The 57671-nt window shown below is 45.6% G+C and carries 49 protein-coding genes (2 of these 49 cut by a window edge); 30 read left to right on the top strand and 19 right to left on the bottom strand.

Annotation, left to right across the window (positions count from 1 at the left end):
- The 3 genes from V512_RS07490 to V512_RS07475 all read left to right on the top strand — a co-directional run.
- Window positions 1-2300, top strand: partial view of a DUF11 domain-containing protein gene (locus V512_RS07490; protein WP_099829826.1) — the 3' portion only. 193 nt of this gene lie to the left of the window's left edge; the window shows 2300 of its 2493 coding nt (coding positions 194-2493); its start codon lies beyond the left edge, outside the window; it ends in the stop codon at window positions 2298-2300.
- Window positions 2301-2397: 97 nt separating this feature from the next.
- Window positions 2398-8994, top strand: coding sequence for a DUF11 domain-containing protein (locus V512_RS07485; RefSeq protein ID WP_099829825.1), 6597 nt, complete (start codon window positions 2398-2400; stop codon window positions 8992-8994).
- Between the two features lie 995 nt (window positions 8995-9989).
- Window positions 9990-10385 (top strand): hypothetical protein, encoded by a 396-nt coding sequence (locus V512_RS07475; protein ID WP_099829824.1) that lies wholly within the window; start codon window positions 9990-9992, stop codon window positions 10383-10385.
- 322 nt (window positions 10386-10707) lie between these two features.
- Here V512_RS07475 and V512_RS07465 read toward each other — a convergent pair whose 3' ends face one another.
- A complete protein-coding gene (locus V512_RS07465; RefSeq protein ID WP_099829845.1) occupies window positions 10708-11199 on the bottom strand; it encodes a peroxiredoxin in 492 nt (163 codons plus the stop codon).
- Window positions 11200-11935: 736 nt separating this feature from the next.
- Between V512_RS07465 and V512_RS07460 the strand changes: the two genes are divergently transcribed.
- Together V512_RS07460 and V512_RS07455 are read left to right on the top strand one after the other, a co-directional pair.
- A complete protein-coding gene (locus V512_RS07460; RefSeq protein ID WP_099829822.1) occupies window positions 11936-13279 on the top strand; it encodes a transglutaminase-like domain-containing protein in 1344 nt (447 codons plus the stop codon).
- A 260-nt stretch (window positions 13280-13539) separates the two neighbouring features.
- Window positions 13540-14172, top strand: coding sequence for a hypothetical protein (locus tag V512_RS07455; RefSeq protein WP_099829821.1), 633 nt, complete (start codon window positions 13540-13542; stop codon window positions 14170-14172).
- 148 nt (window positions 14173-14320) lie between these two features.
- On the opposite strand, the gene V512_RS07450 is transcribed toward V512_RS07455, so the two are convergent.
- A complete protein-coding gene (locus V512_RS07450; RefSeq protein ID WP_243392310.1) occupies window positions 14321-14926 on the bottom strand; it encodes a GerMN domain-containing protein in 606 nt (201 codons plus the stop codon).
- A 75-nt stretch (window positions 14927-15001) separates the two neighbouring features.
- Between V512_RS07450 and uvsE the strand changes: the two genes are divergently transcribed.
- From uvsE to V512_RS07425, 5 genes are all read left to right on the top strand, one after another.
- Window positions 15002-15910: a UV DNA damage repair endonuclease UvsE gene (gene uvsE, locus V512_RS07445; RefSeq protein WP_099829819.1), complete on the top strand. Its 909-nt coding sequence runs from the start codon at window positions 15002-15004 to the stop codon at window positions 15908-15910.
- Window positions 15911-15987: 77 nt separating this feature from the next.
- Window positions 15988-17859: a nucleoside-diphosphate sugar epimerase/dehydratase gene (locus V512_RS07440; protein ID WP_099829818.1), complete on the top strand. Its 1872-nt coding sequence runs from the start codon at window positions 15988-15990 to the stop codon at window positions 17857-17859.
- Complete coding sequence (locus V512_RS07435) at window positions 17856-18395, top strand: hypothetical protein (RefSeq protein WP_099829817.1); 540 nt, start codon at window positions 17856-17858, stop codon at window positions 18393-18395. Before V512_RS07440 ends, V512_RS07435 begins: the two co-directional genes overlap by 4 nt.
- Window positions 18395-19555, top strand: coding sequence for a DegT/DnrJ/EryC1/StrS aminotransferase family protein (locus V512_RS07430; protein ID WP_099829816.1), 1161 nt, complete (start codon window positions 18395-18397; stop codon window positions 19553-19555). Before V512_RS07435 ends, V512_RS07430 begins: the two co-directional genes overlap by 1 nt.
- Window positions 19555-20454 (top strand): MraY family glycosyltransferase, encoded by a 900-nt coding sequence (locus V512_RS07425; RefSeq protein WP_099829815.1) that lies wholly within the window; start codon window positions 19555-19557, stop codon window positions 20452-20454. Before V512_RS07430 ends, V512_RS07425 begins: the two co-directional genes overlap by 1 nt.
- Here the strand turns inward: V512_RS07425 and V512_RS07420 are convergent.
- Complete coding sequence (locus tag V512_RS07420) at window positions 20444-21379, bottom strand: magnesium transporter CorA family protein (protein ID WP_099829814.1); 936 nt, start codon at window positions 21377-21379, stop codon at window positions 20444-20446. The genes V512_RS07425 and V512_RS07420 overlap by 11 nt on opposite strands.
- Before the next feature lie 360 nt (window positions 21380-21739).
- Here V512_RS07420 and V512_RS07415 point away from each other — a divergent pair, with 360 nt between their 5' ends.
- The 10 genes from V512_RS07415 to V512_RS15360 all read left to right on the top strand — a co-directional run bounded on the left by V512_RS07415 (window position 21740) and on the right by V512_RS15360 (window position 30034).
- On the top strand, window positions 21740-22789 hold the full coding sequence (locus V512_RS07415; protein ID WP_099829813.1) for a metallophosphoesterase: 1050 nt from the start codon (window positions 21740-21742) through the stop codon (window positions 22787-22789).
- A 271-nt stretch (window positions 22790-23060) separates the two neighbouring features.
- Window positions 23061-23885: a PstS family phosphate ABC transporter substrate-binding protein gene (locus V512_RS07410; protein ID WP_099829812.1), complete on the top strand. Its 825-nt coding sequence runs from the start codon at window positions 23061-23063 to the stop codon at window positions 23883-23885.
- Window positions 23886-23901: 16 nt separating this feature from the next.
- Entirely contained in the window at window positions 23902-24777 is an 876-nt protein-coding gene (pstC, locus tag V512_RS07405; protein WP_099829811.1) for a phosphate ABC transporter permease subunit PstC, read from the top strand.
- Window positions 24774-25610 carry a phosphate ABC transporter permease PstA gene (gene pstA, locus V512_RS07400; RefSeq protein ID WP_099829810.1) on the top strand — a complete coding sequence of 279 codons (837 nt, stop codon included), beginning with the start codon at window positions 24774-24776 and terminating at the stop codon, window positions 25608-25610. Before pstC ends, pstA begins: the two co-directional genes overlap by 4 nt.
- 1 nt (window position 25611) lies before the next feature.
- Window positions 25612-26364 carry a phosphate ABC transporter ATP-binding protein PstB gene (pstB, locus tag V512_RS07395; RefSeq protein WP_099829809.1) on the top strand — a complete coding sequence of 251 codons (753 nt, stop codon included), beginning with the start codon at window positions 25612-25614 and terminating at the stop codon, window positions 26362-26364.
- Between the two features lie 15 nt (window positions 26365-26379).
- Window positions 26380-27057, top strand: coding sequence for a phosphate signaling complex protein PhoU (gene phoU / locus V512_RS07390; RefSeq protein WP_099829808.1), 678 nt, complete (start codon window positions 26380-26382; stop codon window positions 27055-27057).
- The gene (locus V512_RS07385) at window positions 27054-27728 is read left to right on the top strand and encodes a response regulator transcription factor (RefSeq protein ID WP_099829807.1); all 675 of its coding nucleotides are present in this window, start codon (window positions 27054-27056) and stop codon (window positions 27726-27728) included. Before phoU ends, V512_RS07385 begins: the two co-directional genes overlap by 4 nt.
- Window positions 27725-28702 carry an ATP-binding protein gene (locus tag V512_RS07380; protein WP_099829806.1) on the top strand — a complete coding sequence of 326 codons (978 nt, stop codon included), beginning with the start codon at window positions 27725-27727 and terminating at the stop codon, window positions 28700-28702. The genes V512_RS07385 and V512_RS07380 overlap by 4 nt, the downstream gene beginning before the upstream one ends.
- A 160-nt stretch (window positions 28703-28862) precedes the next feature.
- Window positions 28863-29786 carry an MEDS domain-containing protein gene (locus tag V512_RS07375; protein WP_243392309.1) on the top strand — a complete coding sequence of 308 codons (924 nt, stop codon included), beginning with the start codon at window positions 28863-28865 and terminating at the stop codon, window positions 29784-29786.
- The gene (locus tag V512_RS15360) at window positions 29714-30034 is read left to right on the top strand and encodes an HD domain-containing phosphohydrolase (protein WP_347708253.1); all 321 of its coding nucleotides are present in this window, start codon (window positions 29714-29716) and stop codon (window positions 30032-30034) included. The genes V512_RS07375 and V512_RS15360 overlap by 73 nt, the downstream gene beginning before the upstream one ends.
- 147 nt (window positions 30035-30181) lie before the next feature.
- On the opposite strand, the gene V512_RS07370 is transcribed toward V512_RS15360, so the two are convergent.
- The 7 genes from V512_RS07370 to V512_RS07340 form a co-directional block, all read right to left on the bottom strand.
- Entirely contained in the window at window positions 30182-31003 is an 822-nt protein-coding gene (locus V512_RS07370; protein WP_099829805.1) for a MurR/RpiR family transcriptional regulator, read from the bottom strand.
- Complete coding sequence (locus V512_RS07365) at window positions 30982-32181, bottom strand: glycosyltransferase (RefSeq protein ID WP_099829804.1); 1200 nt, start codon at window positions 32179-32181, stop codon at window positions 30982-30984. Before V512_RS07365 ends, V512_RS07370 begins: the two co-directional genes overlap by 22 nt.
- 11 nt (window positions 32182-32192) lie before the next feature.
- Window positions 32193-33488 (bottom strand): carbohydrate ABC transporter permease, encoded by a 1296-nt coding sequence (locus tag V512_RS07360; protein WP_099829803.1) that lies wholly within the window; start codon window positions 33486-33488, stop codon window positions 32193-32195.
- A complete protein-coding gene (locus V512_RS07355; protein WP_099829802.1) occupies window positions 33482-34357 on the bottom strand; it encodes a sugar ABC transporter permease in 876 nt (291 codons plus the stop codon). The genes V512_RS07360 and V512_RS07355 overlap by 7 nt, the downstream gene beginning before the upstream one ends.
- Before the next feature lie 56 nt (window positions 34358-34413).
- Window positions 34414-35709 carry an extracellular solute-binding protein gene (locus V512_RS07350; RefSeq protein ID WP_099829801.1) on the bottom strand — a complete coding sequence of 432 codons (1296 nt, stop codon included), beginning with the start codon at window positions 35707-35709 and terminating at the stop codon, window positions 34414-34416.
- Between the two features lie 308 nt (window positions 35710-36017).
- Window positions 36018-36659, bottom strand: coding sequence for a peroxiredoxin (locus V512_RS07345; protein ID WP_099829800.1), 642 nt, complete (start codon window positions 36657-36659; stop codon window positions 36018-36020).
- Window positions 36660-36803: 144 nt separating this feature from the next.
- Window positions 36804-37127, bottom strand: coding sequence for a hypothetical protein (locus tag V512_RS07340; protein WP_099829799.1), 324 nt, complete (start codon window positions 37125-37127; stop codon window positions 36804-36806).
- A gap of 256 nt (window positions 37128-37383) precedes the next feature.
- Here V512_RS07340 and V512_RS07335 point away from each other — a divergent pair, with 256 nt between their 5' ends.
- From V512_RS07335 to V512_RS07320, 4 genes are read left to right on the top strand one after another with little or no spacing between them, the layout of a single operon-like run.
- Window positions 37384-38205 carry an aldo/keto reductase gene (locus V512_RS07335; RefSeq protein WP_099829798.1) on the top strand — a complete coding sequence of 274 codons (822 nt, stop codon included), beginning with the start codon at window positions 37384-37386 and terminating at the stop codon, window positions 38203-38205.
- A 10-nt stretch (window positions 38206-38215) separates the two neighbouring features.
- A complete protein-coding gene (locus tag V512_RS07330; RefSeq protein WP_099829797.1) occupies window positions 38216-38869 on the top strand; it encodes a cobalamin-dependent protein in 654 nt (217 codons plus the stop codon).
- Window positions 38866-40029 carry an FtsX-like permease family protein gene (locus tag V512_RS07325; RefSeq protein ID WP_099829796.1) on the top strand — a complete coding sequence of 388 codons (1164 nt, stop codon included), beginning with the start codon at window positions 38866-38868 and terminating at the stop codon, window positions 40027-40029. The genes V512_RS07330 and V512_RS07325 overlap by 4 nt, the downstream gene beginning before the upstream one ends.
- On the top strand, window positions 40022-40708 hold the full coding sequence (locus V512_RS07320; protein ID WP_099829795.1) for an ABC transporter ATP-binding protein: 687 nt from the start codon (window positions 40022-40024) through the stop codon (window positions 40706-40708). Before V512_RS07325 ends, V512_RS07320 begins: the two co-directional genes overlap by 8 nt.
- Before the next feature lie 46 nt (window positions 40709-40754).
- Here the strand turns inward: V512_RS07320 and V512_RS07315 are convergent, their stop codons facing one another.
- Both V512_RS07315 and V512_RS07310 read right to left on the bottom strand, forming a co-directional pair.
- Window positions 40755-41339: a DUF2179 domain-containing protein gene (locus tag V512_RS07315; protein ID WP_099829794.1), complete on the bottom strand. Its 585-nt coding sequence runs from the start codon at window positions 41337-41339 to the stop codon at window positions 40755-40757.
- 185 nt (window positions 41340-41524) lie between these two features.
- Entirely contained in the window at window positions 41525-42424 is a 900-nt protein-coding gene (locus tag V512_RS07310) for a DUF1848 domain-containing protein (RefSeq protein ID WP_099829793.1), read from the bottom strand.
- A gap of 290 nt (window positions 42425-42714) precedes the next feature.
- Between V512_RS07310 and V512_RS07300 the strand changes: the two genes are divergently transcribed.
- Entirely contained in the window at window positions 42715-43122 is a 408-nt protein-coding gene (locus tag V512_RS07300; protein ID WP_099829791.1) for a class I SAM-dependent methyltransferase, read from the top strand.
- Between the two features lie 277 nt (window positions 43123-43399).
- Here the strand turns inward: V512_RS07300 and leuS are convergent, their stop codons facing one another.
- Window positions 43400-45775: a leucine--tRNA ligase gene (gene leuS, locus V512_RS07295; protein ID WP_099829790.1), complete on the bottom strand. Its 2376-nt coding sequence runs from the start codon at window positions 45773-45775 to the stop codon at window positions 43400-43402.
- Between the two features lie 88 nt (window positions 45776-45863).
- Window positions 45864-46499 (bottom strand): hypothetical protein, encoded by a 636-nt coding sequence (locus tag V512_RS07290; RefSeq protein WP_099829789.1) that lies wholly within the window; start codon window positions 46497-46499, stop codon window positions 45864-45866.
- A 1270-nt stretch (window positions 46500-47769) separates the two neighbouring features.
- On the opposite strand from V512_RS07290, the gene V512_RS07280 reads away from it, so the two are divergent.
- The 5 genes from V512_RS07280 (at window position 47770) to V512_RS07260 (ending at window position 53758) form a co-directional block, all read left to right on the top strand.
- A complete protein-coding gene (locus tag V512_RS07280; RefSeq protein ID WP_099829787.1) occupies window positions 47770-49740 on the top strand; it encodes a hypothetical protein in 1971 nt (656 codons plus the stop codon).
- Between the two features lie 17 nt (window positions 49741-49757).
- Complete coding sequence (locus V512_RS07275) at window positions 49758-51818, top strand: S8 family serine peptidase (RefSeq protein WP_099829786.1); 2061 nt, start codon at window positions 49758-49760, stop codon at window positions 51816-51818.
- A gap of 69 nt (window positions 51819-51887) precedes the next feature.
- Window positions 51888-52391 carry an inorganic diphosphatase gene (locus V512_RS07270; RefSeq protein WP_099829785.1) on the top strand — a complete coding sequence of 168 codons (504 nt, stop codon included), beginning with the start codon at window positions 51888-51890 and terminating at the stop codon, window positions 52389-52391.
- A 69-nt stretch (window positions 52392-52460) separates the two neighbouring features.
- Complete coding sequence (locus V512_RS07265; protein WP_099829784.1) at window positions 52461-53114, top strand: HAD-IA family hydrolase; 654 nt, start codon at window positions 52461-52463, stop codon at window positions 53112-53114.
- On the top strand, window positions 53114-53758 hold the full coding sequence (locus V512_RS07260; protein WP_099829783.1) for an HAD hydrolase-like protein: 645 nt from the start codon (window positions 53114-53116) through the stop codon (window positions 53756-53758). Before V512_RS07265 ends, V512_RS07260 begins: the two co-directional genes overlap by 1 nt.
- 59 nt (window positions 53759-53817) lie before the next feature.
- On the opposite strand, the gene V512_RS07255 is transcribed toward V512_RS07260, so the two are convergent.
- The 5 genes from V512_RS07255 to V512_RS07240 form a co-directional block, all read right to left on the bottom strand.
- Entirely contained in the window at window positions 53818-54963 is a 1146-nt protein-coding gene (locus tag V512_RS07255) for a succinylglutamate desuccinylase (protein WP_243392307.1), read from the bottom strand.
- Between the two features lie 13 nt (window positions 54964-54976).
- Entirely contained in the window at window positions 54977-55129 is a 153-nt protein-coding gene (locus V512_RS14600) for a hypothetical protein (RefSeq protein WP_165775360.1), read from the bottom strand.
- A 15-nt stretch (window positions 55130-55144) separates the two neighbouring features.
- Window positions 55145-56449 (bottom strand): C4-dicarboxylate ABC transporter, encoded by a 1305-nt coding sequence (locus tag V512_RS07250; protein ID WP_099829781.1) that lies wholly within the window; start codon window positions 56447-56449, stop codon window positions 55145-55147.
- A gap of 61 nt (window positions 56450-56510) precedes the next feature.
- A complete protein-coding gene (locus V512_RS07245; protein ID WP_099829780.1) occupies window positions 56511-57146 on the bottom strand; it encodes a DUF6305 family protein in 636 nt (211 codons plus the stop codon).
- Between the two features lie 113 nt (window positions 57147-57259).
- Window positions 57260-57671: the 3' end of a C69 family dipeptidase gene (locus V512_RS07240; RefSeq protein WP_099829779.1), read on the bottom strand. It continues 1250 nt past the right edge of the window; the window shows 412 of its 1662 coding nt (coding positions 1251-1662); the start codon falls outside the window, past its right edge; the stop codon is at window positions 57260-57262.

Raw genomic sequence — 57671 nt, 5'->3', positions numbered from 1 at the left:
CACCCGATCTAATAGAACAACCAGGTGCCGCCGGACAGACTATGCAGTTTCAGTTCAGGATCGACAATCTCGCAAACACTGTCGATACTTTCAAAACGATTGTGAATATCGACACCGCATCGACATTTACTCCGCAAAATATCGAAGTCTTCTACGACGAAAATGGCAATGGCGTCGTTGACCCCGGTGAAGAGCTCTGGAAAGAAACAATCCCGATACCATCGGGTGACTTCAGGTACGTCATAGTCAGGTACAGGGTGCCGAGCGCGGCTGCGGCCGGAACCACCGCCACAGTCTATCTTGATGTTGACTCGGCAAGCGATCCGGTAAATGCTTTCGATCACAACAATGCGGCGCGCACAACGGTCTATAACGATGCCGTGCTGACTCTCTTCAAATCTGCCACCCCGCAGGAAGTCAAGGCCGGCGACGAAGTCGTTTACACGATTTCCGGAGCTAACGTAGGTAACAAGGCAGCTTCAGACATAACCATAATCGACGTTCTGCCGGCAAGTCTTGAATATCTTGGCTTCCTTGACAAAGTACCGGCAGGTATGACTGTTGATGTAACAGGCAATACCGTGACCTTGGATATCGCCAGTCTTAATGCAGGCTCGAGTTTCCGGATTAGACTGAGAGTGAAGGTGAAAGACAATACTCTTGCAAGTATCATCGAGAACGTGGCGACGATGACTTACAAGACGACTGCACTGGAGACTGTGAGCAGGAGCTCAAACGTTTCCACTATCATGGTTGGGGGACCGGGCAACGAGACGACTAAGGTCTGGATCGGTCCCAAAGACAATCCCGAAGCGGAAGATCCGAACGATATCACGATAAAGCCCGGTGTTGCCGGTACTCTGGTAGAGTTCACTAATACAGTAAAGAATGCCGGTCTCTCAACGGACATAATAAACATTACAATCGCTGGAGTTCTTCCTGCGGGCCTGGATAATGTTGTCGCTATCTCCTTTTTCACCGAGAACCTTACTCCACTACCAGATACCGACGACAACGGGATGCAGGACACCGGTCCGCTTGCACCGGGAGAGACCTTCGACATTACACTCAAGATCTTCATACCCGCAGATATTGATGTAGGTGTCACCTCGATTACCGCTCTCGTGAAAGCGATCTCCTCGATATCTCCAGCCGCTTTCGATACAACAACAGACATGGTCGAGCCAATAACCTTCCCGTCCGTAAAGATCGGAAATATGTCTGGAACGGCCACCGATACTACTGTAGATAAGACTTCGGTAAACAAAGACGCCGATCCCGGCTCTTATGCATATTTCCCGCTTGACGTCGTAAATAACTCCGATGCTGGCGATACTTTCAGCCTCTCGGCCGATCTTGTTGATGGCTATACGGTGAGGTTCTATATCGATACCAACGGAAACGGAGTTCTCGATCCAGATGAGATGATACCTATAACAAATACTGGTCAGGTATCTCCAAACAGTGGGATCAGAATCATAGCGAGAGTAACCGTCCCCGAAGGAGCCCTTTACACAGGAGTAGCAGTTCCCGTGGAGTTCTTTGCGACTTCTTTGACGAGACCCACAGTTGAGGACTCGCAAATAAACACGATCACTGTGAATGCTGTCAGGCACATTACACTTTTGCCATCCAGAAATGGATCGGCCGCACCCGGGCAGAATATCGACTACGAGCACACTCTGACAAACACGGGTAATGTAGCGGTGACTGTAAAGCTCTATCCAAGCTCGACGAGAGGCTGGGACTTCACTTTCCTTCAGGGCGGAAACCCAGTAAATCTGGATGCAACTTGGACACTCGAGCCCGGCGTTAGCATAACAGGAATATTCAGGCTTGAGGTCCCGAGTGATGAACCTCTTGGCGTGACTGATGTTGCTTATCTGAAGGCCGAGGTTCAGGAGGATACTAACGTTACGGCAACTGTTATAGATATCACGGTCGTTGTATCGGAAAAGGTCACTCTGGAGAAGGCCGTCAATAAGACCGATGCAAAGCCCGGCGAACAGCTGATCTACACTATAACCTATGCCGACACCGGAACGGAACCAATCAATAATCTGATCATCTACGATACGATTCCGTTCTACACCTCTCTTGATCCTGTAATAGTAACCGACACGGTCAACTTCACCGAACCGTCTCAGGTTAGCACCGATTACGGAGTGACATGGGAGGACTGGGCAACATTCGACAAAAGCACTCTTGCCTCTGTAACCACCGTCAAGTGGATAATCGGAACATTGACGGCCGGTCAGTCAGGCACGGTTGTCTTCCCGGTATTGATAGACGGTTATTGATCTAATTGCCATGGCCTTCGGGCCATGGCTCTTCATCTCTGTGATCTCGGGGACAGCTCTTTGGAGATCACAGAGATGAGGACAGCGAGGTGATTAGGTGCGCAGGAAGATCGTAATGCTTCTTATATTAATCTTTGTGACAACTGTGATTGTCCCGGCACCGGCTGCCGGTTCTAAGATAGAGAACTTTGCCTTTGCCAGATACAGAGATATCGATGGCAATCACATTACGATCTTCTCGGATAAGGTCGTCACTACGGTATTGCCCGTCTATGGTTTCACGATAAAGCCCGACGGGACATTCGAGAAACCCGGTCAGGAAAGAGAGGGTTTCGAAGGAAGCACAGTTGATCTAAACTACGTGGCACGAAATTTTGGAAACAGCCCGACAACCATCTCGCTCTCAGCCTCTCAGATCTTTGGAGACGGCCCCTCGGGGACCCCGGTGCTTAGAGTTATCGGTATTTATCTCGATGAAGGAGAAGAGGGTATCTCGGGACAGGCAAAAACACCGGTAAATAGTGTCGACCTCGAAATCGATGGTTCAAAAAAGCTGATAGTAAGAGTTATCCTCGAAGAGACCGGTGATTTGACCGATAAAGGTTTTATCAACATAGTCGGAATAGACCCGGCCGGCAACACCGATGACGACAACATAGCCCAGATAAAGGTGGAAGAGAAGGAGATTGTCGTCTCCACAAAATCCAGACTCCTGGAGACCGTTCTCCCGGGTAGCTCGCAGTCCTTCTCGGTGAGCCTCACAAACAATTCGGAGTACGAATTGGACAGCCTCGTTCTCAAAGACTTCATAGACTACGGGGGCAACCTGGTTGACGGAGTTCTCGATTCCGCTTCTCTCTTTTCAAATTACGATTTCTCCGCCCGCTACTTCGATGGTCTGGATTGGTTGCCCGAGCCGCCACAGAACGATGAAGAGATAAAGGGCTTCGAGCTCACCTTCGGTCCGGTTAGTCCAGGGCAGTCTGTCGAAATATCTTTCGATGTCTTCTTCCCAAAGAACGTTGCGGCAGGCAGGCGCTACAACACCGCCAGTGTTTCTTACTCGAGGCTTGGAACAACATGGTCCTCAAAGACAAATACTGTCGATTTCACCATTCCGGCTCTGGGAGTCCCTCTTCTAGGTCCTTTCGGATACCCGGACGCGCCGGAAATGACTCCTGAGGACACTACGGTCAGCACTATTACGGTTTTCGATGGTGATACTGTCATATTCCGTCATACTCTGAAGAACGACGGAAACGCGCCGGGTGTAATGGATCTGCTTATCGAAAGTGCCAACTTTCAGCTAGACGGCTGGGGATTCGTCTTCAAAGACGATACGGGAGTTCCTCTGACGGACACAGACGGAAGCGGTTATGTGGATGTCGGGGTCGTTGCTCCCGGGCAAGAGGTAGATATAATACTGGAGGCAACTATTCCCGAAGGCGTTAGCGGCAGTAATTTCGAGAAAGGCTTTAAGTTCATACCCAAAACCGTAATGGGCAACGAGGAGAACAGAACGATAGATATAATTCCACATATCAGGAAGTCAGACAGTCTAAGCATATCCAAAGTCGTTCTCTCGAGCTCGCTTTTAATGCCAAAGGCCGAAGTGCGTTTCCTTATCTCGGTGGAGAACGAGTCTGAAAGTTCGACCGGAAAGATCACGGTTAGCGATCCTATTTCCTCGCTCCTTTCGGCTCCGTACGAAATTGAGGTTTCAAAAGAGGCTACGGTTTCATTCAACAGTCAAGAGAGAATACTCACGGTCGAGTTCGACTCTCTTGATCCTCTGGAGAGTGTGGAGATTACCTTTAAATGCACTACGGTTGACGGTCTCGCTGAAGGGACCGTAATTGAGAACACGGCAACCGTCTCCGGCGATGGAACTTTCGAAGACTCAGAAAGGGTCTCCGTGAAGATCTTCCACGGTAGTCTGGAGCTCGTGAAGCTGGCCTCTCCTTCGATCGTTGAGCTGGGGTCGGAGATTACCTACACTATCGAGGTGTCAAACCCCAGTACCATAGCAACTGTAACTGAACTCAGGCTGGAGGATAGAATCCCGCCGGGGACCTCTTACGTCGAGGGAAGCGGAAGCATCGACGGCGAACCCGTAGAGCCTCTGATACTTGAAGATATGCTGATCTTCGATAATCTTAGAGACCTGAAGCCTGGAGAGAAGTCCAGGGTAGTTTACCGTCTGAGACTCGACGAGTTTACCGGAGAATTCCTGAAAAACATGGTCAGGGCTATCGGTACGATTTTATCCGAAGAGTACAGCACGGAAGTGGTAACAGAACCCTCTGTCGTCGACGTGCGCGTCTTCAGGCCTATGAATACGGGCACTGGAATCATAGGCAGGATTTATGTAGATGAAAATGGAAACGGCTTCTACGATAAAGATGACAGCAAACCTCTGCCCGTCAGACTGCTCCTTCAGGACGGTTCCTTCGTCGTTACGGATAAGGACGGACTGTTTCATTTCGACAGGCTGAAACCGGGGCTCCACATCGTCAAGGTAGATATTGACGTGACGCCTTACAGGCTTTCGCCGAATCAGGATAGCCGATCGCTTGGAGACGACAGATCTTTCATGATCGAGACGCTGCCGGGAATGTACACTATCATAGATATACCGCTGATCCACAGGGAGAGAATCGTTGAGACGATAACATATAGAAATCCGCTGACTCTCAAAGGCTTTGACGCCGCGTCGCTAATAGTCTCTGGAAATCAGAGTCTAGATCCCTCCATGTTCTCCGATTACGGTTATATAGTCACACCGTTGAACGGACAGGAATTTGTCGGCGTTGACAGACTCATGGTAGAGGTGGCAATGCCCATAGAAAGCCGCCACACTCTCTACGTAAACGATATTGTCGTTCCCGAGAGCCAGATAGGTCAGAAGGCCAACGACGCAGACGGCCTCTGGCTTTTTGTGAAGTACTTCAATGTGAAGTTGAATCCCGGAAGGAATAGAATAAGGCTAGACTGGCAGGATGGAACTGCAAAAGGCAGCAAGGAGATAGAGGTATATCTCTCCGGAGAGCCCTTTGAATTCAGAGTCTCGACCGAGCCACTTATACTCACCGCCGACGGTGTGACAGAGGTACTGGTCGTAATCTCGCTGGTCGATGAAAGGGGCGTCCCATCATCGGTCGGTGGAACTCTCATTATTGAAGGTCTCGATTCGCATATCGTCCTGGAACCCTCCGACTGGGACGGAACGAGACTGAAGCTCGAAAATGGCGTCTCTAAACTTAAATTGAAGCCCACGGCTCAGGCTTATGCAGTAGACTTCTCTGTAAGGTACGGTGATCTGTCTAAAGATGTTCGTCTGGAGTATGCAGTCGAATCGCGTCCACCGCTTATAACAGGAAGCACACAGCTTCAGTACAGCTTAAAAGATCGTTCGCTGTCCTTTGAAGGCGGTGTTTTCGGTCGCCTCAATATCGATAAAGGTTTGCTTACCTTCCGTTTCGGTGAAGAATCGTCGGCCGATTTCGATACGTATATCACCCATGGCGACGAATCGATAAAGGGTACGCTAGCTCCCTCATCTCGCCCGTATTTTCTGCGCTATGAAATCGGGCATTTCAACGTTCAACTTGGAGACTATACGTTTGAAACCCGCGGAAGCACGGGCTTTCTGTCAAGTGGAACGGGTCTTTCCAGCGAATACAGCGGCGATGTCTTTTCCTACAAACTCTTCGTGAATCCAGTTTACAGGGGAAAGAGGACCGAGGAGTTCAGGGGAGAGGGTATACGAGGTCCTTATTACCTGTCTGAAGTACCGGCTTCGGGGGGCGAGACTATAAGCCTAATCACCAGAGACAGCGAAGGCGAGATAATCACTCGACGGGTTTTGAGAAGGGGAGAAGACTACACCCTCTACAATTCGAATAGACTGCTGATCTTCAGTAAACCTGTTCCTTATTTCGATCTGGACTTCAACCCGGTGTGGATCGAGGCAGTTTATTCTACCGATTCGACCTCGCCGGGAGATCTCGACATGATGGCGTATCTAACTTACTCTTCTTCGGGCTGGAAGTATACCCTGACCGGACTATTCAGAGGCCTAAGTGAAGGCTACCGGTTTGCGTCTTTGAAGGTGGACGGAAGCATTTCCGAAGGCCTTTCGCCTTCGTTGGAACTGCTGGTCTCCTCGGACACCGGAGACTTCGGATTTCGGGCCGCAGGGGCGCTGAAGTTTGTGAGCAAGACGGTCGTCGGTAATCTGGAAGCTCACCTGGACAGAGACTTCAAGGCGCCGGGCAATTCCAGACCCTTTTCAGGCTTCGGTTTCAGTCTTGAACTCAATCCAAAGGTATTTGAGCTGAAGCTGCTCTCGGGATACAGCTTCGATGAAAAGGCTAAGACGGGAACCCTCTCGCTTGAGCTGCTGAGAGACTTCAAAGCAGGTCAGGTTATGACTGAAGTCTCGCTCAAGGAGTCTCTGATACATAAGCAGGACGGTCTGGAAAATGAAGTCCGGCTCACCGCAAGACCGAGGTTATCGCTGGACAAGACCAGGCTCAGCGGGGAAATCAGTCTGGGACTTAGAGGAGTCAGTCCGGTCGCGGGTCTCTCTTTGAGGACCGACTTTGGTATCGGCGAGTCTCTCTTTGCAGGAGGAGATGTAGTATTTGACTATTCCGGAGCGGGCAGGGTAAAACTGTCGCTGACTCCATACATATTGAAGAAACTTGGCAAGGTCTCTATAACAGCAAAAGAGAAGATAGAGTTTCTGCCGGATCTAAGGTTCACCACAATTATCGGCTTTGGCTATACGCTGGATACGGGGAAGATAGATCTCGAGGCGATTCTTTCGGACAGGGTCTCGATTGGAGCCGGTTACACTGCCTCCTATTCTCCGGGCATCGTCAATCTGGATTTCCTCTTACAGGGCAGACACACTCTCGTTGGCTCGAACACCGAGGACTTCTACGCCCTGCATGTAGGTATAGAGAACCGTGAGATTGAGTCCCTCAAACTCAGGCTGGATACAGATCTAAGATTTGACACCGGATTCGCCCTGTCGCGATTTCTTATAGAGAGCCGGGGAGAGTATCTCGATCTTGATAGGCTTAGACCGGCATATCACATTCTCTTCACGAACGACCTGAAGACCCAGAGCAGCAGATTTGAAGTCCAGGCCGGCCTCGCATATGTTCCCCAGTTGAGGAGCCCTCTGGCTCTCCTTGCGGAGGGAGCTTACTATATAAGCAGAAACGGAGAAGAAACGACTTCCGAAGGCCGACTGACTCTTGACACTGTCTTCTGGTATGATAGAACCTTCAACTTCGCTCTGACCGGGGAGATATATCTCAAGAAAAACATGGTTTACACAATAAACGGACTCAGAGCAGAGAAGTCTTTTGCAGATCTCTTCTATATCACCGGTGCCGGATATCTTGTAAACGACAATAGAGGCGGTTTCTATAACAGATTCATAGTCCAGGCCGGTCTCACCCTGTGGCCGGATACAGTTGTCTACGCTGGTTATGGCTTCGGTTCGCTAAAGGAGAGCTTCCTTGGAAATTTGAGAAGGGACGGTTTCTACTTTGGAGTAAAAATCAAATTAGACGACAGCTGGTTCTTCAAGAGCAGAAACACCGGAAAGTTGAACCTCTACTTCTTTCTCGACAAGGATCTCGATACAAAATTCGATACAGGTGAGATGCCCACAAGTGTCAAGGTGAGAATAGATGGAGAAGAGTACGAGAGCGATGAAAATGGAGTCATATCTGTCGAGTTGCCCGTCGGTCTTTACAGAGTCGAACTCGTCGAATACCCCGATTCACTTGTTTCGTTGCTTAAGGATTCTCCGGAGCTTCATGTAACAGAGTACGGATCCAGAGACTTCTATTGGCCGTTTATGGAGTCACCGGCGTACGTGGACATACGTATCTTTGTCGACTCGAATTCTTCGGGCACATACGATAAGGAAGAGGAATACCTGAAGAGCTTCTCTATCAACATAGGAGAGGACGTAGTGTTTACAGAAGACGGAACACTTACCATCCCGGTCTCGCCGGGAATTATAAGAATCTCGCTGGATCTGGCCTCGCTCGGTTCGGGTGTCAGTATCACGACCGGTTCTTTGAACAGACAGCTAGAGCTGAAGCCGGGAGAGAGGAAGAATGTCGAATTTGGTGTCGCCTTCCAGCGGAAAATCGAAGTGGTCCTCTTCAGAGACCTGAACGCGAACGGTCTGAGAGAGAGCGACGAGCCCCTTCTGGATGCTTCAGGTATTCTAACCATAGGCGGAAAGCCCTTTAGAATAGGTTCCCAAACGGTCCTTGAGGGTGTTCCTGCCGGTGTCAGCAGGGCAAGTCTGACTATGGACAGGGGCTTTGAAAGACTGTTTTCTCGGACTACACCTATTGAAACAATAGAAGTGAACGAAACGGGCGATACTCTGGTCGCGATTGGATTCGCTCAAAGGAGCTCACTGAACATATCTTTGATTGACGAGACAGGAGATTATTTGTATGAAGTGGTTAGTCTGAATGTCGATGGAATCGAATTCCAGGTCTTTGGAATGATCGAACTGGTAGGACTTGTCTTTGGGGAACACTCCATCGAAATAACAGACTTGCCAAAGGGATATACTGTCTCAGAAAATCTGAGGACGATATGGCTCGAACCTGGTAAGAACGGTGATCTAACGATTTCAGTCGAGAAAAAATAGTATTCACCTATTTTCGAGTGCTCGAGCCTGGCATCATATAATAACAAGCATATCGATACGTTGAATGATCGGAGATATTGACGTCAGATAGCATCTAAGTTCACCAGACGACAACAATCGCAAGAAAAAGGCTTCGAAGTTTGCTGCAATTGTTGCGCTTTGCAGATTATACTGTGGTCCAAGAAAACCTGAACTTAGTGCTCTCATTGCTTTTGAAGTGCTCCATCGCCAGACCTTTCAAGAGTTAGTTTAGAAATCGCTGCCCCACTTAAGAAGCAGATAATTGCAGGAATGAGAACTTAGACTCAACTTTGACAGCAACGAATCTAAAAACAGCTAAACAAGGGGAAAAATGAAAAGTAAAACAGACGTACCACCACAGTGGTATATTATGCAATCTCTTTGAGTAGATCCGGGGGTCTTATTTTGAGTGCTTTGAAAGCGTCGTAAGCATTGCCCATCATTTCTCCTTGCAAGAAAGCGTTTGCCTTCTACCGTTAGCTCAACTGCCCTTATCTCTTTCAAGTCTTCGAGTATTTCTGCGTAAGAGAAAGCACTTCCAATCTCTTTCAGCTTTCTGCATAAGGCAGTCTCCATTACAAGCGCAAGGAAACAGATCATTATGTGGCCCTTCACCTGTTTTTGGCAAGTAGGAAATGGCTCTTCCTCAATAAGTAAGAAAGGAGTGTTCTATTTTGCCTGTTATGCCAGAAACACTCGACTTTAAGTAGATTCTATTTTGATGCATTAACTCTCTCTTGAGTAGATTTAATTATGATGCATTACGACGCCGGATCTGAGATAGAATATGCGTTATACGCTTGAATGACGGTGGTGTCGCGTGATAAAGAAGGTAGACGACACAATCCTGAAGAGTTTCATAGAATACAGTCGTCGTGTGGGACCAGAACACGACGATTAATATCTTCCTTCCGACGACTTTGTTGCAGATGAGAGACTTCCCTCTGTAGTACTCTTAAGTGAAGATGGGATGTTTGCTGCAGAATATAAGTACCGGGAGAGTAATTGGAGCAGCTTCACTGATCCTTGAAGAACCTTATAGAAAGGCTGGAAAGGGAAGGTTCATGATCTTTCATTCAGAAACTTCGCAAGTCGGTGCTTACAGGTCGCTTCTGAATTTCATTTCCGGTATGATTTCCGAAGTTGACGAAGTATATCTCTTCGTCTCACCCGGGCGACCGGTTCAGAAAATCCTTGAGGAAATCGGTTTCTCCATAGAAAGATACTTCTTCGTCCTAAAAGGAGGGCTTGAGCACGTTTCACTCGACATTCCCAAGGAAATCAATTCACAGATTTCTCGATTGACCTTCGTGGACAGGCATACTGTCGTATTATCAACTCGGCCTTCGCTGAAATTGCAGGTCACCTAGACATCACCGAGGACAAACTGAGAGAATTGACTTCAAACAGAAAGGTACCTGATTCCGGTATCCAGCTTCTTCTTAAGGGGAATGAGCCTATCGGGCTCTTCTTCTAAGAAATCAACGTGGATATCTGGAAATCGTTCCCATAGCAGCTCTGCCGCGCTTTCAGGGGCATGAATTCGGTAGGTTATTAATGCGAAAGGCATTACGGCTTTCGCTGAAACACAAACTTGAAAGTGCCCTTTCGGTGCATGCGGCAAATGAAAAGGCTCTATCTCTCTATTTAAAAGAGGGTTTCGAAAAGATGTATAGCAAGGTTTGCTACAGACTACTTCAACTTGCTTATGAAATTCAGGACTTCTTGTGCGTGACCCTTTGCTTTAACGCCTCTATACTCCCTAATGAGAACCCCTTCTTCGTCAATAATGAACGTCGATCTCTCAGTTCCCAGATACTCCTTACCGTACATCTTCTTCGGCTTAATCACGTCAAACAGCTTGTGTATCTCTTCATTCTTATCGCTTAGAATGGAGAAGTTTAGATCAAGTTTGAGTGCGAAGCCTTGATGAGACTTTTGACTGTCCCTACTGATTCCTATTACAACCGCATTGTTACTGGCAAATTGATCCGCTAGATCTCTGAAGTTTTCCGCCTCAAGAGTACAACCCGAAGTATTGTCTTTTGGGTAGAAGTATAGAACGACTCTCTTGCCCAAAAAATCCGACAATGACACTTCAGTTCCGGTCTGATCGGGCAAAGAAAAATCGGGAACAGCTTTGTTCAACTCGATTTCTGCCACATTAGCACCTCCGGAATTCATATTGGCTGCCAACTACATACTCTTCACTTGACCAAAGCTAGGCGCCGTCTCTTCAACAACCATTATATGACAAATTCCCCTACTCTTTCCGAACGCGGAGCTCTCTTTTCCTGCTCGGCATTATTTGAGTTCTCGAGTTACATTCATCCTATACTGATCAATTAAGAATGCCTTCTATTAACTGTCGCAGGAACCTGTATTATAACGAAAGAGTACCCTGAGCATGGATCTCTACCAGTCTAGAATACGTTCTAGTGATCTGTGAATGAATGCGGCGCACATACAAGATCAAAACAATGGCATGAATCGAACTTCCCCCGAAATCCAAGGAGAATCAATGATTGTTTAGGTTTAGTGAGCGTATCAAGTTCAGTGCTTGTATTTAAAAAACGGAAAGTGAGAATTCGGCAATTCAAGACAAAAGAAACACTGATTTCCGTTTCGGGGTAATCGTCTTTCACAGGATTATTCCCTTGCGAGCTCAATGACATAATCCGTTCATTGACAGCATTCAACGTAAATTCAAAAGGCTTACATTGACTTGGCATGCTGATTCTCACTCGATGGGCAGTTTTTCTGGCACAGAATTGCTTAGGCTTATTCAGTGGAGAAAATTCCACCCCTAATATCTCAAAAGAATAGCGGTCTCAGAACGGAGACCGCCTTTTTTTGGAAAGACCTTGCAGCTGATATAATCATCTTGAGTTCACAGGTCGTACTGAATGGGGGGACGGATATGAAGTTTCTTGCGGCACAACTTCCGGAGAAGATAAGCTTCTTCGAAAGTATTGGGGATTATGACGGCGCTTTAAAGGAGATAGAGATCCAACTTGATGATTATCTCCCTTCGATAGTGATTGAAAGACTAAGGTGGGAAAGAGAGAGAATCGTAAGGCTCAAAAACAACTATCCCTATTCGGCTTCAGAGGCTCTGGGGATTCTCTCAAGAGATCTTGAAGGATTCACTGGAGGGGAATTCGATTCTCTCAACAGCGCCAGAAAGCTCGACTCCATGATTTTCGACGGTGAAGAGAAATTCGAGAAGAGATTCGATAAGAACCTCCTATTCACGATGCCAGAATACGAGAAGCGACTGAAAAGCAAGAACACAGAAAGGGAAGCGACCAGAGTCTCTCTTCACAAAGAAATAGATCGACTGATAAGTGAAAGGCAACCCGCAAGATTCAGAGTAGTTGCAAAGTCATCGATTTCCGTCGAAGGTTCCGATGAAAGTGTCTATCGTTGCTGGTTACCTGTATCCAGAGTTGGAGATCAGGTGTCTTCAACGAGGATCTTGAGTTCAAGCCACAGCTATTTTCTATCACCGGCTGACTACTCTCAGCGTACTGTATACATGGAAGCGGCTGCAAAGAACGATACGGTTTTCAGCATCGAATATGAATACGAAATCTCCGAAATATCTACTTCCCTAGACCCCTTTAGCTGTGTAGAACCTGACACAAAGAGATTCTCGGGCTATCTATGCGAACAAGCTCCTCATGTAGTCTTTTCGCCTCTACTCAGATCTTTGGCGGAGGAAATTGTCGGGAGCGAAAATAACCCTTATTTCATCGCGAAGAGTTTTTACGACTGGATATGTGAAAACGTCAAGTCCACTTTTATGAGTGAGTATGCACTCTATCCGAATCTCTCCGAATTCGCAGCCGTCAATCTTAGAGGCGACTGCGGAGTGAAGGCTCTCTTGTTCATTACCCTTTGCAGGATTAAAGGTATTCCTGCCAGATGGCAGTCCGGATGGTTTGCAGCTCCTTTGGGTGCCAGCCCTCTTGACTGGGCGATGTTCTGGGTTGAGCCTTTCGGCTGGCTGCCTGTAGACTGTTCATTTGGAGGGTCAAGAAAAGATATACCGGCATACAGAGAATTCTATTTTGGTAATCTCGATGCATTCAGAATGGTTTCTAACTCAGCTTTCATGTCTCCCCTTGTGCCTGCCAAGAGATTCTATAGATCTGATCCTTACGATAACCAGGTAGGGGAAATTGAGACCGAGTCTAGAAACTTGAGGTCAAATGAGTGGGAATACTCACTGGAGATTTCATCGTTTGAAAGAATATTGTGACTCCTCCTGAAGTTGAAATTACCCGGCGAGACTAAACTTGTTGTTTTGCCTTGATACTCGATTGCTATCAAAGACAGCTCTAACTGCCTGTGAATATGGTTAAACGAAATTTGCTCCGATCAACTCAGTTAACTCTCTGGTCTTATATGCTTGCCTTAAAGATGTCCATGATTTAGGCTTCCCCACTATTTCCAGCTGAAAGAAAGTAAGGCAATTGCTGGTAAACTTACTTGTATTCATTCCAATTTAGGAGGCTTTCTATGAAGAAGACACTGATTTTGGTGTCACTACTGATTGTCTTTGCCAGCTCGGCTTTTTCACACATTCCCTTTTTCCTTACTCCTGAAGACTTTGTGGAAGGATCATATCTTGTAAAAGAAATCGATCTTTCCCAAATCTATTACTACATTTTCTCATCAGCGGAGAAGATCAGATTTGTTTTCGAAGGGACCGCCGGCCAACAGTTTCATATGCTTTTTGGAGTACCAAAGGAAGCTGACAATATGAAATCAACTGCAGATTTCCGACCGAATCTGACATTTTATGGTCCAGATCGAGAGGTTCTCGAAGACTTCTTCCTCGAAAGCACAGAACCTGAGATAATGTACGAGTTTTTTGGCGATACTTACTCATATCTTTACGTCAGGCACGACTCAGAGCTCACTAAAGAGGGGATCTATTCTGTTGAAATTGAGGCTGAAGGTTCCGGAAGGGCATGGATAACTTTCGGAAAAAAAGAGAGATTCACGGTAGCCCAGATAGCAGCTGTCCCAAGGTGGATTAGAGAGATGAGAGCTTTCCATTATCATACTGGACTCGCAAAGTGGGAGAAATACGGTCTTGGAATAGTAGGAATCATAGGTACGACTCTCATAATACTTGTCTTTTTCTGAATGAAAAGGAATAGCAGAGCAAAGATAGACAACGAAAAAAACGCCCATCTTCGGACGTCTTAGTAGTTATTGTACCACGGATATTTGTTAAAGTCAATTGCTTGGCGCATTACCACATAGTAAACTTCAGTTTCAGCTCGCACTCACTCTAGGGTTGGAAGATGTTTTCGGGTTCTAAGACAACACTTTTGACGGTATCAAACTGCAGTGCAGTCTTCTCAATCTGTGCCTTCAGGAGGCTCACTCTGCACGATCCACCTGAAGTGAATCCCGAAGGATCCGAGAATCTCAGATAGAGAACTCCATTTTCCAGCTTCGCTCCAAGAAACTGAAGCTCTCTACCAGGGAATTCCGTCTTGAACCCGAGGTCTCGTTCTGCCTTTGTCAGTTCACCTCTTATAAGAAGACGTACAACGTCGTTAATTGGAGACTGAGAAACCGGAATTGTTCTTTCTACAGGGATAACAGCTTCTATATCGCAAGCTATTTCACCGTTCATCAATCTGTCTAGAAGCTCGTTGTAATAGTAAAGATTAACGTTCATAGTTCTCTGTACACCCGTTACAGCACTTATCTCCAGTTCAAGTGCCGCCTGATGCTTTTCGAAGTTCGCAATCTTGTCCGCAAGATTCTTCACCTTTCCCAGTTGAACAGCAAAAAGCACAAGAAGAAGGATTGAAAGCCCCAAAAAAACAACAACGGCTACCCTAAGAAATGGGAAAGATTGCTGCTTCTTAACCCTCAAAGAACTCACCTCTCAATCAATATCGAATCAATTATACATTCTCTATCCGAAACTCAGCTAAAATACTATAGTAGGAGGTAGAAGATGAAGATTGGATACCCATGCATCAACAGAACCGTAAAGTGCTGTTCTGCGAGGAAATTCAGGCTTTCATCATACAGCGAAGAGAGATTGATTGAAACTACAGCGGCAAATCTCATGTGCCTTGAAAAGATCCTTGAATTCAACAGAGCGAGGAGTATCCTCTTCTTCAGAATAACCTCAGACTTGATTCCGTTTGCATCCCACCCTGTTTGTAGGGTTGACTGGGAGATGCATTTCAAGAGTGACTTCGACAGAATCGGGAAGATGATAAGAACATACGATATGAGGATTTCAATGCACCCCGATCAGTTCGTCTTACTTAACTCACCCAAGCGTGAAGTTCTGGAAAACAGTATTTCTGAGCTTAAGTATCATGCCAAGCTTCTGGATCTTATGGGGCTTGACAAGAGTGCGAAGATTCAGATTCACGTTGGTGGAGTTTACGGAAAGAAGAAAGAAGCTATGGAAAGATTCATTGATCGGTACAAATATTTGCCCGAAAACGTTCGCGAAAGGCTAGTCATTGAAAACGATGAGAGGCTTTACTCGCTGGTGGACTGTCTCTCGATACATAACTCTACTGGTATTCCCGTACTTCTTGACGTATTCCATCACTCAATTCTCGGCGATGGAATAACTCAATTGGATTCGCTGAAGCTTTCTCAGTGGACATGGCTTCCTGAAGACGGCATCCCCGTTGTCGACTACAGCACTCAACAAGGTGGAGCAAGAAAGGGTAAACACACGGAGAGCATCGATCTTGAGCATTTTTCAGACTTTCTTAGAGTAAGCAGTTCATATGATTTTGACATAATGCTCGAGATCAAAGACAAGGAGCTGTCTGCTCAATCTGCGATTCGCGTTGCCCAGACAGACGAGAGGTTTTCTCGTGTTACTAAGGGGTGTTGAAGCTGAGATCATTTTCAGATGGCTTCCGGATTCTGAGATTGCGCTAAGTATGCTAGAATCTCCATGAGGTGAGGTGCTTGAAAAGACACGGTGATCTAAGTGGCTTCAGAAGAAATCTGACACTTCTGGTTTTCGATTCGTTGATGGTCTATTTCGCATTCATTTTAGGTATGTACTTCAGATACGGAATCTTCACTTTGGACGAACCTCAGTTCTTTCTCAATGGAGTCTACTTCAGCTTATTCATAGTAGTCTCTCTGATTCTGAATGGAGTCTATACAATAGCCTGGAGCTACAGCTACTTCAGAGATTATCTGATTATTCTCAGGGCGGTCGTCATAGGTTATGCAGTAGGGTTTGCTACCGGAAGACTTCTGAATCTTTTTGGCGTTAGGTTTCTTACGGTACCATTCACGGTATCGACTATGGCTGCCATTATCTCTGTGTTTTTGATTATCTGGTCAAGGATATTCTGGCTGAGCATATTGAGTAGAAATCATCATGTCGTTTCCTCTGCAGAGAGAGTACTGATAGTGGGCGCCGGTGATGCGGGAACTTCAATAGCGGAGGAATTGTCTCGCCGCCCAGAAAACGGACTGGTTATAGGGTTTATCGACGATTCCCCAAGAAAGCTTCGAAAACGGATCAGGGGAGTCCCGGTTTTGGGAAACACAGACGAAATCATGGCCTTGGTTGAAAAGATGGATGTGAAGCGAGTCATAATCGCAATCCCTTCTGCTGATGCAGCTACTTTGAGAAGGATTTTCTCAAAGATCGATGTGGGAAAGGTAAAAGCTCAGACACTGCCTAGCATTACAGAGATAATGGATGGCAAAGCGAAGCTAGGATACTTGAGAGAGATCAACATCGAGGACTTGCTTGGCAGAGAGAGCGTGCGCATCGATGTGAATTCACTTAAGGGTTACATTGTCGGAAGAACTGTACTCGTAACCGGTGCCGGAGGAAGCATCGGAAGTGAGCTTTGCAGGCAGATAGCTCCACTGAAGCCCAGAAGACTGCTGCTGGCGGGTAAGGGAGAAAACAGTATCTATGAGATCAGACAGGAGATTGGGTCGTTGTTTCCCGATCTCGATCTCTGTCAGCTGATTTGCGACGTTGCCGATTCATCAAGAATGAGGTATATCTTCGAGACGATGAAACCCGAAGTCATCTTTCATGCAGCGGCTCACAAACATGTACCTCTGATGGAGGAGAACCCGACGGAAGCGTTCAAAGTTAATTCCATTGGCACTTACAACGTTGCTATGCTTGCCAGTGAGTTCGGTGCGGAGACTATGGTGGTAATATCTACTGATAAAGCCGTCAAGCCGAGTTCTGTAATGGGCGTTTCAAAAAGGATCGCAGAGGAGTTCGTTAGGTCTATATCATCGAGAAGTAAAACAAGGTTCGGCATAGTCAGATTTGGCAATGTCCTGGGAAGCAGAGGAAGCGTGATCCCCCTCTTTAAGAAGCAAATCCAGTCGGGCGGTCCCGTTACCGTAACGGACCCAAGAATGACTAGATATTTCATGACTATCCCAGAAGCTGTATCGCTTGTGCTTCAGGCAGGAGCTTACTCCGGAGGCGGAGACGTTTTCGTGCTAGATATGGGAGAACCCGTCAAGATCTCTTCTCTTGCAAACGAGATGATCACACTGGCAGGATACGTACCGCAGCAAGAAATAGAAATAAAGTACACGGGAGTTCGACCGGGCGAGAAATTATTCGAGGAACTTGTCCTTACGAACGAAGAATTTATTCAGACGAAGCATCCAAAGATTTTTCGTCTGAAGACAAAGGAAGCAATGGATGAAACGACCTTATTTTCGATAGTTAGTCGTCTTAGGGCAGCCGTTGATAACAACGATTTTGAAGAGCTGAACAAAATCACGGCCGAAATAGTTGACGATGCCACAGTCAAAATAAGTGCAGGGTGTGATTTTCGATGAGATGGTATGTGGAATTTGTCAGAGATTTCCCCTTTGTTTCTGCAATGATTCAGTTCTCGATTCTCGGAACTCTAGGCGATTATGTCAGCGTAAAGATTGCAGGTTCTAAGGGAAACCTCTCTGCTTCCGTAATGGTTTTGAAGGCGCTTGAATGGGCTTTCCTGTCAATCTTCATAAAGATTGCCTTCATTGGCTACGAGGGATTCGTTTCTGCTTTGGTAATCAACAGAATTCTGCCGACATCCTTCGCTGAAGACTCATTTCTGAATGCAGTCACGCGCTCTGCATCAATGAATCTTCAGTTTGGAGTCTTCTTGGTTCTATTTCACAGGTTGCTCGATAATCTTATTCTTCATGCTAAGAACTGGAAAAACGTCGATAAAGCCTTATTCTCTCTGATATGGTTCTGGCTTCCAGCACACACATTGACCTTTTTACTGCCAAAAGACTTCCAGATTGGTCTTGCCGCATTATGGTCGTTCATGCTGGGACTAATGCTTTCTCTATTTTCAAAGTCTCCCCAGGAGGTGAAGTAGTGTTTATACCCCTTTCCAGACCCGACATAACTGAAAGAGAGATATCCGCTGTTACTGAACTCATGAGTAGCGGAATTCTATCCATCGGCCCAAAAGTCGCAGAATTTGAAGAAAGGTTTGCAGAATATATTGGTGTCGAGCACGCAGTTGCAGTAAACAGCGGGACCAGCGCTCTTCATCTTATAGTTCGCTCTCTCGACTTGAAACAGGACCAGACGGTGATCACAAGCTCCTTCACTTTTGTGTCCTCAGCCAATGTTGCAGTATACGAAGGCGCCGTTCCTGTTTTCGCAGATATTGACGAGGCAACATACAACATCTCTCCAGAGACTTTGGAAGATGCTCTTGCCTATTATTCGAAAAACGGTTTGAATACAGGTCAAATTGAGTTAGGACCCTTCATTCCAGATGTTTTCATGGCGGTCGATATTTTTGGTCATCCCCTTGAATGGGACGGGATAGAAGGTGTCTGTAACAGACACGGCGTAAAAATCATAGAGGATTCATGTGAGGCACTGGGAAGCTCCTTTATGGGGCGGAGAACCGGCACTTTCGGTCTCGCAGGTGCATTTGCATTCTATCCAAACAAGCAAATCACAACTGGAGAGGGTGGAATAATTGTTACTGACGACAGCAAGATTGCCGAATTATCGAAAAGCATGCGGAATCAGGGAAGAGGCACATCAGAAAATTGGCTTGAACATGTGAGGTTGGGCTACAATTATCGGATGGACGAGATGTCGGCAGCACTGGGTTTAGAGCAGCTTAAGAGAATTGATGAAATTCTAGCAAAGCGGCAGAGAGTTGCCGACAGATATGCGAAATTGCTTTCAAAGATTGATGGAGTAGAGACTCCCTTTGTAGCAGACTACGCTACAAGTATCGGCTGGTTCGTATATGTCATAAGGCTTGATGAAAAGATAGAGAGAGACAACTTCATGAAATACCTCAATGACAATGGTGTTCAGTGCAGAGACTATTTCAGACCTATACACCTTCAACCCTTTTATATGACAAAGTTTGGATTCAAGAATGGCATGTTTCCCGTAACTGAAGAGCTCGCAAGAAGAACGGTTGCTATTCCTTTCTTCAATAATCTGTCTGAACAAGAACAGCAGTTCGTTGCTCACACTATTGAAAAGGCTTTGGAGTATAACTGATGATGGCTTTTGTCTACGCTCTCGTTCTCTCGGCCGTACTATGTTTCCTTTTTCGTAGAGTGGGCATTAAGCTAGATCTGGTAGACAGGCCTTCGGGGACTCTAAAGCCCCACGAAAAACCGATTAGCTTTATGGGTGGAACTGCAATTCTACTTGCGCTTGTTCCATGGCTAATTCAGAGTCCGGAGTTCTTACCCGCAATAATCATTATGTGGACTCTGGGCTTTGCGGACGACATAAGAGGCATATCACCAAAGATCAGACTGGTAGTGGAAATTCTTGTCGGATTCTCCGTTGCATTCGTAATCTACGGCTTCTCGACAGTCGATTCGATAATACTCTCAATCATCTTTGCAGGAACGGTTAACGCCTATAATATGGTGGATGGACTTGACGGAATATGCTCAACTAATATGATTGTTTTCGGAATCTTCGCCTTCTTCACGGGATTTGTGCCTCTTATGTCTCTTGCAGTCGCTGGCGCTTATGCCGGATATATGATCTTCAATTTTCCCCCCGCAAGGCTTTTTATGGGGGACCAGGGATCATACATCGCCGGAACATTTGTGGGAACGTTACTCATACAGTCTTGGGGAAGTCAGAATTTCGTTCGAGTTGCAGCTATTTGCTGGCCCGTAGTACTTGACCTTTTCGTGGGTTTCTTGAGAAGATCTATTGCAATGAAGTCACCTTTCACAGGTGATAGAGATCACTATTACGACAAAATATTCAAGCTCTTTGGACAGAAAAAGAGAGTCACGCTCTTAATATCTACCGGCATGGCTCTCTTCTATGCAGTCTTAGGGCTATTTCTTCCAGTTGCGCTAATTCCCCCCGTACTACTGTTGACTTCGTTGACTCAGATCTTCCTTCTTAAGTCTCTACGAACTACTTCTTAAACCATCTAATTTTGAAGAGAATTATGGCAACAAGAAACGCCACAACTCCCGAGAGACCCATTGACCAGTAGAAGATAGAACTGTTGTTCATAAAAGGAAGTTTGACATTCATTCCATACATCGATGCAACCAGTGTCGGAATCTGAAGAGACAAAGTCACTATTGTCAGTATCTTCATTACAACGTTGAGGTTGTTGGAAATAACAGACGCGAAGGCATCCATCATTCCCGTCAGAATGTCGCTGTAAATATTCGCCATCTCTATAGCCTGTCTGTTCTCAATGGAAATATCCTCAAACAGCTCTTCGTCCTCCTCGTATAAAGTTAGGATGTTGGCTCTCTTCAGCTTTTCAAACATCAACTCGTTGGACCTAAGAGATGTGGTAAAGAAGACCAAAGACTTTTCAAGATTCAACATTGCCACCAGTTCTTGATTCCTAGTCGATCTGTGCAACTCTGATTCGACTTCATTTGACAGTCTTCGGATTTCCTTCAGATACCTAAGGTAATAAACCGTTGCCCTATCGAAGATTCTCAGAAGAAAACGATTACGCTTCTTGGTTGATATGTCCCTAACTCTGCCTTCAACTATGTCAGAAACAATGGCGTTTTCGAAACCACTTATGGTAACAAAATAACCGGACTTCATAGCGATACCAAGTGTGGTCGTTCTGTAAGGAACCGCCTCGTCGTTGATATCGAAGTATGGAAGCTTAGTAATCACGTAGATGAGTTCTTCGTCTTGCTCAAACCTTGCCCTTTCTTCCTGATCAAGAGCATCATACACAAAGTCCTCGTCGATCTCCAAACTTCTGAGAAAAGCTATGTCACCACTGTCAGGTGCAATAACATTGATCCAGCAGCCTTCCGTCGGTGACTCTATGACTTTCATTTTTCCATTCTCTGAAATCAGTATCTCTCGCACACCTACACCTCCTCTTCTAGTAGCAAAACAACTCCGATTAGATAGAGGGAGGCTTCAATGGGCGAGACAAATCAAAGTGGCGGTTCACTCTCACTACTGTATAATTCCATTTGGCTCACCTCCGCTTTGAGATTATATCACGCAATTAATCATTGCTATCTCGTAATCTCTTGAGTAGATTTAATTATGATACATTACGGTGATCCAAAATTCTTTGAACCGCCGGATAGTTGTCTGCCATCTAAAATAAAATGGAATTCGCGAGATTTTATAACGAGATACAAAACCGCTTTTTCGTTATAATCTCTTATGAGTTGGATCAGTCTTAACAGCTACAACAGACCAAAGGAGATGACTAAAGTGAAAAAATACACAATTCTGATATTTCTTCTGGTAATCTCTCAGCTCTTCTCTCTCTATCTTAATGATGTTTCTGGGGATGGGGTAACGATTAACTGGTTTACCGAGGAGCCCTCCGATTCTTTCCTGATAGTATACGATGGTTCAAATGAATCAATCTATTCCGAGCAGGAAGTTACGTTGCACAGATTCAAAGTCTCCGGTCTTCAACCGGGAATGAGTTACGCATACACTGTAAAAAGCGAAAAGGACGGAAAAGTAATCTTCAGGAATGGCGGCATACTTACAACAGCTCCTTTGAAAAGGACCCCATTTAGCTTTGCAGTCTATGGAGACAGCAGGAGCAACCATTCGGTGCATCTCGAAATTGCCCATGGAATTGCCCGTGAAAATGTTCCGCTGGTCATACATACAGGAGATCTCGTATCCTCAGACGACACTCTCGATGAATGGACAAGTTTTTTCAATGTAATTGACATCTTATCGGATAGCGTCTTCTACAGTACAATTGGTAATCACGAGGCATCTGCCGAGAACTACACAAAGTTCTTTGCTTTTCCCGGCAATAAGCGATACTATAGTTTCTGGTACGGTGACGTATTCTTTATCTGTCTAAATACGAATGAAGCTTTCGACAAGTATTCACTGCAGTACATTTGGCTGTTGACAGAACTCGAAGAGGCGAAAGAGGGAGACCCTGCATTCATAATAGTCTACTTCCACCATCCCCCCTATAGTTTCGGCCCTCATGGCGACCATCTCTATATACAGCAGTATCTTGTGCCGGTATTCGAAGATTACAAAGTAGATTTAGTTCTAAACGGGCATGATCACGGTTACCAGAGGGTCGAGAAAAACGGTGTGACCTACGTTATTTCAGCCGGTGGTGGTGCACCGCTCTATGACATTGGCTCAGGAAAAGACCTGATCGCCTCTGCAAATGCATATCACTACATGTTGTTCAACTATACCGTTGATGGTCTGTTTGGTTATGCGAAGACGGCAAAGGGATTGATTCTCGACAGTTTCTATATCCAGAGACGAGATTAACGGCTCTTTACTGCAATTCAGTAAGCATAAAGTTCTTAAACCACCGATAATAATCGTCGTTGTCGTTCATAAGCACCTACTGGTAAGGATTTTATAATATAGTGCGACTGCCGAAGACTTCAAGAATCTGAACTTGCACTACTTATTGCTCGGAAATTCTTCTCTAGCAGCACATTTCAGCAGCAAGGACAAATAGGAATACTCTTATAAAACCCCCATAACACCTTCTGTGTATAAATAAAATGTGGAAAAAACTTTAGGAGGTGTGGCTATGAAGAGTTTCGTTACTGTATTTGTTTTGCTCATGTTAGTCGGAACGGCATTTGGTTCTACTCTTGTTATTAAGGGCTCAAACACTGTTTATCCTGTCGCACAGCTGTGGGCCGAAGCCTACAAAGAAATCAACCCGGATGCAGAGATATCGATTGAGGGTGCGGGGTCTTCAACCGGTATAAAAGCTCTGTTCAACGGGCAGACGGACATCGCAAACTCCAGTCGATGGATCAAGAGCTCGGAGATCGAGCAGATGAACAAAGAAGGTAAGTACTTCATTCCCTTCATCGTTGCATACGATGGAATAGCAATAGTTGTCAATAAGTCTCTTGAGATTGAAAACATAACTGTTCAACAGCTTTACGACATTTACTCGGGTAAGGTGACCACATGGAATCAAATCGATTCTTCGCTGCCAAAAGTGCGAATAGTACCCCTGTCCAGAGACAATGCATCGGGAACATTCGAGTACTTCGTTGAGCACGTAATGAAAGGCGAAAAGTTAGCGCCACAGGTTCAGCAGCTTGCATCGACGAGGGCCGAAGTTGAACAGGTTATGCAAAATCGCTACGCCATTGGTTATATCGGAATGGGATACATCACCGAAGATGTGAAAGCTCTTACAGTAGAGAATATTGAACCGACCGTAGCTAACGTAAACTCCGGTGCATACCCAATATCAAGGCCGCTATTCATGTTTGTTGATGCAACCAACGGACTCCCCACCGGTGTTACAGGAGACTTCTTGAGATTCGCTCTTTCACCTGAAGGCCAGTCGGCGGTTCTCAGTGTGGGCTATGTAAACGCTTACGGCATAGAGTAGGAACGGATGAAGCGAGTTGAGTAGGAAGAGAATTGACCTTTTCTCAAGAGTGTTGGTAACGGGCGCTGCCCTACTGACAATGGTTATTCTGTTCGGAATATTCTTCTTTCTGATATCTGATGGAGTCAGAGTCTTTGGAAAGATATCTTTGAGAGAGTTCTTTCTCAGCACTCGCTGGTACCCAACGTACGAGGATGCCGAATTCGGCATCCTCGCTCTCTTATCCGGAACGCTTGCAGTCACCGGGCTTACATTGCTTATCTCTATCCCGTTGGGGTTCATATCCGCTATTTTCCTTGCGGAGTTCGGAAATAGGAAGACACACGATTTCCTGAAGTATGTATTTGAACTTACGGCGGGAATACCTTCAGTAGTACTGGGAAGTTTTGGTCTCAAATATATTTCCAAATGGTTGATGGACCTATTCCCGATGAAAGTGTGGACCGGACTGAATATTTTGAATGCCTCTTTGATGCTTTCTGTTCTTGCAATACCTTATTTCGTAACTCTGATAGAAGATGCGTTGAAAGCCGTCCCAGTGGATCAGAAAGAAGCCTCACTGGCACTCGGCGCCAATATGACCTCAACTCTTTTCAGGGTGCTCATTCCCCAGGCCAGAAGCGGAATTCTCAACGCAATCATTCTTGGAACGAATAGAATAATTGGAGAGACAATGGTTGTCTTGATGATTGCTGGGGGGGCAACCATGATTCCACAATCAATCTTCGATCCTGTAAGACCCCTAACAGCTGCAATAGCAGGTGAAATGGGAGAAGTGGAGCTAGCAAGTACTCATTACTTCGCCCTCTTCATGATAGGAGTAGTCCTTCTGATGATATCTCTTATCTTCACAGTTACGGCAATGCGCTTAAAGAGAGGAATGAGAAGATGATAATAGATAGAATTGCGAAGATAGTTTTCGGAATCATATCCTATCTTCTGGTGACCATAATTCTTTTAATCGTAGGATTCCTAATACTGTCTGGTCTAGATGATATAAACCTGGAGTTTCTGACTTCATTTCCAAGAAACTCAATGACCGAAGGCGGAATCTGGCCTTCAATACTGGGGACTGTTTATTTCCTGTCGATAGCTCTTCTTTTCTCGGTACCTGTTGGGATACTCGCAGCAGTATATCTCAGTGAGTATAGTAAGGAGAATCGTCTGCAGCGCCTAGTGTTGACAGCAAACAACATTCTTGCCGGAATACCTTCCGTCGTCTTCGGAATGTTCGGCTTGTCGCTTTTCTCGATCACCTTTGGATTCGGAACTTCACTCATTGCAGGAGGCCTGACACTCGGAATTATGTCACTTCCGTATATAATCTCCAATACTCATGAAAGTCTTGTAGCGGTCCCGAAGTCATACAGAGAAGCATCGATGGCCTTGGGCGCCAATAAAGCCGAAACAACCTTCAAAATTGTTATACCTGCATCCTCTTCAAGAATACTTACCGGAGTAATCATCGCAATTGGAAGAATAATTGGTGAGACCGCACCGTTGCTTTTCACGGGAGCTGCCTTCTATATAACTAGAAATCCTTCAAGTCCTTTTGAACCAGCGATGGCTCTGCCTACACATATATTTGTTTTATCTGCGATTTATCCTGACAATGTAACTCCGAAGTTGGAGGGAAGCGTATCAGTTCTCTTGATCATCGTGGTGGCGCTGTTCATGTCGGTTGCAATCAGGAGAAGAAGGGAATCTCGGAAGATGGAGGGATGAGATGACTGAACCAATATTCAAAATAAAAAACCTAAATGTCTTCTATGGCGAGAAGCATGCTCTTAAAGAAGTTACCTGTGATATACCTCAGAGAAAGGTAACTGCAGTAGTAGGTCCGTCAGGTTGTGGGAAATCGACCTTTCTGAGAGTTCTAAACCGAATGAACGACTTAATTCCTTCATACAGGCATACCGGTTCTGTCAAGCTCTTAGGCGATGAGATTCTAGATATGGATCCTGTATTACTCAGGAAACATATCGGAATGGTATTTCAGAAGCCAAATCCCTTTCCGAAGACAATACAGGAAAACGTCACTTACGGCCCAAGAATTCATGGCATTAGGAACCGCCAAGTTCTGCGTGAAATAACCGAGAAATCACTAAAGCAAGCTGCTCTATGGGACGAAGTCAAAGATGAACTGAAGAAGAATGCAGCAAATCTGTCGGGAGGTCAGCAGCAAAGACTCTGCATAGCAAGGGCTCTTTCTGTAGAACCCGACGTCCTTTTGTTGGACGAACCGACAAGCGCTCTTGACCCTATTGCTACTCAGAGAATAGAAACGTTAATAGAAGAACTCTCTGAGAAGTATACTATTGTTATAGTAACCCACAATTTGCAGCAGGCGCTGAGGATCTCGGATTATGTTATGTTCTTTTATGTTGGAGAGTTAGTGGAGTTTGATACGACGGAAAAGATTACCTCAAATCCCAAGGATCAAAGGACAAGCGACTATCTGAGAGGAATCTTTAGTTGACGGGAGTTGGTTCTGATGACACCAGAAAGACAAAGACATCTTGAAGCGGGATTTAACAGGCTCAAATCAATGCTTTCTGACATGATGGAGAACGTAAGATCCAGTATTCAGAAAGCCATCGATGCGCTGGATAGACTTGATGGCGACCTTGCAAGAACTGTTATCGAAAACGATGAAGTTATTGATGACTTGCAGAGAAAAATGGATACGGAAATCTGCAATTACATTGGCCGATTTCAACCTCTGGCAGAAGACCTCAGGTATGTTCTGACGATGATGAAATTGGCTACTGATCTAGAAAGGATAGGCGATCTTGCTGTAAATATTGCTGAAGTTGCAGTTAGGTACGAGAACCAGACTCTGGTCAAGCCCCTCATTCACATAAAGAAGATGACTGCCGTGGTAGAAAAGATGCTGGAAGAGGTAATTGACGCTTATTACGACAAGGATACGGAAGCTGCCAAGGGAGTTTGGACTGAAGACAGTAAGGTTGACGAATACTATCTTTACATCAAGAGGGAAGTGAGAGACAAGCTGATAAGCATGTCTGACTCCGGCGCAATTGGTCAGCTTCTTGACCTGTTGCTAGTATCAAGATTTCTGGAAAGAGCCGGAGACCATGCAACGAATATCGCTGAAGAGATCTACTACATAAAAAAGGGTGAGAGTCTTAAGGAGGAAATGCGACGTTGAAGGTATTGATTGTAGACGATGACATCGATATTCTGAACATTGTTAGGACAGCTTGCGAAAGCGAGAGTATGGAGACTTTCACAGCCGCAAGTGCAGAGGAACTCTGGGCAGCTCTTCGGGCAGGAAGACCAGACGTAATATTACTTGACATTATGCTGCCCGATGCAAACGGTCTTGATCTTGTGAAGAAGATCAGGATTAAGCATCCAAGAATTCCTATAATCTTCTTGACTGCAAGGAAATCGGACCTTGACATGATACTCGGATTGGAACTAGGTGCCGATGACTATGTCACAAAGCCTTTTAATCCGCGGGCTCTCGTAGCGAGAATAAAGGCCGTAATGAGGAGAAGCGAGCTATCCGGCACATTGGACGAGAATCTTGCAATAGGCGAGGCCATTGTGAACCTGAAATCGTACACCGTTACCAAGAACGGCAGGACCGAAGAACTCACCAGACGTGAATTCGAGTTGCTAAAGTTGCTAGCGGAGAATCCCGGGAGGGTTTTCACACGAGAAGAGCTGCTGGATAAGGTGTGGGGGATTGATTTCTTCGGAGACTTTAGAACTGTAGACGTACACATCAGCAAACTAAGAGAAAAAATCGGAGAAGGGTTCATTCGGACAGTAAGGGGAGTGGGCTACAAATTTGCACTAGGGGATCAGAAGTGAACGAATCATTGCTCAACGAACTCAGTGAAGGAATCCTAATGGTCGATGAAGGCCTGGTTATATCGTATGCGAACTTATCGGCCAAAAAGTTACTAGGCGAAATCGAGGGATCGGCTCTTCCCGATGCTCTTCATGTTCAGGGGATTTCGAACATAGTAGACAGCTTCATCTCTGGATCTCATTACTGTACAGATACGGTATTTGTTAAAGACGAGACAACCCACTATTTGAAGATCAAAGTCTCACCGCCTTACGTGATTGCCAGAAATATAACAAGTGAAAAGTTGTTTGAGAGTGCCAAGATGGACTTTGTAAATTCTATTGTTCACGAGTTTTCGACACCTTTGGCAGTTATTAACGGATATGTACAGCTACTGATTGAGAAGAACAAAGAGCTACCAGCTGAAGTATCGGAAACGATTGATAGGATTGCAAGGTCGACGAACAGGCTTTCTAGACTTGTCGAGGAGCTCGGTATTCTGTCGAATCTTGAATTACAGAACTATAGGGTGAAAATCGAAACGGTTAATCTTAGAGAATTGGTAGACGAAGCTGTATTTGACCTCGAAGGCAAGTGGAGTCGAAAGAAACTTAAGATTATCACTGATGTATCTCAAAACATATACGCTGCGGTGGATTCCATGCTCCTCTTCAGAGTCATATCTAATCTCATCTCTAATGCGGTAAAGTATTCTAGCGTAGGAAACACGATAGAAGTGAGTTCTCGTGAGAATGGATCAAAGGTATATGTGTCTGTTAAAGACAACGGCATAGGAATAAAGAGCGAAGAGCTGCCGAGGATTTTCGAGAGATTCTATCGCGCAAGCAACGCAAGGACTTCCGGATCATCAGGGCTTGGACTGGGGCTCTCGCTCGTCAAACATGCACTTAACCTCATAAACGGTACAATAGATGTTAGGTCGAGATACATGATGGGAACTACAGCTACTATCGCCTTTCCAAAGAACATGTAGAGACACCCAGCAGTACATTTAGGAAAAACCTAAAGATTGAATAAGACAGACTGTCTCGAAAGACAGGATATCGTATTTGGGACGAACTCAGGGTCCGTGCTATAATTCGGAAAGCACAATTCTCTTGTAAATTCATAACGGATTTTGGAGCTGTTGCCATATGGAGTCACGGATGCATGGGATTACTCTCTATGAATCGAATCACGATTTTGAAAGTGCGATCGGTTCCTTTTTGATTGCGGGCCTTTCGAATAACTATAAGCTCTTGTACTTGATGCCAGAGAAAGATGTCGCCTCTCTGAGGAGCGTGATTCTCAGTCGAAAGCATACCGTGGAGGGTTTGGTTCGTGAAAAAGCAATAGAGATAATAGATCCGCGTCGTGCGTACCTTAGTAACGGGTCTTTCGATCCGGAGAGACAGGTCAAGTTTCTTGAAGATTTCGCTCTAAAAGCTCTTGAAGAGGGGTTCAATGGTCTCTGCGTAGCGGGGGAAGGTACTGCCCTTTTGGACTCGGCGATTCCACTCTGCAAGATGATTCGCTATGAAGCAGCGGTTAATGATTTGATTGAGAAATTGCCCATTATTGCAAACTGTTTATACAACCCTTCTAGAATGGACCAAAAAAGTGTTCTCGAAATTTCCAGGCTCCATCCATATGTTCATCGAACGGGGGAGTTTTCAGTGAATGAAGATTACTATTCCTTGTCCCGAAAATCTGTTGAATTTGGTGGGGCAAGCCGTCTAGATATCTGCAGGGGTACTGCAGACTCTTTGTTACGGCTGTTCAGGATCAAGAGTATCTATGTTGAGAATCATGAGAAGAACGTCTCAGATCTTGCGATAGCCATAGCAGATGAAATGAGCCTTGATTCTTTCACAAAGGCTTGTCTCGAAATGGCAGGAAAAATCCACGACATAGGAATGACTTCGCTGTTTCTCGACATGATTAGCAGACCAGGCCCCTTACACAGTTTTGAGAAGGTTCTTCTTAGAGAACATCCCAGTACGGGATTCGAAATCAGCAAGGGTGTCCCCTTTCTGAAGAGGTCTCTAATGCAATCCTTCACCACCACGAGAGGGTAGATGGGTCAGGCTATCCTAACGGCCTTAAGGGATCGGAGATCAGCCTTGAAGGCAGCATCATCGCTGTATCCGAGGTAGTCGCCGCGATGAGCTTCTACAGACCTTACAGAGAGAAGTACGGAACAGAATATGCTCTGAGCGAGATTATTACCAATTGCGGTTCACTGTACAGGACCGAAGTAGCAGAAGCCTGTTCCAACGTTTTTAGTAAGGGGTTTGCCTTCGATGGTGATTCCTCAAGAGTATAGTTTTTGGAGAGGCTGAGAGGAAGATACGACCTGCATGTGGCACTCCGCGTTGATTGTGATTATTGACTCAATTTCTAAAATTCATGCAAACGAACTCACTGTCGCAATGATAGACTTCATAGAGATATTCTTCCGTTGATATTCGAGTCATAAGTATCTCTTCTTATCAAGTGTCCTGTCTACTTTCTCCAGAGTCTGCATCGTTCCATTTCTGAGTTTAATAGATTTCTCCAACAGAAGTTGAATTACAGCAAGCTGGCACACTCTAGGCTGAAGCAACGGTATCCCCGTCTCATGACCACCTTGCGCCACGTAGATAGTCTCTTTCGAAACGCTGACAATTCTCGATCCGATGCCACCTGTAATGGCTACAGTATAAGCCCCCGAATCCGAGGCTACTTCAATAGACTTGACAGTATCTCTTATGTTCCCACTTGCGGAAATACCGAAGACAATATCATCCCAGTTGAGAGAAACTGCGGTCATTATCTGCAGATGAGGATCAGTGTAAAATGCGGTCGAAAAACCCGCTCTCATGAATAGAGTTGCCCCAAACTCTGCCACTATACCACTTGATGCAACTCCAAAGAAGATCACTCTGTTTGCTTTCACCATTCGCTTTGCTATCCTATCTAGCTGTTCATCATCTATTAAGTGATTCTGTTGATTAAGAGCGTCAATCAAATCCGAGATCAACTTGTTTTTATCGGCCGAAATCGGCGGCGACTCTCTTGAGAGCTCTCTGGCCAACTGAATCTTGAATGCCTGGTAGCCATTGAAATTCAGCTTTTTGGACAGCCTGAAGATCGTGGTCTCACTCGTCCCTGCTAGAACAGAGAGCTCACTTATCGAGTGATGAATGACATCATCTGGAAAATCTATGATGTATCTAGCCGCTTTCTTTTCTGCAGGGTTTAGTCCCTTGATCATCGCCCTAAGCTTCTCGACTATCCCAAATTCTTCTCCCATATCGATATCAACTCACCCTTTGTTTCCACAAATTTCTCAAGGAGCTTTTCCGTTTCTTTCTCTGCATCTTCCTGGACCAGTGATTCCGTTTTCGAAACGAAGTAAGCAACCCTGCCGAAATATAGCGGAACAAGCAATTCTATAAGTCTCTCTCTCAACGCTTCATCTCTGTAACTAGATGCAATTGAGTAAACAATTCTAACCCATAGATCGTCTTCGATCATCGCATCGGTCTTTCGTAGAAGAAACAAGCCTTCGAAAATCTCCGGGCCAAGAATCTCTTTGACAAAACTCTTCTGGTTTTCTATGCCCTCATAGAACTTCAAAATCATGTTTCCTAGATCTACTTCAAGCGGTTCCGGCTCTCCCACCACCGCATCACCGTAAATTGGTGATTCAGTATATCCCTTCACATGCTTCCATCTGCTTTCATACTTCTGCATAAGGGAGAAGAGAGTCCCTACTACCTCTCGGAACATTCTCCCTAGTTGCTTTCCGGGATCTTTGACATCATGGATCTTGGTACCGAGAGCGGCCTGGTAAATCTCCCCTTTGACCTCATTCACAGCCGAAGTGGTCATCCATATGTCGATCCCAAATCTGGAAACATCTGAGTTCCATGTGTTGTCTGGAACAGATGTGCAGTAATCTATGATCTCTCTCCCGACACCAAAGTCTCCACCAATAGGCTGCCTCAATTTTCTCCCGTAGAGAGCCGTGGTAAGCGGATAGCAGATGCTGTTGGTAATCGTTCCATCGTACTTGTGTCGGACATAGTAAGGCGTCACGTACGCTGCGTTCTTCTCGAGAACTGGATTTACAAGCCTTTCAATCCAAAAGGGTTCGACGCTTCTCAGATCAGAATCCAGAAAGACAACCACCTTAGCATTCAGCGATCTTGCTTTTTCCATTATTGACCTCATCGCACTTCCCTTTCCGGAAATCCCCCGGTACTTGAAAGACAGCAAATCCACCCCGTCACTGTAGGCTGAAAAGAAAGCCCCTTCAGTATTATCTGTTGATCCACCATCGGAATTGAGTATACAGGATCTTAAAGATGGAAAGAACTGATTAAGTCCTCTGACAGACGTTTCAACAACGTATTTGATGGTACCTGCGTTATTGAAACTTGGTATTCCTACTACAATATCGTATGAAGTATGATTCAATCCAGACATTCTTACACCTCCTATTCTTTTACTCCTCCGGCAGTGAATCCACTAGTCAAATACTTCTGCATAAGAGTAAAAATTATGATGATTGGTATTGCAGAAACCACGGAAGCCGACATCAACCTTCCCCAAACTGCATGAGCGGAACCGGAAAATGCATTCAGCCCGATCGGGAGAGTGAAGAGATCTTTGTATGATTTTAGCCCCAGGAAGGCCGAAGCGAATAGATACTCATTCCAGCCAATCATGAATGCGTAGATGTATACAGTGACTATTGCCGGAAGCGAAAGAGGAATAACAATCTTGAAAATCGCCTGGACTCTGGAACAGCCATCGATAATCGCCGCTTCTTCTATTGAAAACGGAATTGTCCGGAAATAGTTTCCCAACATATAAAGAGAAACCGGAAGTGTCTGAATAACATAGACCATGATCAGATAAACTCCGGTACCAAATGGAGTAGAAAGGATTCCAAGCTTCACCGCCATCTGATAAAGCGGCACCATTATTACGGTACCACCGAACAGATACACGAAAAGAACCGAACGCTGAACAAGTCCCCTACCCTTGAATCTCAACCTCGAGAATGCATATGCTCCTAAAATCGCTACGAAGAGGCTTATCAAAGCGGAAATCCCTGCGAATATCAGCGAGTTTCTAAGGTATTTCAAGAAGGGAAATTCACTAGCTCTCTCTTCCAATATTTTTGTCTTCTGCGCTTCGAATAATTCCAGTTGAGCCTTTGCCTTTTCGAAACCGGCAGCAAGCGCTTCCTCGGAGAGAGCATTGTCAACCTCGGCTCTCAAATCCGTAAACCGTTTCACATCATTTGCACTGAATATGGTTTTCATGTTTTCCTCGATTATTGAAGCCTCCTCTGTACCTGGAACGAGCGAGTTTTCAATAAACTCTTCCCTGTCTGTTACATCAATTCCACTGAAGTCGATCACAAGATCAACGATATCTCTCAGTTCTTTTTCCTTGGCCTTGAGCTGTACATCATGAACATACCGCGTATACACTTCAATTGAGGCCGTTCTCTCTTCCAACTCATCTATCCTCTTCAATACAGGTTCAAGATTTGCCCTAATTATCTCATCGCCGAAAAACTCTGTCTCACTACTTTGAATAAGCCCAAATATCTCCAGATAGTTTCTGATTGTGAAATCTGAGAATGTCATTTTGTTCGGATCGTAGTCTGCCTTAAGAGATACATGAACCATGAAATAAAACGGAATGAGTATGAAAAAACAGATTAAAGAGATCCCCAATGCAAACATGACTCTTCTGAAAGGTGTCTTCTTCCTTACCATTTCAACACCTTCTTCACGTATGTAGTTATCAGCCCAAGCATAATTACCATAAGGATTGTTGCAATTGCCGCGGCCACTCCGTACTCCGGCGAAGTTGTACCGATAACCCTTTCATAGATAAAGATAGGCAGAGTGCCAGCTCTCTTGCTGATCAGATAAACCTCGTCAAACTTATAGAAATTCCAGATACCCCTCATGAGAGCGACAGCACCCATGACGAAATAGATCTCCGGTAGAGTGATATTCGTGAACTTATTCCATGATGTTGCTCCATCGATTTCTGCAGCCTCGTAGTACTCATCGGGAATAGATTGAAGTCTTGAAAGCAGCATCAGGTAAACAAAAGGGAAGTTCCGCCAAATGTTGAATATCGATGCCACAAAGAATGCATTGTTCGAGTTGTTTAGGAGATCAAGTTGCGGAGAGACCCATCCGAGACTTTGACTGAATAACTGCATAAAAGGCCCGTAGCTTGGATCAAATATGTACTTCCATGAAAAGACTATCGAGATAAGTGGGGTAATGTATGGAAGCAGAATGATCGTCCTAACTATCGCCCTCCCCTTGAACTCCTTGTTCATCATCAGCGCTACTCCGAGACCCAACAATATACTTCCAATAACTGTCATCAGAGTGAAACCAACAGTTATGAAGAAGGACTTCCAGAAAGCGGCGTCTTTGAAAACTCGGATATAGTTTTCTAATCCTACGAACGTTGAACTGGTGATCCCGTAGTCGAAAAACGAAATGTATATGTTATACGCCACCGGATAGATTATCAATATCATCAGTAGGATTACTGTTGGCGAAACAAGTTTCCAACCTAAACTATTTTCCTTCTTCAATATGGAAGAGGCTGCTTGCTGCATAAGATCTACCTCCAAAAAAGGAAGGCCCCGGCTCCGGGGCCTTCGATGTCAGGCGTTTATCTTCCTATAAGCTTTCTAATATCCTCTCTCCAGAAGGTTAGAACCTGATCTGGGGTTGCGTTGTTATCGAACATCATGACTATGCCATTACCTATAGTGAAGGCTCCGGATATCTTTCCCATTTCGGGGAAGACTCTTCCTTCTACATAACCGAACTTCTCAATATTCTCCATACCATAAATGATTGCCTTGATCTTTTCTGCGCCGTAGCTCTTATAAATCCCCTTTGGATCGTTCAGGAATTCTTCGCTTTCAGCTATGGAAGCTCTTGTAGGAAGCATTCCACCGGGAGCCATATGTATGTACTTTATGTAATTGTCCGGCTCGAACATGAAATCGAGAAGTTTGAGAACATCAAGCTTGTTCTGGGAAGACTTGACGATCGCGAGCGACAAGACCTGTCCAAAGGAGGAAGGTCTGCTGTTAGTCATCATGGGAGCGAATTCAGTGTTCTTAACAAGATCTGGATCAAAGTCGCTTATGAACTGAGTCTGAATCTCGGCAAGAGCCAGGTCATCCATGACGTAAGTTGAGTAGAACATCATAGGTGTCCTACCCGCAAGATAGAGTTCTCTTGCCTGCTGCCAGTAGGTATGTCCTGGAGCTGAATATGCGCCAAGGTCCTTGTAGAACTGAAGTACCTCTCTCATCTCAGGAGAGTTAATGACTACATTTCCGTCCTTGTCGAAAATCCTTGCTCCGTTTGACAAAGCAAAGATTGTGAAGACCTGTTCCGCGTAGGCATCGTTGGTCTTTCCAAGTACGATTCCATACATTCCATTCTGAGGATCGTGGAAATACTTTGCCGCCTCCATAATCGCATCCCAAGTTGTTGGTTCGGCAAGACCCGCTTCTTCAAACCAATCTCTTCTGTACCAAATTCCTTGAACCCATCCGTGATAAGGAATAGCAAAATACTGATCCCCAGCCGGAGTAATAACAAATCTTGTTGCACCAGTGTAGAAATCCCCTGCATTTCTGATGAATCTTGTTGGAATCACAGTATCCAGAAGACCATCAGCTCCAAGGCCGAGAATAGTTTCAGCACCAGCTTCAATTAGGTCTGGAAGTGTATCAGCCGCAGAAGCCGCAGCCAATTTCGAGAACATCTCGTTCTCCTCGATTGCCACAACATCAACTTCTACTCCGGTTTCAATTGTAAACGACTCGATCAACTGAGCAATAATCTGCTGTCTGGATTCTTCTTCCTGAGTGTGCCAGTAAACAAGTTTTCCAGTCATTGTTACCGAAAGCATCAATACCAGAAATACTACAAAGAATCTTTTTTTCATTTTAACCACCTCCGAAGGAAATTTTTTTCACCATAATGATACCAAACTTCTTCTTTCGTTCAAAGAGGCTATACACCGTATCAGGATCCATCACTGCCATTCTCGTCAATCTAGCATCGATTAGATAGAAATAACTCTAAGAAGCTAGCTCTAAGAGTATGGTTTGAACCAAGAGATCTTATGCAATCTACAGAGGAAACCGATTATAGAAGTTCACTGAAGATATCCTAAGCATAATAAAGCTATAAAAATGGGATCGGCCAATGCCGATCCCATTAGTAGTAACTGCTTACAGTCTATCAATTACTCTATAAGCTTTTGTGGCAGAACCACCAGTCGTAACAACCTTCCTTGCCCTTTCTCTCTTCAGCAGTCTTGACATCAGATGCGGGAGGAATGATTACGTGATCCCCAATGATCTCGTTGTTTGGCCAATCTGCCGGGATAGCCACTCCATTCTTATCGGCAACCTGAAAGCCCTTTACCATTCTGAGAATCTCATCCATATTCCTTCCCAGCTCTTGCGGGTAATAGAGGATAGCTCTGATCTTTCCCTTCGGATCAACAATGAAGACCGCCCTGACAGTATTCGTTCCCTTTGCAGGATGAATAAGCCCAAGAGTCATTCCTACTTCGCCCATTTCGTCCGCGATAATAGGGAACTCGATTTTCACACCTAGCTTCTCTTCTATCCACTCCGTCCACTTTATATGAGAGAAGACTTGGTCAACGCTAAGACCTACGAGTTCACAGTTTAACTCTCTGAACTTATCATATCTTCTCTGAAAGCCCACGAATTCGGTCGTGCAAACCGGTGTAAAGTCCCCCGGATGACTGAATAGAACAAACCATTTTCCCTTGTGAGCTTCCGGTAGGTTCATTACCCCATGTGTCGTCTTGACTTTCATCTCAGGGAAATCTTCTCCGATCAATGGAATCCTTTTCTCCATAAAGCACCTCCATATTTATAATCATTCTTATTAGCTACAATATAATTATACTTTTCGCTGCTTGGTTTGTCAACCATACAATTATGCCGAACAGAGGTTTTGATTCTAAAGAAAAAGAGGGCTCTTGGCCCTCTTTTTATGACTTCAACAGAGTAGGTAAGGTGTCTCTTCTTCATCGGGGTAGATGTATGAACTGACTACTCTGTAATCTGGAAAACTTGTTTCTAGGGCTCTTGAGATCAGTGAAAGGTACTCGTTGATCCTTGGCACCACTTCTTCAAAGGAACAGGAACCTTTCAGAGCCATGATCTGAACTTCAATTGTATCTTCAGTCTCGGCTCTCATGTTGAGCGTGTCACCTTGGGCTCCCAGAAGTAACTTTTTTGAGAGCGTCTCAAGTATCATCTTCAAAGCCTCTGTGGATCTACTTTCAGAAACAGCGTACCTCAAATCGCAAACAATGTACATGGCGCTCCCTCCTTCGTCTGGTTTCTTAGATTCTGTTCATAACTAACACAGGAAGGTACCAGATGTAGACCCTGATTTCTGGAAAAGCCGTTTGTGAAAGACCGTTCATAGCCACTATTGCAAAGTGATCAGCCCGTTCCATTTATTATACATCAAAGGCAGTCTACCTATATTAACCAGGAGGAGTTCTAGATTTATCGGCAGATTACTACTATCGAAATATTAATGTAGAATTTAGGGAATGGGGGTGATCTAAATGATATATAGAACTCTGAAGGATAACAAAGGAGAAATCCCCGCCATTGGTCTAGGCACATGGGAGATCGGAGGAAGAGACGTTCCTGATGAAACGAGGGACAGAGAACACATTGACACATTGTCCAGAGCCATTGAAATGGGTTACAAGCACATAGATACTGCCGAATACTATGGTGGTGGCCATACCGAAGAAATAATTGGAGAGGCAGTCTCGATTTTCAGTAGAGAAGAATTGTTTATCACATCTAAGGTCTGGCCCACTCATTTGCGGAGTGTTGACTTACACAAAGCCCTTGAAAGAACACTGAAGAGGCTGAGAACAGACTATATTGATCTGTATCTTATTCACTGGCCGAATCCTGAAGTTCCGCTAGAAGAGACTCTTTCGGCGATGAATGAAGAAGTGAAGAACGGACGGATAAGGCATATCGGAGTTTCTAATTTCGACACGCAGCTCCTTAAGAAGGCCGTATCTATTTCAAAGGAACCTATTGTGAACAATCAGGTTCTCTTCAATCTAGAGGACCGGCAAGCAATGAATGAGCTTCTACCATACTGCCAAGATCATGGCATTACCCTAACCGCATACTCGCCGCTAAAGAGAAACGCATTAAAAGCCTCAACCGAGAAACTTCTGACTGGATTCTCTGAAAAATACTCGGCCTCTGTTCAGCAAGTAATGCTTGCATGGTTGCTGGGGAAAGATGGTGTGGTGGTCATACCAAAGGCATCCAAGCTTGAACACCTGAGAGAAAATCTAGAAGCAGGCATGATTGTCCTCGACAGAGAGGATATGAAAATGCTTGATTCACTAGAATAAGGAGGGCATCTTGAACGATATCAAGAGCAACTTTATAAGCGCTCTCGACTCACAAGATAAAGAGAGGGCAGTGATGGTGTGCATAGAATCGCTTGAGTCTGGCAATGTTGAAGTAATCGATTTGTATCTGGATATTCTTGCACCCGCATTGAGGAGTTGGGATTGCGACTACGTGAGCGACAGATTGTGTATATGGAACGAACATATAAGGAGCTCTATTGTCAGAACGGTAATGGAATGCTGCTTCCCTTATATTGTGAAGAAAAGAAGAGACAATGGATCAGAAAAGAATGATCGGACAGTGGCAGTACTCTGCCCGCCCGAAGAGTATCATGAGATCGGAGCTAGAATGATTTCGGATATCTTCACTATCGCTGGGTACAATTCCATATTCGTCGGAGCAAATACCCCGCTGGACACCTTCCTTGAGGCTGCGAAAAAGCTGAGTCCAATGTACGTTGCGATTAGTGTTTCAAACTACTACAACCTAATAAACACACGAAGGATGATTTCGCGAATTAAAGAAGCCGGTGGGAAATCGAGAGTTGTCGTAGGTGGAAATGCATTCGAAAAAAATCCCGACTACTGGAAGGAAGTCGGTGCAGATATTTTCCTGAAAGATCCAAGAGAGATTCTAGCTCTGGGGAAGGGTGATGTAAAATGAGATTGGCTTTTTCAATTGCGATGCGCTTTCTATCTTCCAGCAAGACCCAAACTCTTCTCATAGTAATGGGAATTGCAATAGGCGTTTCCGTTCAGGTATTCATAGGCTCGCTTATCCAGGGACTCCAAAAAGACCTGGTGGATACAACAATCGGAAGCTCTTCGCAGATAACTGTCTCCTCATCGGAAAACAACAGAGTAGAAGACTGGCAAGGCATAATTTCGGAAATCGCTTCTCTTGATTTGCCAACAGATCTGACGGCTCTTTCTGCAAGCGCAGATGTTCCTGTCTTCATAAGCAGCGGCGACAGAACCTTATCTGTTCTGCTCCGAGGTCTGCAGTTCCCCGAATCACATGTTATTTACAAGACGGATAGTCGCCTCATTGATGGCAGCCTTCCTGAAGGAGACGGAGAAATCATTATCGGCAAGGGTCTTAAGGATGAGCTCGATGTGAACCTTGGAGAAGAAATCACAATCTTCACTCCGGATAGAGCAGTTGAGATTCTGAAGGTAGTCGGTGTCTTCGATCTGGGTATTGCAAGCCTTAACAAAAACTGGATGATCTCAACGATTGGCACCGCTCAGTCAGTTGGGAAACTTGGTGATGCAGTCACATCGATAGAGATGCAGGTGAGCGATGTCTTCAGAGCTGATGAAAACGCCTCTGCCATTTTGGAACGTCTTTCGAGGTCTGCTTTACTTGTCACTGACTGGAAATCTCAGAACGAAGATCTCCTCTCCGGGCTGAATGGGCAGAGCGTCTCAAGCATAATGATTCAGGTGTTCGTAATCATAGCCGTTTCCCTTGGAATAGCAAGCGTGCTCGCAGTAACTGTAGTCCAGAAATCAAGGCAGATTGGAATCCTGAAAGCTATGGGACTTAAGGATTCCACGACGAGTTTCGTTTTTCTCTTTCAGGGACTCGCTCTCGGCATTGTGGGAGCAGTAGTTGGAATTGCATTCGGAATCCTGCTTATAATTATGTTCTCCACTTTTGCCGTAGGAACTGACGGAGAACCGATCATCAGAATCTCTCTGAGTTATGGGTTTGTAATGTTGTCCGCGCTCATTGCCATTGGCGCTTCAACTATTGCCGCAATGGTCCCAGCCAGGAGATCCTCCAAACTCAGCCCTGTTGAGGTGATACGAAATGGCTAACATAATCGAGCTTAAGGATATAAAAAAGGTTTACGGAACGGTTGTGAAGACAGAAGTTCTTCACGGTGTGGATCTTGAAATCGAAGACTCATCGTTTCTTTCGATAGTCGGACAGTCTGGAAGCGGAAAATCTACACTCATGAACATTATGGGCACTTTAGATCAACCCACGAGCGGTGAAATAAAAATCGCAGGGAAACAGACAAACAAAATGAACAAGAATGAACTCGCAAGTGTTAGAAATGAGACTATTGGATTCATATTCCAGTTTCATTATCTGCTTCCCGAGTTCACTGCTTTCGAAAACGTAATTCTTCCTTACAGAATTAAAGGTCTTAAACCCTCGAAGGAAATTATGGAAAGGGCGAAGGAACTAATGGATGTCGTTGAAATCAGCAAGGTTAGGAATAATCTAGCTCCAAACATGTCGGGAGGTCAGCAGCAAAGAACCGCAATAGCAAGGGCCCTTATCAACAATCCGAAGATTATACTTGCAGATGAACCTACGGGCAATCTCGACTCCGATACCTCAGCGAAGGTCTTCAGCCTCATGCGTGATCTCAACAAGAGATACGGAACAACATTCGTAATAATTACTCACGATAGAAGAATCGCAGAAGAGACAGACAGAATAGTTGAAATCAGAGACGGCAACATTTTCAATGACATAAAGAGATAAGGGGGACATCCCCCTCATCTCTCTAAATAATAACACTTCTGGAAAGCTATTTGGACTTTCTTAAGGGGGATTCCCTTCTGAGGCGCATCGTATCTTTGGGGAGGAAGACCCCCTCTTTTACCTTTCGAATATCTTCAACTGACATGAACGCCTTTGGAACGCATTCCAGAGCGATTCTCTCGAAGTCTTCCACTTCTTTCCTGTTTATGATACTGTAAACAATGTAAGCCTTTCCTCGAGCACCGTGAGCGTCTATCTTTGTAACTCCAAATCCAGCCTGGCACAGTTTTTCTATAAGTTCAGTTGGATCTCTCGAAATTATCAGCCTAACCGATACGGTTCCAATTGCAAGCCTCTCATCAATGAGCATTCCTATGTAGCTACCGGCCGCGAAGCCACCTGCATAAGCAAGAATGTAAAGTACATTGTCAACACTCTGGATTACTTTGCTGGCAACGAGCAACCACAGAATAATCTCAAAAAAACCGATAACACTTGCTATTTCTTTCTTGCCTCTCGAAACCATTATGATTCTCGTGGTTCCAAGAGAAACGTCGATGATCCTTGCGAAGAAGATTATCAGAGGCATAAGAACCCATCTGAAGAGATCGCCACTCAAGAATTCTTCCATTAGAAACCCTCCTACCGCATTCTTACATAGAAACTCTTCTCTCAAGCCAATTATAAGATACTTCTTTCAGGATAGCATGATGAAAAAGATTACCTTGTTTAATACGGGCAAAACAGATTTCTTCGAATGAACTGGCAAGCGAGGCAGACTTAGTATAGATCATTTCTACCAAATTTAGCATATCTCTACTTCTTTCTCTCAGTAATCTCATCGTGCTCCTGCAATTCGCTACAAAGAAGCGGGGCCTTTGGATTAAAGGAATGATAATTTTTACGAATCGCTTTCTCACTAAAGCTTGCATAGCAGTATAGGCAACGATTAAGACAGGTATTATATGCGCCAATGTCGACACTCTCGACACAGCGGCATGCAGCTCTCTGATATCTGTCTTTTGGGTGATCAATCCTTTTGCCTGTCAGCGTGTTAATTAGCGTCCCGTCAATACAGCTTCCGTGACTAATTCCATATTCCGAAAGATCAACGGTCTCTGAACATGTCTTCAGCTTCATTCCTTCAGAAGATGATACTTCTGAATAATGGCTGGCAATTTTCCTTACCTCAATTTCATTAGGCGCCCTTGCATCAAGTTTTCGAAGGTTTGATGAGATCTTCTGATAGTAATCGAGAAAACTAATCACACACTCTTCAGTGAAACCCTTAAGCAAATGTGCCATTTTTTCAAAGGCCCGTAGATGATGGTCGACACTATAGTCCGCATTTATCAGAATAGGATCGTATCTCCAAATCACTCTGTTTTCTCCAATCTTTCCGGAAAGCTTTTTGAAGGTCTCGATAATCTCTCTCTTGTTGCGAAGCCCAGGCTCTACACTTCCATGATAGGGCGTAATCGTGAATTGAAAATAATAACAGTAATCGGCAAAGTGATTCAGCTTGTCTAGCATTTTTTGGGGATCCTTTGTCCAAAATACGAAGCAGTCTACTGCTTCTGGATTTAGGATAACTTTGCTCACCTGATGGGGATTGAACGGATTCCTAACAAGAGCAAAGCCACTTTTCAAACGCTCTATCATCCACTCTGAATAAAAAGCAGGGATATCTGTCCTCCTGCTCGCACTTACTATCATTCCTGTCTCCTTCGATTAATGTTCAGTTTGATCTTCGTCAAGTGCAAAATCATCACAGCTCGATTCGCCATTTCGAAAAAACATAACGTTTGCTGACTACTTCAATATTAATACAGAAGATCATAGCGACTGAAGAAAGGGGACATGTGTGTTTTGATTCGTAGAGATCGTAGAGAATAGAGAGAGAGAGAGAGAGAAAAACAAAAGAAAAAAAGAAGCAAATAATCAACTGGAAGAATGGCTTCCTTTTTCGTGTTTTCGACAGAAGAGCCGATTCATTCGAATCACACATGAAGAACAATATCAAAGAATCTGCTGAATTCTACAGAGCAGTGGAAAGGTTAGTTTTAGTTACTGCTGGAATCAGGATACTTGACCTCGGTTGCGGGACGGGACTCGAACTAGACGAGATATTCAGACTAAACACGACAGCCAGAGTAGTATGTGTCGACTTGTCCCAGAAGATGCTCGAAATTCTTAGAATCAAACATGAAGACAGACTGGACAGCCTGAACTTGATTACCGGTTCCTACTTCGAAGTTGATTTGCCATCGGAAGGATTCGACATTTCCATTTCGGTTCAGTCGATGCATCATTTCGGATACAAACAGAAGTTGTCGCTCAAGAAGATTCTCCACAGTCTAGCGGGTAATGGAACATATATCGAGGCAGATTACGTGGTCGATACTACACGATAGAGGAAATGGGACTACGCAAGAAATACGAGTCTCTGAGAAGCGAGCATGACGCACCTGATGGTTTTTACCACTTTGATCTGCCGCTTTCCATAGATAATCAACAAGCAGTTCTGGAAGAGGCTGTGTTCAGTACTGTAAGACACCATGCAAGATACGAAAATTCAAGCATCTTCGTTTCACGAAAACCCACATCAAAACGGAGATGAATCGATGGAAAACAAAGGAGAGCCACTGGCCCTCCTTCTAGATGTTGAGAATATACTATTTCTTACTACACTCAAATAATTATATTGATTATCTTGTCCTGTACGTAGATGATCTTTCTTATTGACTTTCCTTCAAGCATTTTTGAGAGCTTCTCATCAGCCATTACCGCTTCCATTGCCTTTTCCTGGGATGCGTTCTGAGGAAGCACAACCTTTCCTCTCATCTTACCGGTAATCTGAACAGGCAATTCAGTCTTCGCCAGAGAAGCGTATTTCTCATAGCCAGAAGGGAAACCATCTTCAAGAATAGTCCTCTTCTTCCCGCCTTTCATGCTGTATATCTCTTCGCAAATGAAGGGGGCGAAAGGCGAGAGGAGTTTTGCCATATCTACTACGAGCTTTCTCTCGATAGCGCTCTCTTTCGAAGCCTCATTGACGAACTCCATGAGAGCGGCTATTGCCGTGTTCGGCTTGATATTCTTGATTGAATATTCGACCTTTTCCACAGTCTCTGCCATCTTTATCTTCAGATCTGTCGAACTCTTGCCTTCAGGCATTGTTGAGATGTCCCAAACTCGATTCAGAAACCTTCTCATCGCGTCCATTCCGCTGTCCCGGAAATCTCCGCCTTCGAGAAAGGTCCCCATAAACATCAGATAGGTTCTAAGGGCATCCACTCCATGGCTCTCAAAATACTCGTTGGGATTGACGATATTTCCCTTCGATTTCGACATCTTCTCCCCGTCTTTTATGATAAGCCCGTGTCCTCTAAATGAAGCAAACGGCTCTTCAAAAGGAAGAAAACCCAAATCGTGTAGCGCCATCGCAAGAAATCTCGAGTACATCAGATGGAGAGTTGCGTGTTCATTTCCGCCTATATACATATCGACCGGGCACCACTTTTCAACCAGCCCATCATCAAAAGGTGCACTGTCATTGCTCGGTGAGAGATATCGCAGATAATACCATGCCGAATCAAGGAAGTTGTCGGAGACATCGGTCTCTCTTCTGGCAGCCTCTCCACAAATCGGGCAAGTCGTGTTGACAAATTCGCTGTTCTTGGCCAGTGGAGACTTGCCGCTGCCGTCAGGTATGTAGTCATCGGTATTTGGCAACATCACTGGCAATTGATCTTCAGGGACGGGGATAGTTCCACACTTATCACAGTAGATCATTGGTATCGGAGGACCCCAGTAGCGCTGTCTGGAAATACACCAGTCATGAAGGTGATAGTTCACAGAGCCCTTTATGCTTTCGCTCACTTCGTCAATCTTGTCGATGAAATCAACACTGAGCGTACCCGAGTACTTTTCGCTGTTGATCATCTTTCCCTTCTCAGTATAGGGCAACTGTGAGGGATCGCATTCTATGACCTGTCTTATCTCTAGTCCATACTTCTTCGCAAAGACATAATCCCTCTCATCGTGCGCCGGGACGGCCATAACGGCACCCGTTCCATATTCTGCCAGCACGTAATCTCCTATCCAGATTGGAAGCTCCTCACCAGTAAGAGGGTGAATGGCGTAAGAACCGGTAAATATTCCGTTTTTTGGACGAGAAATAGAAGTTCTTGTGGCAAGATCCATGCTCTTCACTTCTTCTTTGAAATTATCAAAAGTCTCCACTGTTGAAGGCGTGACTAGCTTGTTCACCAGACCGTATTCAGGAGCTACAACTATGTAAGTTACTCCAAATATCGTATCTGGACGGGTTGTAAACACATCTATCTGCTCATTCATTCCAGATACTTTAAAAGAAATCGTGGCTCCAGAAGATTTCCCTATCCACGCGCGCTGAAGATTCTTAGTAGTGTCCGTCCAGTCAAGCTTCTCGAGGTTAGACAGCAGTTTCTCTGCGTACTTTGTGATTTTGAAGAACCACTGACTCATCTCGCGTTTCTCGACTTCATTATTGCATCGTTCGCAACGACCGTCAATTACTTGCTCATCGGCCAGCACTGTCTTGCACGAAGGACACCAGTTAACATTTGACGCACGTTTCTCAGCAAGACCGTTCTTGAACAACTGAATGAAGATCCACTGGGTCCACTTGTAATACTCCGGAGAAGAAGTTATCGCTTCGCTGTTCCAGTCGAAAATATTACCAATCATTTTGAGCTGCTCTTCTCTGAAGTACTCTATGCTTTTCGGAGTGAGCTCAGCAGGATGTCTCCCAACTCTCAAGGCATAGTTCTCGCTGTGTATACCGAAAGCATCGAAACCGATCGGTTCGAAGACGTCGTAGCCCTTGAGCTTCATGAACCTTCCATATACATCCGATCCGATGAAGGAAAACATGTTTCCTATGTGGAGACCGGCAGCGGAGGGATATGGAAACATCATGAGATTGTAGAAAGGCTTCTCCGCTTTCTTGAGATCTATGTTAAATGGCTTCTCCTTCGCATAGTAATCCTGCCATTTCCTTTCAATCACCCTGAAATCGTACATGTGCTACCTCCCGAATGAGTGTAAAGCTTGAGAAAAGCAACTTAGATGGATTATAACATGCCAGTGTTACCGAATTTCTGACAACCGATCAGTTGAATTCATAACCTGGACAGCTCCCTGTTAAAGTTATGAATAACAAGATTTCCTTGTTGGACTCTCTCTTGCAGAAAACCATCTTTCGCGGCACATTCGAGAAAGATATATAGACAACCAGAAGCATAGCTAGAACCAGTAGGAGTCTCTTCATACAGATCTCCCCCTCACATTCCCGTTCCGTAAGTTCGGGCAGCTGGATCTCTATCGGATTATTGTCCACTGTGATGCCATCAATAGTTCTGTCCTTCTCGTCTCTTATGAAATATCTCGGACCTGTAGGATCAGATTCATGTTGTAACCCGATTCCAAAATTCACTCTTTCTTCGCTCATTTCTTCAGAGAAACTGAATCTTAGAACCGCAACGATGTCACTCACTTGAGAGATACCAGGCGCTTGGTCTAAAAAACCCCTGACGACTACTGCTTCTTTGCTCGAAGGGATGACACCATCAAAACTGGTTCTGTTTTCGAGAAACTGTTGGAAGTAAGCCTCTTCAAATACCCGACCCTCGTCACGGACTATGGAAAACTGAAGGTACATGAGTTCTCCGTTCAGGCTGTTATCGGGTGCGAAGTATTCCTTTTTGCTGTGCACATAATGTGCGACGTTGGGTGCTACGATGGCCACTTCTATTGAACCTTTACTCTCTCCGTCGGAAAACAGAATCTTTCCCGCTTCCAGATAGATCAGGGGTTTGTCTTCGCCGGCGTACCTTTCATCTAGCCTGAAAACAGCAGAAGGTCGGTACTGATCGCAGTAGCGCGTGCTCCCAGTCTGTCGTAAGCCCTTATGTACATCCTGTATATCTTACCGACCTCGAAAATGCCCAGAACTATGTTCCCCTCCTTCAGGGTTGCTGTCAGCCCTGCGTCGCTTATGAGGATGGAAGTGCTACTGGGTTTCCAGTCAAGCCAATCGGTTATATATTCGAAATCTTCCGTGTTTGTTTAGACAAACCTAAACTCGACCCTGGATACTTTCTCGGAGAACTCCCATTCCAGAAAAACATATCTTCCAAAGGGAGTGAAATCTTCCGAAAAGGCACCGTGGATGTACCTATCAGGCAAACTGATCGAATCAATAACCTTGACTTCAACAATGTGCCACCCTTCTTCTAGATCTGTGAGTACGATCTCTGTTTCAGAAGTCTCGATGAATTCACCTCCTCAACAGAGTATAGGTATAGATTGTTGATACCATGTGTTGGTTTCCAGGAGACTGTTACGTTTTTCGAAGAATACTCTACCTAAGTATTCAAGAAATCAACTGATGAATTATTCTGTTTAAAACATGAGCTTAGTACAATGATTGAAAAGAAAATCAGTAGCAACGAAGAAAGACGTCTCATTCTCAACCCCACAATTTGAATTGTATTTATTTGCATTGTCCGCCCAAGAGAACCATCCGGCAACAGGAGCTCTCTTTATATGTGATTTGAGAGTGAAAGAGGCCTCCCATTTGTTCATAGTGCCTGCAGATTAGGGGAAATTTAGACTCTTTCCGCTACGTCATTCGCCAGTACTGCAAACTTTCCGAAGACTCAACTGGCTGCAAATTATCTAAAAATCTACTCATTGCAACTCTTGAAGATCTGCTGAGATTCGAGAATCGGGAGAACGAAGAGATGGGTTTTGACATTCCAGACGAAGCAATAATTTCGATTTCAAATGATACCTTCCAGACAGTTTTGTACGTTCGTGTCAATCTTTGAGAAGTCTTCTCAGGCGTGCCCTTCCCACTTATTACAAACAGCCTGTTCTGGAGCTCTTCGACGTAATGCATCATAATTAAATCTACTCAAGAGAGATTTCTTGCTTTGAAGGAAATGAAATATGTATAATCATAATGATCAGATGGAACTAAAAAACTCTGATGTCCTCATGAAGGAGGTAGAGGGATGAAGAAAAGCATATTGTTACTGGTAGCGATCGTTGCTGCCATGCTTGTAGTTACTTCTTGTATCAAACCACTCAAACCGACCGAAGCGATTCTCGAGATAACTTCGATCGTCGTTTCGGGCAATGAAGCCACTATAAGCTGGAAGCTCAACACAACTGCGGAGATAGTATCGGCCAGTTACACTCTTCACGTTGGAGAGGCCGAGTATGAAAGCCAGGAAACCAGCAAAACCGTGACTCTCGCGGCCGGAACTCATCAGGTGAAGGTCGAAGGAGAGATAAAGGGCAAATACGAAGCCACCTACGGACAACCGGCCGTTCACGTGGAATCTGAAACGAAGACGGTGGAAATCTTGCAGGAGTACGGGAACACGATCCTGGTAACCCTGGTGGAGTACATGACGGGACCGGCCGCCGCAGGAGTTTCCCTGGAGGTCTTAGACGGTGAAACAGGCGTGCTCCTGGGTTCCGGAGAGACCGATCTCGAGGGAAAGACCGAGATTGATCTTCTCTGGTTCCTGTCCCCGGGTCTTCTAGAGGTCAGGGAAGTGACGTTAAAGGCAGAAAAAACCGGTCTTGCTCCGAGCGTTCTCGAGGGACTGGCTGTACCGCTGATTCCGTCCAACGAACTGGCCTCAGCAGGCAGCCCCTTGCCTGTTGACATGGCGATCAACAGGGCCATGATCGATCCTCTCGACGGTTCTTACCCCGAAATCGAGATCATGCTGTTGGACGGCAACGGCAACGAGATAGATCCGACAGATGTATCCACCAACGTTTATCTGAATATCGAGTATGCAAGCGATCTGGAATACGATGTCTGGGATGCTCTATACGTGGGCATCGGATACGTTCCCTGGGCCGGAGTTAGAGATTTCGCGTCTTTTGGCATGTCGGAAGCCACTTTCCCTATCCCGGCGGAGATCTTCAACGGAGATGTACCGATTCATGTCGTAGTTTACAACTACAACAGGGCCAGGCTCGACCGGGTTGTAAACCTCAACTTCACGGCCGAAAATGCCGAACCGGCCGAGACGTTCCCTCCATTAGGAGTCTGGCTCTGGTCGTGGACGTCGGACGCCAACGTCAATTACTACTCGCTACCGAAAGAGATCAACGGCAGAAAACTACACCTCGATGAGGAGACCTTCGAGGATCTTGCGGGAGCCCCGGCAGAGGGCAACATAATCGTTCAGATCGCCTGGGACCCCCCCGAGAACCTTGCGGGGTTAGTGGGTTTCAACATCTACCGCTCCAGTGATGGTGTTAACTACAAGAAGATAGCCTTCAAGACCGCCTTTTCCGGTTTCGATAGCGGAATCGGGATCGAGGCAGGCAACAGGTACTTCTACAAGGTCAGATCGGTTTACGCCGACGGAAGCGAGTCGGAGGACAGCAACGTCGCCTCGGTGGTACCGCTCGATATCTTCAAGGTCAAGCTTAACTCCCCGGCGAACAACTCGACGGGAGTTTCGAGAAGACCGGTACTGAAGTGGGCGCCCGTCGACAAAGTCAATTCTAGCAAAGTGCCTGTACTGGGCGGCGGTCTCCTCGACGAGAGCGAGATCACCTATCACTATACGCCCTGGATATACGACACTGTTCAGAGCGACTACCAGCATCTGCTGGCAGTCGACAGCGAATTCGAAACTTTCGATTTCTCCACCTACGGCCCACAACAGGTCTCCGTGAAGTTTCTGGATCCGTTCTGGCTTGGGAAAGAGATGAACTGGATCTTCATTCTCAACGGGCAGGCGTACCTGTACCCCTTCGATCAGCTCGAGGCCTTCAAGACCTATGAGTGGGGTCTGGATTACGCGGTGGCCATCTACTTTGGAGATGATGAAGACGGAGACGGCTTCTTCGATTCGGTCGCTTATTCGACCACCATAGACCTGGGCTACCATTTCGACAGGTGGTTCAACGACGCCGATTACTACAACCGCTTCACCACCGGTGGAGATAATTGAGAGGGGAGGTGGTGCAGATGAAGAAAACCTTACTGTTAATAAGTGTCGTATTGCTGGCCCTTGTGTTCGCTTCCTGTGTGAGAGTTGCCCCGGGTAACAGCGCCGGCGCCGATGTGGAGCTTGTATGGAAGCAGATACAGGATGCGCCCTACGTTGAAGGAAGACTTATAGTGGGTTACAACGACATCGAGGCTTTGAGCGAGATCGTTTCTCTTCTCGATGCTGAGATAACCATCGATATACCGCGCTTGAACGCTGCGGGGTTGCGGTTCGACTCGACGGTCGAGGAGGCGAGGGCCGCTATCAGGGAGCTTTTTGTCGAGAGACCGGAGCTAGTCGCATCGATAAGATACATAGAACCGAACTACGAAAGAGAACTTATAAAGCCGGTGAAAGACGATAACCTGAAATTGCCCGAACTGCCCGTGGTTCTTGCCGAGGACGCGTTCCCCGACCTTGAAGGATTCCTCTGGGGAGTCAAGAAGGTCCGTGCACCGCAAGCCTGGGCCGCCGGGTACGATGGGACCGGCATAATCGTCGCCGTAATCGACACTGGCATCGACTCTAACCACCCAGATCTCCAGGGTCAGATAACTCACAGGTACGATCCGCTCCTCGATCTGGAGATCGACCCCGACATAGACTACTCCTTCGGAGCGCACGGCTCTCACGTCGCCGGTACTATCGCCGCAAAGGACGACGGCCATGGCGTCGTAGGCGTGGCCCCCGGAGCGAAGATAATGGATATACCGATCTTCCAGCCCGACTATATAGGCGACGAGTTCGTCGCGGCCGGTATAGTGTATGCGATTGAAAACGGGGCCACGGTACTTTCCAACTCCTGGGGAGGCAAGGGCTTTTCGACGCTTCTGTACGATGCGATCGCTTATGCATCCGAAAACCGGGTGGTCTTTGTGAACTCGGCCGGAAATGAACATGTGAACGAAGTCAAGAGTCCTGCCATGTACCCGGGAGTCGTGGTCGTGGCCGCCTCCACAGCGGGCGACGGGATCACCCATTTCTCGAACAGGAGCGTCAAGCTCTCGGTGGCCGCTCCCGGCGATTTTTCGATCCTTTCTACCGTTCCACTCTGGGATGTGGCCGAGTTCGCCTATCCCGACCTGCCGTACGCATATTACGGCGGAACGTCGATGGCCTGCCCTCACGTCTCGGGCGCGATCGCCATTCTCCAGCAGAAATACAGAGACATGGGACTGACCGTTTACCAGTACAGGAAACTTATCGAGCTCGGAGCCGACGATATAATGGCTCCTGGAAAGGATAACGACAGCGGTTACGGAAGGCTGAACGTAGAGAAATCGCTCTCGCTAGATCCCGATGCCTTCGGCACCGGAGGAAACGCATTCTTCTGGATTCAGACGAAGAGGACCTATTACGATGAGGAACTGGAGGGCGACTATCCGATGGGGATACCGGGCGTGTACGTCTCGATGATACCCCATGACCGGAACCTTCCGCCGATATACATCAAGAGCATAGGCGATCTCGAACTGGCAGGAGCGGCGGCTTTTGACATAGATGTGGGGATGTACGACGTCTATTTTGGAAGCGGAGACCTCTTCGATCCCAGCTCTCTGCTATATTTCTCTGGAAGGGTGCAGGAGCAGGAAGGCATGAAGTGGGAGAGTTACGAAGTCACTCACAACCCGATAAACTACGTCTGGGCCGATGTAGTCGAGTTTTCTTCAAGTCCGAAATTGGTGATAGAAAAGATTTCGGTCTTCCAGGAAGGCACGGAGATAGTCGATCCTGAGATCACGCTTCTGCAGTTCATCGTGACCGCGATCAACGCCTTCACCGGCGAGGAGTTCTCTTCTACTATATCCTACGACGGAGGAACTTTTGCGCTCCCGGACTATGCCCCGGCACCGCAGTATACGCTTACAAGCGAACCATTCCCGGGACTAGAAGATTTTCTGGCCGATAAAACCGTCGTCTTCACCGGCTACGTAGAGTACGACAACGATCCGGGCAGGAGGATATATTTTGAGAGAGAACTTCCAGCCGGAACGGGTTTCATTTCAGACGGCTGGTCGTTTTACTTCAGTGCCTTCTGAGGTTGTATGCAATATCTAGCCCCCGCAAGGGGGCTTTTTTCTGGCATAATTGATAAGGAGGTGAGAGCTTTGCAGGAAGAAACCGTGCTTGACATAATGATAGAGATTCCTAAGGGAAGTAGGAATAAGTATGAGTATGATAAGAAACTCAAGAGGATAAGGTTCGACAGGACTCTGTTTTCTGCTGTTCATTACCCGATGGACTATGGATTCATATTAAATACTCTTGCCGAAGACGAAGATCCGCTTGATGCAATGGTTTTGCTCTGGGAGCCGACTTTTCCCGGGTGTTTAATTGAGGCAAAGCCAATCGGCGCATTCAAGATGTGGGATGAGAAGGGCCCTGACGAGAAAGTCCTTTGTGTTCCGATACATGATCCGGTCTGGAACTATATAGAAAGCCTGGATGATGTTCCTCCTCATCTACTTAAGGAGATCGAGCATTTCTTTTCCGTATACAAGGATCTCGAAAAGAAGAAAACGGGTATTGAGGGCTGGGTAAGAAGAGAAGAAACGTTGGAAATTATCGCTGCATCAAGAATAAGATATCTTGAAGAAACTCAAAATTCTTAAAATGTGCGACAGGACGAAATTCCGAAAAGCGTATATCATTGACTTAGCAACAGGAAAGGAGAATCCATTATGTATGAATACGTTATCTGGGATTTCGGTGGCACTCTCTTCGATACTTACCCTGCGGCAGCGGAGGTATTCTCAAGGGTCCTTGAGAAGTACGAGGTGAGAGCTTCCGTCAAAGAAATTCTTGAAAAGCTTAAGGAATCAACATCGAAAGCTGCACAACACTTCATGGATAAGTACAGACTGCACAGTGGATTTCTGGAGGATTTCTACAGTATAGAGAACCATCTTGAACCGGAGAGACAACCACCTTTTGAAGGGGCAAAGGATACCTGTATCCAGATTAATAAGAACGGTGGAAGTAATTTCCTTTTCAGTCACAGGAGTAATTACTCCATGACCAAACTTCTGAATTACTACAAGATGCTGGATCTTTTCTCCGAAATTGTATCCGCAGACGGTGGTTTTGCCAGAAAGCCCGATCCACAGGCAATTATGTATATTATCGACAAGTATGGGCTTGAGAGAGAAAGAGTTATTACAATCGGTGATCGAGAGATCGATATTGAGGCCGGGAAACGCGCCGGAATAGCTACCTGCCTCTTCAATCCAGATTCGTCATCAGCAACCACAAAAGCTGATTTTGTCGTTACCTCCTTGAAACAGGTTCCTTCTGTTTTGCAGGTGTGCAACAGATACAGTGGTTGTGAAAGCTGATGATCGAGAATCTGATATGGGATTTCGACGGTTCGCTTTTCAATACCTACCCCGCTATGGTCAGACTGTTTAAACAGGCTCTGCTTAGAAAGGGATATGTCGCTTCCGAAAACGAAATTCTCTCCCTCATGAAAGACACCCTCGGAAAGGCCGTTGACTTCTATTTGGATAGAGGAGTTGACTATGCCTTCTACAAAGACTTCAAGAAATCTGAAGAAGAGCTCGACCCGGCCGAGCAACCTCCTTTTGAAGGTGCTCGCGAGGTGTGCTCAATACTTGTAAGGAATGGCGGTAAGAATCTGATCATAACTCATAGATCACGAAAGACTGCTTTCAAGCTGCTAAGTTACTACGAAATGACCTCGCTTTTCAGCGACATAATCACCAGAGAAAGCGGATTTAAGAGGAAACCAGACCCCGATGCTTTCGTCAGCGCGATAAGAAATTATAGACTGAACCCCAGATCAACTCTCTCCATTGGTGATAGAGACCTTGACGTCATTGCTGCAAGGGATGCGGGAACAAAGACATGTTTCTTCTCTCAGAATGGATCCAGACCAACCATTCGAGTCGACTTCACAATAGACAATCTGTTACAGCTTGAAAAGATTGTTTCTGATGACGGCCATTCCTCACATGTATAGCAAATGAAAAAAGTGCATACGCAAAACCCGTATGCACTTTTCCTATGCAGAAAGATATTCTATTGGTAGTATACCTTTCTTGAATCTGCTTCAGCAGGGTCCTTGAAGTAGTATCCAAGTTCATTTTCGACTATTTCGGCGTATCTTGGGGCGGAAACCGAGAATCCTCTGTCGGGGTTCTTCTTCGTCCACTGAGACAGAATCTCTTGAATAACTGAAGAATGCTGTCCGACTCTTCTGTCCATAGAGAATCCGTTCTCGTCGTACGGGACGAAAAGCAATCCCTTTTCACCAGCCTTCAACACAAATGGGTCTATACCATCGATAATCAGTTCTAGAGTTTTGGCAGCCGTAATCTGATCAAGATGGACTCCGGGTGACTCCAGTAAGAACGGGTATGCGTCGGACCAATCGCCAATTTCCCTGTGTGAGAGGCCTCTGTAACCGGTTGGAGAAGACTCCACGTGATTATCAAACTTCTCTCTTCCCTTCACATAGAAGGAAGCTCCTATTGCATAGGGCATTGACTTCTCAGGGGCAACTATGCAGTTGGTCACAGGGTACATCGCCTCTGCTTCATGCAAATCAATAACGATATCTATACCCTCATTACGGATCATCTCCATTGCTGCAAAGGAGACTTTCTCAGCAAGGAATCCGTCAGGCCTGCCTGGCCAGGATCGATTTGTATTTCTTGCGTCTATGTACGACAAAAGCTGACCATCAGGATAGTGTACATAGACGTCCGGGTCTGGCCACTGGTCAAGTGCCTGGAACCCTCTGTCGCCCATTCTGAACTTCTGTTCTCCCCATGGAGTTTCCAGATAGTAGTAGAGAGGAAATCCTCCACCTGGCTGTGTTCCAAGAGAACCGCTAACATTGAAATGGGGAATAACGTAGACTGTTCCCTTTTCCACTTCGAGATTCCCGATGAAAAAATATGCGAGTAAAGTCGCGGAAGGTTCATTGGCATGGGTCCCCGCTATTATGAGAGTCTTCCCGCCTTCTTCTGCGCCCTTCAGTTCAAAAACATCGGTATCTGCAATCGTTCCTTCTATTCCGTCAAAGTACTTGCTAAGTTTAAAAACGTTAGTCACACTTGGTCCGGCCACTACTTCTTCCTTGAAGTACCTCTGAACGTACAGTGGTATTCCTCCAGCCAGAACTATAAGTGCAAGTACACCAGCGATTATAAGTTTTCTCATCATAAAACCACCCCTACTTCATTCTCAGCAGTCTGAGAATGAGGGGTAGAAGAGCCAAAGTATAGAGTATCTCGCTCTTTAAATCCTTGGTCTTAATGAAGTTCCATATTAGCATGCCTGCCACATAGGCTGTCATCACATAATACAGAAACATTATCAAAGTCATGACGACACCTCCTCCTCAACCTACCATCATCAGGAAGTTGAATTTGTTGGCGAAGATAATCAGTATCATAGCAACTGCGGTTATGGCTATCCAGGGCACTACACACTCTTTCAAGAACGAGCCGTAAGAACCTTTATAGCCAACCGTACTCACTGTCAACCTCCCTATCAGCGCAGTTGGGGGTAGTCCATCTCCAAGAGGCCATAGAAGGCTTAATCCTGCCAAAACAATTACCGGGTTTATTCCGTTTGAATTCAACATCCAGATAAGCGGTATTCCTATTACCATCGCACCACCATATGTAAGGAGACCTTCCGATATCGGTATTATGAAGGGAAGGAGTATCCAGACTATAGCCAGAGGAGCCGTAACAATCCACATTGAGATCAAACCCTTCACACCATTGAAACTCATGACCTGGATCAGCATTCCCACAACTGCGGTGGTTGCTATCAGGGGTGTTAATTGGGCAACGGTCTCTTTGCTGACCTTCAGAATATTCACTCTCTTGAAGTTCATTAGCCAAGCAACTAACGCACAGATTGCAAAGACTAGAGGCAATCCGAGAACCGGGAATCCGAACGGCCAGATTCTGGGGGCCCCGAGCAGGAATATCAAGACAAGGAAAGGAACAGCAACACTCCACCCGGAGAGCCCTTTGGGATCGGGAATCTCTTTTAGTGCCTTTTCTTTGTCTATGTTCTTTGCACCACGTCCAAAGAACAGGACAGAAAACAGCGCCAGAATCAAGATCGGTACAAGAAGAGGCATTGTGAACCCCACATAAGGTATTGCTGTTCCCGCACAAGTCATCATTGCCCAGATGTTGACTGGCGGAGCAGCAGCGCTCAAACCCGCAATTATGAAGATTAGCGCCGAAATCCTGACCTTTGAAAGTCCCATCGCGTTAAGGGCTGCTGCTACCGTACCCCCCACAACTAGAACGGAGATACTCCCTGCTCCGGTAAGCGCTCCCGGAACTAGAATTACAAGCATCAGTAGTATCAGCATCAGGACTCTTTTGTTATGGAAAGCTCCAATTATCTTCCTGACGATATAATTCGTTCCACCCGACTCTTTGATAATATTCATGAAAATCGTCGCAAATACGAAGATAAGTCCAATGTCGAGGTAAGTTACAGATCCTTCGGCTATATGCCTGAAAGTGTCAAAACCTGCTCCTCCGGCAATTGCTCCCCCGATTACTGCAACAAACATACATAGTTCCGTTGAAAACTTCAGGAACTTTCCAACGGCGTAGGCTCCAACCATGACTAGCCCGGCTATGATCGTTTGCATATATATTGCATCAGCTGACAACGTGATTACCCCCTTATAATGAACGCGGCACAATCATCACGATCGCGCCGCATCCAATCAACTACAACCCGAAGACTTCTGTGAATGTGTCGAGAAGATCGAAAGCTGAATCAATCTCCACTATTGGCACATTTCTTTCTGAAGCGGCATTCGTGAATCTGCCGTCCTTGTTTGAGTCCTTTGTCACGATGAAGATGTCTGCAAAGGGAGCTACTGTGTCAATCATTACCTCGATCGGACTACCAGGAAGACCCCTCTGAACTGAACCGCCGATTGCCACGGCAATTATTGCGATCTCGTTCGCCTTTGCGTAATCGATGAGTGCCTTGAGCCTTGAAACTTCCGATTCTACAGACAATCCCGACGCTCCCATACCTTTGAGACTCGCACCAAGAACCAGGATCATTGACTGAAACTTCGTCCCTTTGGGATCAGGGGAAAGCGTGGTCACGTGTTTTCCAATAGCCGACACAGCTCCACCAAGGCCTACTCCGGCAGCTAGCTCATCTTTGGAGAGAATGTCGCAATAATCGTACTTCAAACCTACTTCGTCGGCAACATAAGTCACCGTCTCAACTTCCGTACTCTGACCGGCTGAAGTGATTACAACAGGAAGTGCCAGTGAGACTTCTGTAGCCGAGAAGGCAAGTGCACCGACAACAGAAACAATAATCATAACGAGAATTGCTTTCTTCATGAAACTACCTCCTTCTTTCTGCTCTATTCGACTCATTTATTTGAAACAAATATTGTATACAAAGTCCGAAATTATCGAAGAAAGCCTGCCCCGAAAGGGGCAGGCCAGGACTATCATTTAGGTTTGTAAGCGTCGTCGCCGAAAATGTGACCTTCGTCGTATCCTACTGCATCAAGCCACCAGTCGGGGTATCCAGCTGAAGAACCAACGTTCGGGATGTTGATGTATCCGTCTCTGTACTTGGTTATTAGATATTCGTTGAAATCCCAAACCTCCGCCATTACTCTGTCGGTAACGTCGGCAACGTAATCAGTAAGGAATTCCTTACATAGTTCTGGATCTGTTTCGTAAAGCTGTGCAGCTGCCGCTTCAATCGCTGGCTGTACTGCAAAGAGCTTTCCTTCTATCTTCTTCTGAAGTTCCTGAATCTCCGGATACATGTAACTCCACTTCAGTTCTGCCCAGTTGCCCATGAAGTTGAATGCCCAAGATGCGACATTATAGTCGAATTCCTGAAGGCTACCA

The organism is Mesotoga sp. Brook.08.105.5.1 (assembly GCF_002752635.1).
Classification (GTDB): Bacteria; Thermotogota; Thermotogae; order Petrotogales; family Kosmotogaceae; genus Mesotoga.
Note: the sequence above shows the minus strand (reverse complement) of the source record. Positions and strands in the feature narration are given on the sequence as shown.

Coding starts and splice junctions, on each gene's coding strand:
- V512_RS07465 (WP_099829845.1), bottom strand. CDS start 11,199: ATGAATTCCGGAGGTGCTAATGTGGCAGAAATCGAGTTGAACAAAGCT.
- V512_RS07460 (WP_099829822.1), top strand. CDS start 11,936: ATGAAGTTTCTTGCGGCACAACTTCCGGAGAAGATAAGCTTCTTCGAA.
- V512_RS07455 (WP_099829821.1), top strand. CDS start 13,540: ATGAAGAAGACACTGATTTTGGTGTCACTACTGATTGTCTTTGCCAGC.
- uvsE (WP_099829819.1), top strand. CDS start 15,002: ATGAAGATTGGATACCCATGCATCAACAGAACCGTAAAGTGCTGTTCT.
- V512_RS07435 (WP_099829817.1), top strand. CDS start 17,856: ATGAGATGGTATGTGGAATTTGTCAGAGATTTCCCCTTTGTTTCTGCA.
- V512_RS07425 (WP_099829815.1), top strand. CDS start 19,555: ATGATGGCTTTTGTCTACGCTCTCGTTCTCTCGGCCGTACTATGTTTC.
- V512_RS07410 (WP_099829812.1), top strand. CDS start 23,061: ATGAAGAGTTTCGTTACTGTATTTGTTTTGCTCATGTTAGTCGGAACG.
- pstA (WP_099829810.1), top strand. CDS start 24,774: ATGATAATAGATAGAATTGCGAAGATAGTTTTCGGAATCATATCCTAT.
- pstB (WP_099829809.1), top strand. CDS start 25,612: ATGACTGAACCAATATTCAAAATAAAAAACCTAAATGTCTTCTATGGC.
- phoU (WP_099829808.1), top strand. CDS start 26,380: ATGACACCAGAAAGACAAAGACATCTTGAAGCGGGATTTAACAGGCTC.
- V512_RS07375 (WP_243392309.1), top strand. CDS start 28,863: ATGGAGTCACGGATGCATGGGATTACTCTCTATGAATCGAATCACGAT.
- V512_RS07370 (WP_099829805.1), bottom strand. CDS start 31,003: ATGGGAGAAGAATTTGGGATAGTCGAGAAGCTTAGGGCGATGATCAAG.
- V512_RS07365 (WP_099829804.1), bottom strand. CDS start 32,181: ATGTCTGGATTGAATCATACTTCATACGATATTGTAGTAGGAATACCA.
- V512_RS07360 (WP_099829803.1), bottom strand. CDS start 33,488: ATGGTAAGGAAGAAGACACCTTTCAGAAGAGTCATGTTTGCATTGGGG.
- V512_RS07355 (WP_099829802.1), bottom strand. CDS start 34,357: ATGCAGCAAGCAGCCTCTTCCATATTGAAGAAGGAAAATAGTTTAGGT.
- V512_RS07350 (WP_099829801.1), bottom strand. CDS start 35,709: ATGAAAAAAAGATTCTTTGTAGTATTTCTGGTATTGATGCTTTCGGTA.
- V512_RS07345 (WP_099829800.1), bottom strand. CDS start 36,659: ATGGAGAAAAGGATTCCATTGATCGGAGAAGATTTCCCTGAGATGAAA.
- V512_RS07340 (WP_099829799.1), bottom strand. CDS start 37,127: ATGTACATTGTTTGCGATTTGAGGTACGCTGTTTCTGAAAGTAGATCC.
- V512_RS07335 (WP_099829798.1), top strand. CDS start 37,384: ATGATATATAGAACTCTGAAGGATAACAAAGGAGAAATCCCCGCCATT.
- V512_RS07325 (WP_099829796.1), top strand. CDS start 38,866: ATGAGATTGGCTTTTTCAATTGCGATGCGCTTTCTATCTTCCAGCAAG.
- V512_RS07320 (WP_099829795.1), top strand. CDS start 40,022: ATGGCTAACATAATCGAGCTTAAGGATATAAAAAAGGTTTACGGAACG.
- V512_RS07315 (WP_099829794.1), bottom strand. CDS start 41,339: ATGGAAGAATTCTTGAGTGGCGATCTCTTCAGATGGGTTCTTATGCCT.
- V512_RS07310 (WP_099829793.1), bottom strand. CDS start 42,424: ATGATAGTAAGTGCGAGCAGGAGGACAGATATCCCTGCTTTTTATTCA.
- V512_RS07300 (WP_099829791.1), top strand. CDS start 42,715: ATGAAGAACAATATCAAAGAATCTGCTGAATTCTACAGAGCAGTGGAA.
- leuS (WP_099829790.1), bottom strand. CDS start 45,775: ATGTACGATTTCAGGGTGATTGAAAGGAAATGGCAGGATTACTATGCG.
- V512_RS07280 (WP_099829787.1), top strand. CDS start 47,770: ATGAAGAAAAGCATATTGTTACTGGTAGCGATCGTTGCTGCCATGCTT.
- V512_RS07275 (WP_099829786.1), top strand. CDS start 49,758: ATGAAGAAAACCTTACTGTTAATAAGTGTCGTATTGCTGGCCCTTGTG.
- V512_RS07265 (WP_099829784.1), top strand. CDS start 52,461: ATGTATGAATACGTTATCTGGGATTTCGGTGGCACTCTCTTCGATACT.
- V512_RS07260 (WP_099829783.1), top strand. CDS start 53,114: ATGATCGAGAATCTGATATGGGATTTCGACGGTTCGCTTTTCAATACC.
- V512_RS07255 (WP_243392307.1), bottom strand. CDS start 54,963: ATGAGAAAACTTATAATCGCTGGTGTACTTGCACTTATAGTTCTGGCT.
- V512_RS14600 (WP_165775360.1), bottom strand. CDS start 55,129: ATGACTTTGATAATGTTTCTGTATTATGTGATGACAGCCTATGTGGCA.
- V512_RS07245 (WP_099829780.1), bottom strand. CDS start 57,146: ATGAAGAAAGCAATTCTCGTTATGATTATTGTTTCTGTTGTCGGTGCA.